The organism is Acidimicrobiales bacterium (assembly GCA_040219085.1).
Taxonomy (GTDB): Bacteria; Actinomycetota; Acidimicrobiia; order Acidimicrobiales; family JAVJTC01; genus JAVJTC01.
In genome coordinates this window covers 1-57,454 of record JAVJTC010000041.1, presented here as the reverse complement: position 1 = coordinate 57,454, position 57,454 = coordinate 1, and the positions used below count along the sequence as shown (strand labels likewise).

The window sequence follows — 57,454 nt, the reverse complement described above, 5'->3', positions numbered from 1 at the left end:
ACGGTCCTCGTCACGAAGGACCTGCCGCTGCGCCTGAAGGCGGCGGTGGTCGAGGTGCCGGCCGACGAGTACCGCTCCGAACTCGCGCTCGACCCGGGCTGGACGGGCTCGGTCGAACGACAGGTGTCCTCCGAGACGATCGACCGCCTCTATACCGACCGGGCCGTTGAGATCGCCGACCTCGACGGACTCCCGTGCCACACGGGTCTCACCTTGAAGGCCGGATCGCAGTCGGCGCTGGGGCGACTCCATCCCGACGGGCTCGTGCGGCCGGTGGACGGCGACCACAACCTGTTCGGAATCAGGGGGCGCAATGCGGAGCAGCGCTTCGCCGCGGACGTGCTGTCCGATCCCGACATCGGCATCGTCAGTCTGGGTGGACGCGCCGGAACCGGCAAGAGCGTGCTCGCGCTCGCCGCGGGCATAGAAGCCGTCCTGGAGCAGGAGACCCACCGCAAGGTACTGGTGTTCCGGCCCCTGTTCGCCGTCGGCGGACAGGACCTCGGCTTCCTGCCCGGCGACGAGGCCGAGAAGATGTCGCCGTGGGCGGCGGCCGTCAACGACGCCCTCGAGGCGATGTGCAGCGATCACGTGATCGACGAGATCACCAACCGGGGAATCCTCGAGGTGCTACCGCTGACGCACATCCGTGGGCGCAGCCTGACCGACACGTTCGTCATCATCGACGAGGCCCAGAACCTCGAGCGGGGCGTGCTGCTCACCGCGCTGAGTCGCCTCGGCTCGAACAGCCGGGTGGTCCTCACCCACGACGTCGCGCAGCGCGACAACCTGCGGGTCGGACGCCACGACGGGATCGTCTCGGTGATCGACGCGCTGCGGGGCCACCCTCTGTTCGCCCACATCACGCTCGAGCGTGCAGAGCGCAGTGCGATCGCGTCGCTCGTCACGGAGATGCTCGACACCGAACTCGGTGCCGGAACGGACGCCTTCGGCGACCGTGAACTACGCCGCGTGGTCTGACGCTGCGCCGACCGGTCGTGACGTCGGCGACGGGCCGACGTAGCGACTCGAAGGGCGGATGATCCGCCGATCCCCGGACTGCTCGAGGATGTGGGCGATCCAACCGATGACCCGGCTGGCCACGAAGGTGGGTGTGAACAGGTCACGGGGGATCCCTGCCGCCTCCAGTGCGACGGCGGCGTAGTACTCCACGTTGGTCGCGAACCGCCGACCCTCCTTGGCTTCGGCCAGCGTCTCCAGGATGACCCTCTCGATCGGCACCGCTGCAGCGATCCTGTCACCGCCGAGTCCCTCGGCGACCTCCCGCAGCAAGCGGGATCGCGGGTCGGTGTCGCGATACACGGCGTGGCCGAACCCCATGATCCGGCGATCCTGCGCGAGGGCCGCCCGGACCCAGCCCGCAGCCCGTCCGGGATCGACGATGTCGTCGAGCATGTCGAGTACCCGGCTGGGCGCACCGCCGTGCAGCGGGCCCGACAGGGCACCGATCGCCGCCACGACCGCGGAGGGCACATCGGCCCCGGTCGACGTCACCACCCTCGCAGTGAACGTGGACGCATTGAATCCGTGGTCCAACGTCGCGATGAGGTACGTCTGGACGGCGGCGACCGCCTCATCGGGGGCCTCCTCGCCAGTGAGCATGCGCAGGTAGTCAGCCACTGCAGGAAGCGTCGAGTCGGGCGCGACCGGCTCGAGGCCCAGACCGGCGCGGTGATGGGCGGCGACCAGGGTGGGGACCGCCGCGGCCACCCGTAGCGCATCGTGGCGCCGTCCGGCGCGGTCGCAGTCGATCACGGGTCGGGCGTCGGCCCCGAGGGTGATCAGTCCCGCCCGCAACGCGGTCAGAGCCGGGGCCTGCGCCAGCGTCACCACGGCCTCGATGGCCGCGCGTGGCACGCTCCGGAGCGCAGCAACCTCCGCGGCGAAGGCCGCCCGTTCGGCACCGGCGGGCCACTCGCCGTCCACGAGGAGGGACCAGACGCTCTCCAGATCGGCGCTTCGCGCGAGGTCGGGCACCGATCGTCCCCGGTAGTGGTAGAAGCCCTCTGCGCCGCGAACCTCGCCGATGGTCGTGTCGGCCACGACGAGGCCCTTCAGCCCGGGCGGGGCGATCACCGCGCCGGTCGTGGCGGCGTCGGCTGCGGGGGTGTCTGGCCGGATGGGTTCCGTCGTCGTCGTCATGGGTCCATCGTCCTCGGACCATCTCACATTGACAACATTGATCAACTCAAGGATGATCGGGTCAACATGGACGAGAAGCCCGGCGCCCACCTGGACGCCCGGACCGCCGCCGCCCGCCTCGGCGTGAAAGTCGAGACGCTCTACGCCTACGTGAGCCGAGGGCTGCTGCATCCGACGAAGCCCGACGGACGCCACTCGATGTTCGATGCGGCGGAACTCGACTCCCTGCGCAGTTCACACGGGCGCGGCGACCGGGCGGGCCGCCTCGAGGTGCCCATCTCCACGGCGATCACCGCCACCGACGACCACCGCCTCCGTTACCGCGGCCTGGACGTGGCGACGCTGTTGACCGACGGCGTCGGATTCGAGGCCACCGCGGAACTCCTGTGGACCGGACAACTGCCCGGATCCGCACCCGTATGGGTGGCCCCCCAGGAGATCCTCCGGGCGGTCACCGCGTTCGAGCTCGCCGACACGGCGACGCTGCTCGACAGGCTCCGGGCCGTCGTGGTGGCAGCCTCCGCCACCGACCCGATGCGCCACGACCCGACACCCGACGCCGTCATCGGGCGTGCACGGGCACTGATCGCCGCGATGGTCCGGGGGCTCGGTGGCGACATGACCGCACCGTCGATCGCCGCGGCGCTGTGGCCGACGCTTACCGACCGGGCCCCGTCGGGACCGACCGTCGCTGTACTCGATCGCGCCCTCGTCCTACTCGCCGACCACGAGCTCGCCGCATCCACCCTCGCCGTCCGCGTGGCGGCATCGACGCGTGCGGACCCGTACTCGTGCGTACTCGCCGGACTCGGCCCGATGGGGGGAACCCTGCACGGGTCCGCAGCACGTGAGGTCCGTGGTGCGTTCGTCGGTGCCGACGCGTCGTCGCCCGCGGTCACGGCGGGGGCACTCGTACGCGACGGGCGGGGCCTCGGTCACCGGCTCTATCCCGAAGGTGACCCGCGGGTCGCCCTTCTCGCGGACGCGGCTCTGGCAGCGGCCCCCGACGATGAACGGTCGCAGGTCGTGGCGGCCGTGTACGCCGCCCTCCGGGACCTCTCGGCGACACATCCCAACGTCGACGTGGCCCTCGCGGTGACCGCAGAGTTGTTCGAATGGCGACCCGACGCTCCCGGCGCCGTGTTCGCGCTGGCGCGCAGCGCCGGCTGGATCGCCCACATGCTCGAGGAGCTGACCGAGGAGCCGCTGCGATTCCGTCCGGTGGTCCGCTACACCGGACCGGCCTGAACAGCCGGGCCGGGCCGGCGATGTCACCTCAGAACTCGACCTCGAGTTCGTCGAACTCGACGGGCTCGTCTCTGGCCATCGCCACCCACTCATCCATCTCCGCTGTCCCGAGAACGGTCGAGATGTAGCCGGCGCACTCAGGCGCGACGCTCACGTCGTAGGTGGCCAGGCGGGTGCACTCCGGGGCGAAGATCGCGTCGGCCATGGTCGGGCTCGTGCCGAAGAGGAACGGACCGCCATAGGTCTCGAGGCAGCTCGTCCAGATCTCGGTGATCCGGTCGATGTCGGCCCGGGCGCCCTTCCAGAGAGGAAATGCCGTGTGGCGTGCCCGGACGTTCATGGGCAGGGCGGTCACGAGGTCCGTGAAACCCGAGACGAGTTCGCTGCATACGGAGCGGCAGTGGGCCCGGGCGATGCGGTCCTCGGGCAGGAGCGGGGACCCGACGCACACCTCGTTGATGTACTCCGCCATTGCGAGCACCCCCCACACCCGCGCGCCGTCGTGGTCGAGCCGCGGCACCAGGAACGAAGGCGACAGCATCGTCAGCTCCGCGCGGGAATCCTCGTCGTCGCCGGGCACGTGCTCGACCTCGACGTCGAGGCCGGCGAACCTGCACAGCAGCCAGCCACGCAACGACCAGGCTCCGTAGTTCGCACTGTTGATGGTCAGGACCGCGGGGGGCATGCCACATTTCACCACACGAGGGTTCGTGACCTGACACCTGAGGTGGGTAATGTCGCAGGTTCGTGCTTGCGTATCAGACCTTCGAGTCGGTTGCGGGACTGACCAGATTCAACCTCTCGGCCCTCGAGCCGTTCGCCCGGCTGGGACTCCCCGGCCGGGTCTACGGGAGCTATCCCCCGATGCGCCGCTTCGCCGCGGGTCACCAGACGCTGTCGGGCCTACGCCTGACCCACCGTCGTCCCCCTTTCGCGATCGCCGGTCTACGCGAGGACGTCGTGGCTTCGACCCCGTTCGCCGACCTGGTCCGCTTCGTGCCGGAACAGTCCGCTGGCGACGTCCCCCGCCCGTCCGTTCTGGTCCTCGCTCCCCTGTCGGGCCACTTCGCCACGCTCATCCGCAACACGGTCGAGGTCATGTCCGGCGACCACGACGTCTACGTCACCGACTGGCGCAATGCCCGCGAGGTCCCCGTCGGCGACGGCCGCTTCGGCCTCGACGAGTACACCGACCATGTGATCGGATTCCTCCGCCACATCGGACCGGGCACGCACCTGCACGCGGTCTGTCAGTCCTGTGTCCCGGCTCTGGTGGCGAACGCCGTCCTCGCAGCCGACGGTGACCCGGCCACGCCACCGTCGCTGACGCTGATGGCGGGCCCGGTGGACACGCGGATCAACCCGACCTCCGTGAACGAGCTGGCGACATCACGCTCCCTGAGGTGGTTCGAGCGCAACCTGATCGCCCGGGTGCCGTGGGGACACGATGGCGCCAACCGACGCGTGTACCCCGGCTTCATGCAGGTCGCCGGATTCCTGGCCATGAACCCGCGCCGCCACCTCGAGTCCCACATCGACCTCTACCACCGCCTCGTCGAGGGCGACGAGGACGCAGCCTCCTCGGTGCAGGAGTTCTACGCCGAGTACTTCGCGGTGCTCGACATGACGGCCGAGTTCTACCTCGAGACGGTGAGCCGGGTCTTCCAGACCCACGACCTCGCGCGGGGCGAGATGACCCACCACGGCGAACCGGTCGACCCCGGCGCCATCGGCCGCACCGCTCTGTTGACGATCGAGGGCGAGCGCGACGACATATGCGCCATCGGCCAGACCGCCGCCGCGCACGACCTGTGCACCGCCGTCCCCTCCACCCGCCGGGCCCACCACCTCCAGGCGGGGGTGGGCCACTACGGCGTGTTCAGTGGCCGCCGGTGGAAGAACCAGATCTACCCCGTCGTCCGCTCGTTCATCGCAGCCAACGACATGGTGACTACTGGGCGCACCAGCCCCCGTCGACCGTCCACGCCGCTCCCCGCACCTGGCTAGCGGCGTCGGAGCACAAGAACACGAGAACGTCGCCGAGTTGCTCGGGCGTGACGAAGGCCGCGCTGGGTTGCTTCTCACCCAACAGCGCCTCGGTCGCCTCCTCGAACGTCCTGCCCTCCGCCTCGGCGCGGGCCTCGATCTGGGCCCGCACGAGCGGCGTCAGCACCCAGCCCGGGCAGATGGCGTTGCAGGTGACGGCGGTCCGGGCCGTCTCGAGCCCGACGACCTTCGTCAGCCCGACCATCCCATGCTTCGCGGCCACATAGGCGGCCTTGCCGGCTGAGGCGACGAGGCCGTGCGCCGACGCCAGGTTGACGATGCGGCCCCACCCCGCGGCCTTCATGGCCGGAAGGGCGCAGCGGATGGTGTGGAAGGCCGAGGACAGGTTGATGGCCATGACCGCGTCCCACTTCTCGGGCGGGAAGTCCTCGATCGGCGAGACGTGCTGGATCCCGGCGTTGTTGACGAGGATGTCGACGCGGCCGAACTCACCGGCTGCGCGGGCCATCATCGCCTCTATCTGGGCCGGGTCACGAAGGTCGGCGCCGTCGTAGCTGACCGCCACACCACCTGCCCGGATCTCCTCGACGATCCCGTCGATCTCGGCCTGATCGCCGAGGCCGTTGATCACCACGTTCGCACCTTCGGCTGCGAGCGCCCGGGCCATCCCCAGCCCGATACCACTCGTCGAGCCCGTGACCAGTGCAGTCTTTCCGCTGAGTCCCATCAGGCCTCCCATTCGCCGCTCGGACGCGCCGACCCTATCGACGGCGCACCGGAGGGCGGGCGTCGCCGCCAGACCGGACCGTTTCCAGCACACGGCCGCCACTGATCGGCGATGATGAGGACACGCGTTCACAACCGAGGGGACGGCAACCATGCCGACAGTCACGTCGTCGATCGTCATCGGAACCGGTCCGGAACGAATCTGGGAGATGCTGGGTGATCCCGCCGGCTACCCGGACCACGTCGTCGTCACCGATCGGATGATCGAGGTCCCCGATGGCGAGTTCGGACTCGGCTCGACCTACCGCGAGTACGGCGGGATCAAGCCGTTCAAAGGCGAGAGCACCTGGACGGTCACCACATTCGAGCCGATGACCCGCCAGGTCCACACCGGCACCGACGCCGCCATGAACTTCGAACTGACGACGGATCTGGCGCCCGTGGACGGAGGCACCCGACTCACCCAGACCCTTGTGCTGACCCCGAAGTGGTTCGCCCGCCCACTCAACATGGCGATGTGGCCGCTCTTCCTCGGCAAGCGGGCCCAGGCGGCCATGGATCAGACCCTGGCGAACGTCAAGGCCCACGCGGAGAAGGGCTGAACCGACCGACGGGGACCAGCCGCGGCGCTCAGCCTCCCTCCGGTTCCGCTGGAGCCTTCTTCGGCTCGGCTGAGCGCTGAAGCGTGTAGAGACTGAGTGCGACAACCACGACCACGATGCCGACGACCTGCCAGATCGTCACCGACTGGTCGAGGAGCCACCAGGCGAGCAGCGAGGACCCGACGGGCGTGAACAGCTGCAGGACACCGACCAGTGCGAGCGGCACGCCCTCGTGTGAGTAGTTGGTGAGGGCGTGGCCGGCCCCGGGAATGGCGGCGATGAGCGCGATCCGCGTCCAGTCCGAACCGGCGTCGGGCAGGATCTGTTCACCCGAGATGAACAGGATCGGCGTCATCGCCACGCCCGCCCAGGCCCACAGGCCGACCATGAAGGCGAGCGTGCCCGTCGTGGTGCGGGCCTTCTTCGCCGATGAGAAGTAGACGGCCATCGTCACGAGAGACGCTGCGGCGAGCAGATCGCCGACGATGTCGCCGGTCTCGGCCGATCGTGCGGACAGGACCATGACGCCCGCCCCCGCGATCGCCACCGCGATCCACGAGGCGTCCCGGAGACTGGCCCTCTCCCTGAAGAACAGGCGCCCCGCGATCAGCAGCGGCAACGGCTGGAGAACCCCGATCAGCGTGGCGTTGGCCACGCTCGTCATCTGCACCGCGGTGAAGAACAGGGCCGTACTCGCTCCGAAGGCCAGCCCGGGAAGCATCGTCACCCCGATCACACCCGGCCGCAGCTGCCCACGGACCGCGGCGATGACCGCCATCCCGGCACAGGCGAACCAGACCCGCCAGAAACCGACAGCCAGTCCGTTGATCTCGGCGCCCGCTATCAGCGCCGGGCTGATGGAGAAGAGCGCGACGCCAGCGGCGGCTGCGGTGACGCTGAGGGGCGAAACCGCCCGTTCGTCCCCGTCGGGATCGAGAGCGGCCGAGGGCCCGACCTTCGGTGGTTCGGCGCGACGACGTGGCTTCGACGAGTCGACCTCGGGCGGGAGCGTCACGCGCGGAGCCTAGCTGTCTCATCGAGACACTTCATGACGGAACTCGTGCCGAGGGCAGCCTTCACCTCACGACGTGCGGCCTTCGCCTCAGGCCATGCCTCAGGCCATGAGGTCGTCGATGCGGCGTCGGGTGTCGGAATCGACGGCGTGCCAGGCGCCTTCGTGGCGGTAACGCTCCAGGAGCGGGGTCGTCCGGTCGAGTCCGTCCAGCAACTCGATGCGGTCCGGATCGACGAGAGCGGGATGGCTCACCCCGCACGCCCATGCCAGACGCAACATGTCGTGGCGCAACGCTGCGACGTAGTTGGCTACCCGATCGGCCTTCGACGTCGGGTCGAGCCCCCGTGACAGCCAGCGTCCCTGCGTCGCCACGCCGGTGGGGCAGTGCCCGGTGTGGCAGCGCTGTGCCTGGATGCAGCCGATTGCGAGCATGGCCTCTCGGGCGACGTTGATGCAGTCCGCGCCGAGAGCCATCGCAACCAGCGCCTCCTGGGCGAATCCGAGCTTGCCCGATGCGACGAAGACCACCCGCTCGGTCAGATCCCGCGCGGCGAAGACACCGAAGACCTCGGCCAGCCCGAGCCGCAGAGGGAGCGCCACGTGATCCGCGAAGACCAGCGGGGCGGCACCGGTTCCGCCCTCCCCGCCGTCGATCGTGACGAAGTCCGGCCCCGCCCGGCGTGTGGCCATCGTGTCGGCCAGTTCGATCCAGAAATCCCGCTCACCGACGGCGGACTTGATGCCGACGGGCAGACCCGTGGCCGCGGCGATGCCCTCGACGAAGTCGACCAGCCCACCCACGTCGCCGAACGCGGTGTGCGCGTTGGGGCTCACGACCGTCACCCCGGCGGGGACTCCCCGGCATCGTGCGATCTCGTCGGTCACCTTCGCCGCCGGCAACACACCTCCGAGACCGGGCTTGGCGCCCTGGCTGAGCTTGATCTCTATCGCCCTGACGGGACGCCCCTCGATGGTCTCGAGCAGGCGGTCCATCTCGAAAGCGCCGTCGGGACCGCGAGACCCGAAGTACCCGGTGCCGAGCTGGTAGACGAGGTCCCCACCGTGAAGGTGGTGCTCGGCGATGCCGCCCTCGCCGGTGTTGTGGAGAAACCCCCCGATCGCTGCACCGCGGTTGAGGGCCTCCACGGCGGCACCGCTGAGCGAGCCGAAGCTCATCGCCGACACGTTGACGACGGAGCCGGGACGGAACGCTCCGGGGCGCCCGTTCGCCTCCCCCAGAACCTTGGCGCACGGCAGGTCGTGGAGGCCCTCGCTGTGACCAGCGTGGGGAAGCGCCGACTGGCGGATCACGACGTACCCGGACGCCTCCTCGAGACGATTGTCGGTGCCGAACCCGAAGTAGCTGTTCTCGAGCTTCGACGAGGCGTAGACGTAGCGCCGCTGGTCGCGACTGAACGGACGTTCCTCGTCGTTGTCGGTGACGATGTACTGGCGTAGTTCGGGACCGACGCGTTCGAGCAGATACCGGAGATGGCCGACCAGCGGGAAGTTCCGCAGAATCGCATGGCGTGTCTGGACGAGGTCGTAGGCCGCCAGCGCCACCAGCGGGGCCACGATCACGACCACGACGATCAGCCATGTCGACACGTCCGGCACCGTAGCCGGGCACCCGGGCCGTTCAGATGGCCGCTCCCGGCGCTAGCCCCCGGGGGCCGCGCCGTGGCCGGTAACGCCACCCCCGGCGCCGTCACCGGCAAAGGCGGAGAGAATCTCCTCGGCTGCAACCGATGCGGCCTTCGTCCCCTCCATGACCCCGGGCTCGACCCGGGCGACGACCGCTGCGACCGCCGGGTCCGCACGGAGGCGCTCGACGAGGCGGTCCTCCACCATCGACCACATCCACTGGAGCTGCTGACGCCGGCGGCGCTCGTCGAACTCCCCTGTCCCGGTCAGAGTCTCACGGTGGCGTTCGACGGTCTCCCAGAAGTCGTCGAGGCCGTCACCGGTCAGCGCCGAACACGCCAGTACGGGCGGGTCCCACGAGGGTGAGGTGGGGCGCAGCAGGCGCAGGGCGGCACGGTAGTCCCGCACCGCCTGACGAGCGGCTGTGACACCGGGACCGTCGGCCTTGTTGACCGCGATCATGTCCGCGAGCTCGAGCACGCCCTTCTTGATCCCCTGCAACTCGTCACCGGCCCCGGGTAGTGCGAGCACGCAGAACATGTCGACCATCGACGCTACGACGGTCTCGGACTGGCCGACGCCCACGGTCTCCACCAGAACCACGTCGTGACCCGCCGCCTCGAGCACGACCATCGTCTCGCGGGTGGTCCGGGTGACCCCGCCGAGCGTTCCCGCTGCAGGTGACGGCCGGATGAACGCAGCCGGGTCGACGGACAGTCGGGCCATGCGGGTCTTGTCGCCGAGGATCGAACCGCCGCTGACCGTGCTCGACGGGTCCACGGCGAGCACCGCGACCCGGTGACCCGCCCCGGTCAGCTGCGAACCGAGGGCGTCGATGAACGTGCTCTTGCCGACACCGGGCACGCCGGTGATCCCCACCCGGTGGGCGTCACCGGAGTGGGTGACCAGACCGGCCAACACCTCCGACGCGAGCTGACGGTGATCGGCCCGGGTGCTCTCGACCAGCGTGATCGCCCGGCCGATCCAGGTCCGGTCCCCGGCGAGGACGCCGTCGACGTAGTCGGCGGCGGTGGTCACCCCGCGGAGGTTCCCGCCCCGTCGAGCGTGTCGAGCAGCTCGGCGGCCGCGGTGGCGATGACCGTCCCGGGCGGGAAGATCGCAGCGGCTCCCGCAGCGAGCAGGGGCTCGTGATCGGCCGGCGGGATGACCCCACCGACGACGATCGCGATGTCGGAACGGCCCAGGGCGTCGAGTTCGGCCCGCAGCTCGGGGACGAGGGTCAGGTGCCCCGCCGCGAGCGAGGAGGCACCCACGACATGCACGTCGTTCTCCACGGCCTGGCGCGCCGCCTCCGCGGGTGTCTGGAACAGCGGACCGATGTCGACGTCGAAACCGAGGTCGGCGAACGCTGTGGCGATGACCTTCTGGCCCCGGTCGTGGCCGTCCTGGCCCATCTTGGCGACGAGGATCCGCGGGCGTCGTCCGTGGTCCGCGGCGAAGGCCGCGACCCGCTCGCGCACGTCGTGGACCGTCGCGTCGTCACCCACCTCACTGGAGTACACGCCCGAGATGGTACGGATCTCCGCGACGTGACGCCCCCAGACGGCCTCGAGCGCGTCACTGATCTCTCCCACGGTCGCGTACGCCCGCGCGGCCTCGACCGATGCCGCGAGGAGGTTCCCCTCCCCCGTCTCGGCCACCTTCGTCAGCGCAGCCAGCGCCCCACGCACACGGTCGGTGTCACGCTCGGCCCGCAGCCGCTCGAGTTTCGCGATCTGCTCGGCACGCACACCCGCGTTGTCCACCGCCCGGACGTCGAAGTCGTCACCACCGTCGGGGCGGAACGTGTTCACGCCGATGACGGCCTGGCGGCCGGAGTCGATACGGGCCTGGGTACGGGCGGCCGCCTCCTCGATACGGAGCTTCGGGATGCCCGCGGAGATGGCCGAGGCCATCCCTCCGGCCTCCTCGATCTCGCGGATGTGGACCATGGCGGCGGCCGCGAGCTGCGAGGTGAGCTTCTCGACGTACCAGCTTCCGCCCCACGGGTCGATGACCCGCGTGGTCCCGGCCTCGTGTTGGAGCATCAGCTGGGTGTTGCGTGAGATGCGTGCGCTGAAGTCGGTGGGGAGGGCGAGTGCCTCGTCGAAGGAGTTCGTGTGCAGCGACTGCGTGTGGCCCTGGGTCGCGGCCATCGCCTCGATGCAGGTCCGGGCGGCGTTGTTGAACGCGTCCTGAGCGGTCAGGCTCCACCCCGACGTCTGGCAGTGGGTACGCAGCGACTGCGATTTCGGGTTCTGCGGATCGAACTGCGCCACCAGCTGTGCCCACAGCAGCCTGGCCGCGCGCAGCTTGGCGACCTCCATGAAGAAGTTCATCCCGACGCCCCAGAAGAAGCTGAGCCGCGGGGCGAAGGCGTCGATGTCGAGGCCGGCCTCGATGCCGCAGCGGATGTACTCGACGCCGTCAGCCAGCGTGTAGCCGAGCTCGAGGTCCGCCGTCGCACCGGCCTCCTGCATGTGGTAGCCGGAGATCGAGATCGAGTTGAAGCGGGGCATCTCGGTGGAGGTGAACGCGAAGATGTCCGACACGATCCGCATGGAGGGGTCGGGCGGGTAGATGTAGGTGTTGCGGACCATGAACTCCTTGAGGATGTCGTTCTGGATGGTCCCGGTCAGCTTCTCCGCCGACACACCCTGTTCCTCGGCTGCGACGATGTAGAGCGCCAGGACGGGCAGTACGGCGCCATTCATGGTCATCGAGACGCTCATCTCGTCCAGCGGGATGCCGTCGAAGAGCGTCCGCATGTCGTAGATCGAGTCGATCGCCACGCCGGCCATGCCGACGTCGCCGGCAACGCGGGGATGGTCCGAGTCGTAGCCGCGGTGGGTGGCCAGGTCGAAGGCGACCGACAGGCCACGTTGGCCCGCCGCGAGGTTGCGTCGGTAGAACGCGTTGGACTCCTCGGCAGTGGAGAATCCGGCGTACTGACGGATCGTCCAGGGGCGGGTGCGGTACATCGTGGCGTAGGGGCCACGGACGAACGGGGCGAGGCCGGGCCAGGTCTGGGGGAAGGTGAGGCCCGCCGTGTCGTCGGGGCCGTAGAGGGGATCGACGACGATGCCCTCGGGCGTCTCGTGACCGAGGGTCTCAGGGTCCTTGCCGAGCGATGCGACCACATCGCGGCGCCAGGCATCGATGTCGCCGGCAGGGGCCGGGCCGTCGGTGAGGGGGACTGTCGAGAAGTCTGCGGGGACCGTCATCGCTGCACTCCCAGTCGGTCGAGGGCGTCACCCAGTACGGCGAGCAGGTCCACCCCGAGGTGCACGAAGCCGACCACGCCGGCCTCTCTCAGCGCAGCGGCGTCGTCGCCGGGCTTGCCGGCCAGCCAGATTGCGGCGCATCCGGCCTCGTGCAGCGCGCTCGCGGCGCTCTGCGCCCGCTGCGCGTACACGTCGTCGGAGGAGCAGATCACCGCTCCGGCCGTGCCGCTGGCACGCCACGCGGCGACGAGTGATGCGTCGTCGTCGTGACCACCGGCGTCGATGGTTGCGATGCCTGCGACGCCGAAAGTGTTGGTCGCGAACGTCGAGCGGGTGGTGTGCTCGGCGAGCGGTCCCAAGTTGGCCAGGAAGACCGACGGTCGGGCGCCGGTGCTGTCGAGGTGGTGGTCGGAAGCCACCCGCAGGGCCTCGAACGGTTCGGCGAGGCGGTGGACCGCAAGCGGGTCGACCGTGGCACCACCGGAAGGGACCTCGGCGACGGCGAAGGGTTCACGCTCGAGTTGTTCCTCGTCGACGAGAGGGAACTCCGACACCCCCGTCAGCGGACGTCGCCGGGTGGCGAGAGTGGCCAGTGTGGACTGCCACTGTTCGTCGAGCAGAGCGGCGACACGGCCCGACGTGAGCGCAGCGGCGACGCCACCCGATGAGTCGATCTCACCCAGTCGTTCCCATGCCGCGGCGGCCAGTTCGGTGGTGAGCGACTCGACGTACCAGGACCCTCCGGCGGGATCGACGACGTGGGTCAGCCCGGACTCCTCGGAGAGCAGGTGGGCGATGTTGCGGGCGAGCCGCCGACCGAGTTCGGACGGCCGGCCGATCGCGGCGTCGAATGGGCGCACCGTGACAGACGTGGCTCCCCCTGCCATGGCAGCGAAGGTGGCGACCGTGGTGCGCAGCAGGTTCACCCACGGATCCACCCGGGTCACCATTGCGGCAGCCGTCACGGCGCCGACGACGGGCTCGATGTCAGCCGTGGGCACCCCACTCGCCGTCAGCATCCGAGCCCAGCAGTACCGGGCGGAGCGGAGCTTGGCGATCGTCGTGAACTGGTCGACGTCGGCCGTCAGCGTGACGGCGATCAGGCGACCGGCCCGGCCCGGCTCGACGCCGGCCGATTCCAGTGCCCGCAGGTAGGCGGCGGCGGTGGCGAGGGTGAGAGCCACCTCGGTCGCGGGCGTCGCGCCGGCGTCGGCCCAGACCGAGCCGTCGGCGACGGCAACGGACACTCCCGGCCATTCCCCGGCGACGTCGGCCAGCGCAGCCAGCGCGGCAATGGAGTCGTCGAGATCGGCTGACAGTGCACCATGGCGGGCGAGCGCGCCGACAGGGTCGGCGCCGAGAGCACCCGTCGTCACGGCCGGGTCCAGCCCCCGACGCCCGAGCAGATCCGCGAGGGCACGACCGGCCTCGGCGAACCACGGTCCCGGTTCGAGCGCCACGGGCGCCAGATCGAGCAGGACACCGGCCAGCGCGTCGTCGAGATCGTCCACGGTGGGCGGGCGCAGCAGGCGCAGCGAGATGCTCGTCGCCCCACCTTCGAGATCGTCGAGGATCTCCGCGTTCGTCACGGCCGGGTCGTCGAGTACGTGGCCCTGGCGGAGGTCGAAGCCGGCCACCAGAGCTCCCGTCGCCGTCGCGCCGCGTACGAACGGCGCCGCCCCCGGCAGCCCAGCGGCCGAGGGGTCGGGTGAATCTGCCCCGGTGTAGAGCGGTGCGACGTCGATCCCGTCGGGCAGCGTCGTGACGAGGGACCTGTAGGGCCTGCCCTTCACGGCGGACCCGACCTCGGCGAGCCACTGCTCGCGGTCGGGGACGTCGACGTCGATGTCGAAGAGGTCGTCTGCGGTACTCACGACCCCGATCGTAGGTCAGCCGACGAAGACCACCTCGAACGAGACGGCCAGCTCACATCCGGCTTCCTTCCCGACGCGCTCGGCGTTTCCCCGGAGGAACTCGTCCGGATCGGGAGCCGCGTCGCCAAGAGCCTCCAGATAGAGGTGGTGCTCACGAAGGGAGGCCACGCCTGCGTCGATGTGGTCCGTCACGTCGACGTAGTGGCTGGCCTCTGGCGAGGCGTTGAAGGCCACCACCTTCAGGCCGTCCCACGGCCCGGGAATGCCCGGTCCGTCCAGATCGGGAAAGGCCCACGGGTTGGCGGCGTCCCGGGCGGCGTCCAGGAGCGCGAGCCCCGTGGCCCGGTGGTCGGGGTGGTTCCAGCTCGGACCGCCCCACGACTCGCGCCGGTTGATCGAGATGGCCACGTCGGGCCGATGACGGCGGATGGCCAGCGCGAGGGAGCGTCGCAGGGCCAGGTCCGCCTCGACCCGCCCGTCGGGAAAGCCGAGGAAGTCCACGACATCGACCCCGACGACAGCCGCCGACCGGCGCTCCTCCTCTTCACGGAGCGGTCCCACCTCGTCGGGATGGCGCCCGCTGATCCCGGCCTCGCCGGAGGTCACCAGGACGTAACGGATGTCGCGACCCTCCGAGACCCAGCGGGCGATGGCGGATGCCGCGCCGTACTCGAGGTCGTCGGGGTGGGCGACCACGGCGATCGCACGGGCCCAGTCGGTCGGGAAGGGTTCGAGCATGGGCGCACCCTAGGCCAAGTCGGGCCGTTCGAAGACCAGGATCTCGGTCGCCGCGCCGAGGGCGACCTCGGTGGCGATCGTGCGCTGAGGAAGACTGAAGTCCACCGGCAGAGCCGTGAGCAGGGCCCGGTCCGCGCCGTCGCCGGCGAGGAAGAGCCAGCGCGAGTCGGGGGAGAACGCCGCCGCCGTGACGACCCCGGTCACGAGACCGGGGATGGTCTGTCCGGTGTCGAGGTCGACGACCTGCTCGGTGGTGCCCTGACCGGTGAGTAGCCAGGCGGATCCGTCGGGTGCGAGCAGCGAGGCCGTACCGACCTCGGGAAGTGTCGGCGTCGTCTCCGCCCCCACGGACCGGACCGTCTCCCCCGACTCGACGTCGACCACGTCGAAGGAGCAGATCAGGTCGTCGTCGCAGTCGAGCACGAGTACCCCACCGGCGGAGACGGCCAGCGGCAATGCAGTCGTGATCCTGCGTGGCTGCTCGGCGGCCCCGAGCAGCCACGCACCACCGATCTCGGGGTGCGTGAGGACCACTCCTGCGCGATGGGCGCCGAAAACCTCGAAGCCGACGGGCGCCAGGAAGGGAACGGGCTCCCCACCCGGAACCAGGTCCACGAGAAACGAACCGTCGGCCAGGGCGACAACGACGCCGGGGCCCGCCGAAGGGGTCGGGACACCGAAGCCCACGACGTCGTCCGCGGCGGGGCCGTCGAGGGGACCTGCGCTGGATCCCTGGACGACCTCGACGACGTCGTCGCGGAGATCGAAGGCCCTGAGGCCGTCGGCCGTGGTCGTCCACAGTTCCGACTCGAAGAGCGCCATGGTCGACAGCACCGTCGGTTCGTCCCGGGTGATGTCAGGCTCGTCGATCACCACCCGCTCGCCCGTGTCGAGGTCGACGACGAGGATCCCCTCCTCGGCCCGTATCACGACCATCAGCCCGGACTCCTCGCCGAGCATCGGCGGCTCCGGCGTGGGTCCCGGCCGGATCTCGGTGCGGCGCGGCCCCTCCTGCGCGACACCCGGTTCCGTCGCTGCGTCCCCCGTGTCCACACCCCCCGTCGGGGCAGGCGCGGGCTCGGCCTGCTCGGGCATCGGATCGTCTGTTCCGGTCAGCCAGGTGACGGCGACGAGGACCACGACGAGGACGACGGCGGCGGCGACGCCCACGACGAGCGGCCTCGGGGGGCCGACCGAGGCTTCGGCCGTGGCCAACTCATCGGATCCCGTCTCCTCGCCGACGAGCGGGACGAAGCCGGCGGAAAGGTCGTGGCCGCAGCGTGCGCAGAACCGGTCGACCGACCCGACCGGATGGTCACACACCGGACAGCGCGCCGGCTCCGTCGGCGAGGTCACCGGTACGCGCCCGAACGGCGGCAGCACGCACCACGCAACGTGCCCGGGTTCGTGACGGCTGACATGACCCGAACGTACCTCTCCACCGCGACGTGACGACCTCGGCGGGTCGCACGGCTGACGGGCGCGGGTGCGCACCCACCGCGAGCCGCGACGATGGAGGTCGTGAACGCCCCGCCGCCCGGACACGGTGCTCGACTCTGGTCGCTGGTCGTGCCCGCCGACGACGCCGATGACGCCGCAGATCAGCTCTGGCGGGCGGGAGCGACGGCCGTCGTGATCGAGGAGCGCGGGTCGACGGTCCGCCTCACGACCGATGTCGCCCCGCCGGGACCCACGCCACTCGGATGGCGGCGAACCCCCATCGACACGGACGAGGCCGCGTCGGGCTCATGGCTCGAAGGCCTGCCACCTGTCCGGATCGGCCCCTGGACGATCCATCGTCCCGAACTCGACGTCACCGTCGACGGGGCGGTCGCGATCGACCCCGCCCGGGCGTTCGGGAGCGGGCATCACCCGACGACCCGGCTCGCACTCGAAGCGCTGGGCCCGCTCGTCGGACCCGGCGTCAGACTCCTCGACGTCGGATGCGGCAGCGGCGTCCTCGCCGTGGCGGCCGCGGTTGGCGGCGCCCGGTGCACCGCTCTCGACGTCGACCCCGAGGCCGTGGCGGCGACCAGGGCCAACGCGGCCCGCAACGGCGTTGCCAGACGTGTGGACTGCGTGCTGGGAACGGTGACGGCGGTCCGCGGTGATTTCGACGTCGTCGTTGCGAACATGTTGGTCCCCGCGATCACGGCGTGTGCGGCGAACCTCGCCGCGGCGACGCGTCATGGAGGCGTCCTCGTCATCACGGGCGTCCTCGAGAACCAGGCCCCACAGGTACAGGACGCGCTCGGACTCACCGAGAGGCATCGGCTCGCTGCCGGCGACTGGGTGGGCCTCGTCTACGATCATCGGCCGTGACTGGCGACTTCCTCGACGACATCCGCGACATCGTCGGCGCCAGCCGGGTCGTGACCGACGAGGCGGAACTGGCGCCGCGCCTCGTCGACGAGCGCCGCCGCTACCAGGGGAGCGCCCGCTGCCTCGTGCGACCAGGCTCGACGGCCGAGGTGGCCGCGGTGGTCGCGGCGTGCGCCAGGAGGGGCGTGCCGGTGGTGGCCCAGGGCGGCAACACGGGCCTGTGCGGGGGTGCCACCCCCCAGTCGGCGGACACCGTCGTGGTCGACATTGGCCGGATGCGGACCGTCCGCAAGGTGGACACCGCAGACGACACTCTCACCGTCGAGTGTGGGCTGTCGGTCGCGGAGGTGGGCGACATCGCCGCACGCCACGACAGGCTCTTCCCGCTGCGCTTCGGCGCCGACGCGACGGCGACGCTCGGCGGCGCCCTCGCGACGAACGCGGGAGGGACGAACGTCCTGCGGTACGGCATGGCGAGAGACCTCACGCGCGGTGTGGAGGTGGTCCTGGCAGACGGCCGCGTCCTCGATGACCTCCGTGGGCTGCGCAAGGACAACACCGGCTACGCGCTGAGCGAGCTGTTCGTCGGCAGCGAGGGGACCCTCGGCATCATCACCGCGGCGACCGTCGCTCTGTTCCCCCGGCCGACCGCCGTCGTCACCGCCGTCGCGGCGGTCCCCGACGTCGCCGCCGCCGTCGCGCTCCACACCAGGCTGCGCGCGGCGACCGACGGGCGGCTCAGCGCGTTCGAGTGGGTGTCGGCTGTGTCCTCGCTCCTCGTCGCAGAAGAGCTGCCCGACACCCGCGTGCCGTTCGCCGGCAGCGACGCCGTGCTCATCGAGGTCGATTCGCGCGGACCCCTCCAGTCGCTCACCGATCTGTTGATGGCAGTGCTCGCCGAGGCGGCCGAGGCGGGCGAGATCACCGACGCGGTGGTCGCTCCCGACGAGGCGGCGAGGAACGAGATGTGGGCGGCACGGGAGGCGGTTCCCGAGGCCGAGAAGCACGCCGGCGGTGCCCTCAAGCACGACGTGAGCGTGCCGGTGTCCGCGATCGCGCCCTTCGTCGCACGGTGCGGCGAGGCACTCGCCGCCACCGACGCGGACGTCGCCATCTCGGCGTTCGGTCACCTCGGCGATGGGAACCTCCACGTCAACCTGCTCTCGGCGACCCGCACCGGCCCCCCGAGCGCGCGCGAAGGCGAGCTGACGGGCGTCGTCTTCGACGTTGCCGCCGACCTCGGTGGGTCGTTCAGCGCGGAACACGGCATCGGTCGCCTACGCGTCGGTGAACTCCAACGGCGCGGCGATGCGGTGGCGGTCGACACCATGGCGCGGATCAAGGCCGCTCTAGACCCGGACGGGATACTCAACCCGGGAGCGGTCGTGGCCGACCGCAGAGCCTGGGACCCGTCGGGCTCGACGTGAGCGCACCGCCGGGTCCCCGACCCAGTCCCCATCCCGACATCGCCGGCCGGGAGGCCGAACTCGCGGACCTGACGTCAGCGGTGCGCCGCCTGGTGGACCTGACGTGTCGCAACACCGCCGACGCAGACATCACCGCGGTGATCGCGCGCGACGCCCACGCCCTCGCGGACCGACTCGAGGACGCGACGCCGGCGACGGGAACCCGGCGTCGCTTCGAGACCTTCGACGTGGACGATCCCGCCGACCTGTTCCAGTACGACGCGGTCGTCGGCACCTACAACCCGACGGCCCCACCTGTCAGGTGTCGGTGGGAGGACCCGTTCGTCTTCGCGACCGCCGTGTTCGCGAACCCGTGGGAGGGACCTCCGGGCGTGCTGCACGGTGGGATGGTCGCCGCGACCTTCGACGCCGTGCTGACGGTGGCCAACATCATGACGCTCGGCCACCCGGCGCCGACCGCCCGATTGGACATCACCTACCGGGCTCCCACCCCGCTCGACACCGAGGTCACCCTGGAGGCGACGGTTCGCTCCGTCGACGGTCGCAAGGTCACCACGGTCGGGTCGTTGCGAGCGGGTGAGACGTTGTGTGCCGAGGCCGAGGGCCTGTTCATCGACCTCGGGGCCTCACCCCACCTCATCGGCTACGCCGAGTAGCGCCGCTGATTGTGGTTCACGGGCGGCCTCCGCCTAGGAGAACAGACTCATCCCGCGGTGCAACAGGACGACGTAGACGACGGTCCCGGCCACATCGAGGAGGCCGACCACCCTGGGGCTCATCTTCAGCGACCCGGCCCACGCGAGCGGGGTCCGGCTCGGCCTGACGAACACGGCGATCGCGCAGGCGACCCGCTCCACACCGATGACCCGCACGAGCCACGGCCCCCACCGCGTGGACTCGACCCTGTCACGGGCACGGCACCCGTAGCGGAGACCGAGTGCGTAGTTCCACGGGTCCGCGACGCACAGGCGCACCGTCGCGACGAGCACGAAGATCGGCAGAGCGAGCCGTGGCGCGGACCACACGAGCAGCACGGCATTCGGGTTGATGGCGATCAAGACGACCGGGATGTGCCTGAGGAGGGGAAAAAGAGGAAACGCCGCCATGGAGGCGGCGGTGAGGACGGTGAGTGGGACGACCAGCGGCTTCCGCCGCCAGCGGTCCTCGAAGCGCTGTCGCCGTCCGGGAGGGGCCGAGACGATCGTCGCTGTCACGAAGGCGACGCGACCACGCCCATGTGGCGCGTCGGTGAGATCGGTCCTAACGGAGACTCAACCGTCTGTGACTTCCTCATGGGCCACATCATCCACACCACGAACGGGTGCCCTGGCCTCGACCACGCCCGTCGCGACGGTGCGATCCGCTCCGCGGTCGGTCACCTCGACGCGCACGGGACCCGAGGTGGACGCCACCACCGGACCGGCCGCATGCGCATTCACCTCGAAAGGACCGACACGGGCCCCGTTGACGAAGCGCGTGTGAAGGGCCGTGAGAACGGCCTCGTCACCCAACCCACGCCTCGCCGCTGATGCCCCGACCGCAGCGATGGCCTCCACGACGGCACCACCGTGCATCACCCCCCACGGGTTGCGCGCCAGAGGGGGCATGTCGAAAACGAGCGAGTCACCATGGGCGACCAGACCGAGGAACTCCTGGAAGGGCGGTGGCGAGTCGGGCTCCGGACCGTTGCCGAGCGCGACGCCGTCGGCCTGCTGCGCAGCGAACGGTTCGAAGTTCGCGTCGAGAGGTGTCGAAGCAACCGAAGCGACAGCCACCAGGCGCCCACCGGCGCCCACATCGCGGACCTCCATCGCCGCGACCACGCTCGTGCGGCCCGCCCGGACGACCGAACCCGAGATCCACAGCGGACCGGTGACATGAGCGCCACCGACGCGCCGGACGTCGAGATCGGTCGTGACCACCCACTTCGGGACGACCGCGAGCCCTGCCACGTGGCCACCCACCACGTCGCACACGAACCCGATCGTTCCGAGCGGCATGCGGCCGCCAGGCGCCAGGTCCGGCCGCACCGGGATCCACGCGGAGATCTGTCCGTTCCCCTCGCGTCGCATGACGAGGCCGACGTGGCCGTGAAGGGCCAGCCCCGGTTCGGTGTCGTGAACCTCGGCGGTCGGCATGGCGGATCTGGTGGCATCGGACACGGCAGACGAACCTACGGAGCCGACCGCCCGGGCGCCAATCCCGCAGTGGTGACCGGGACGCTCAGATCACAGACAGGCACGCGCAGCCGCATCGACGGACGCGCCGTAACCGCCGCTGAAGAGCCGGGCGTGCACCAGCAGCGGTGCGAGTTGCCACAGGGGGACCCGTCGGCGGGCGTCGGCCGCGAGCGGCCAGGCCTCGTCGTAGGCATCGAACACCGCCGGGGAGAAGCCGCCGAAGAGTCGCATCATCGCGAGATCGACCTCACGGTGGCCGCCGTAGGCGGCCGGGTCCACGAGCACGGGGTGACCGCCCGCACCGGTCATCACGTTGCCCGCCCACAGGTCACCGTGCAGACGTGCCGGCCGTTCGAAGGGACCCACGAGGGCATCGAGACGTCCGATGACGGCCTCGACGCGGGCCACCGTCGAGGCGGGGAGGACCCCGGCGTCGGCGCACAACGCCACCAACGGCTCCAGCCGGCAGGTGGCATAGAACTCCGACCAGGTGTCGCACGGGGTGTTCGGCAGCTGCAGTGAGCCGGCGAATCCGCCGCCGCGCAATCCGAACGAGTCGGCCCCCGCGAGGTGGAGTCGGGCGAGACCACGGCCGAGGACCTCGTCGTGATCCACCGCCGGCAGGGCGCTGTCCACCCATGACAGCGCGAGGAACCTCACCTCACCGTCACCGACGCCGACCACGTCGGGGACGGTGAGCGCGTCGGCTTCGCCGAGCCATTCCAACCCTGCCGCCTCGGCGGCATAGAACCCATGGGGAGCGTCACTGCGCGTCTTCACGAACAGGGCGCCGTGCGCGGTCGTCTCGAACCGCCAAGCATCGTTGATGTCGCCGCCGGTGACCGGGCCGGCGGCGCGCACCTCGACGCCCAACTCGGCTTCGACGGCGGCCACCAGTTCCCCGCGGTCGTCGACGGTCACAGCCGGGGGCGCAGCTCGGCGAGCAGTCCCCGGCAGGCGGCGTCGACCATGTCGAAGACGGCGGTGAAGCCGTCCGGTCCGCCCTGGTAGGGGTCGGGGACGTCGGGGGTGGGTGCGCCCGGGTCGTGGTCGGGATCGAAGTCGCGCAGCATGTGGATCTTGGCGACCGAAGCCTCGTCGGGTGCGAGGTCGACGAGGTCGGCCCTGTTGCGTCCGTCCATCGCGACGACCAGGTCGAAATCGTCGAAGTCCCATGCCTGAAAGGTGCGGGCGGTGCTGCGCATCGTGACACCGCGTCGTGCGGCTTCGGCGGTCGACCTGGGATCCGGCGGTTCGCCGACGTGCCAGCCGCTCGTCCCGGCCGAGTCGACGGCGATCCGATCGTCGAGTCCCTCGGCGTCGACGAGTGCGGCCATCACCGCCTCCGCCGTCGGCGAGCGGCAGATGTTGCCGAGGCAGACGAAACAGATCCTGATCACGCCCGCCCCACCCTGGCCGACGGGGCCGTACTCATCGGACCGGCAATGCTCATCGGACCGGCAATGCTCATCGGACACTCACCCGACGATGACCTCGTCGTCGAAGTGGATACCCGCTTCGAGCGTCTTGTGCACCGGGCACCGGACCGCGACCTCGGCGAGACGGGCACGCGCCTCCTCGTCGAAGTCCCCTTCGATGAAGATCTGGCTCGAGACGGTGTCGATGAAGCCATCCTCGTCCTCGTCGCAGAACTCGCAGTCGTTGGCGTGGATCTTCTCGTACTCGTAGCGCACCGAGATGGAGGCGAGTGCCCAACCCTTGCGGCGCGCGTACATCGACAGCGTGATGCAGGTACATGCGGCGAGGGAGCCGAGCAACATCTCATAGGGGGTCGGCCCCGTATCGGAACCCCCCGCGTCGAGCGGTTCGTCGGCGAGCCAGGTGTGGCCCTCGCCGCGGATCTCGACGCGGTAGCCGTCGGTGAGGTCGGCTGTGATCGATTTCATCGTGCCTCCGTGGCGCGGGTCACGTCGCCTCCGCTGAGAAGACGACCTTGATCGCCCCGCCGACGCGGTCGGCGGCGGCCGCGAAGGCCTCCGCCGATGCATCGAGCGGGAACCTGTGGGTGATCAGTGCATCGGCGATCACGGGGTGGGTGGCGAGGACCGCGGCGGCGGCGTCGATGTCGCGACCCGTCGGTCCGACGCCGTACATGGCGGCCGGGACGATGCTGATCTCACGCAGGCACACGGCGATGCCGGGCGCTTCGATGGTCCCCCAGTACATCCCGAGGAGCACGACGGTGCCGCCCCGCCGGCACCGGGCCACCGCGTCGGCGAGTGCGCTCTTGGAGCCGGCGGCCTCGATGACCAGGTCATAGGGCTCGTCGGTGGCCGGCGACGCACCCAGCATCTCCGCGGCGCGCTGCTGCGCGTCGTGGCGGGTGACGATCGCACACTCCAGACCGACGTGACGCGCGACGGCGAGCGCGCACAGGCCGATCGGCCCGGCTCCGATGACGAGGATCCGCTGTGGTGGGCGTGCGTCGACCATCCGCAGGGCGTGGACCGCGACGCCGAGAGGTTCCACCAGCGAAGCCGTGGTGACGTCGAGGCCCGAGGCCAACGGGACGATCTGGCTCGCATCGACGAGGACCTCTTCGGCCATACCCCCGTTGCGACCGAATCCGAGGACTCCCGCTCCCGCCGACTTGCAGATGTTGTGACGACCCTCGAGGCATTGGGGACACACGCCGCAGCCGGTGATCGGTTCGACGGCGACGGCGCGGCCGTCGGCGAGGAAGCCGGCGACCTCATGGCCGATCGTCACGTCTGGCGGGAGAAGGCCCAGGTCGTGCATGTGCAGATCGGATCCGCACACGCCGGCGGAGGCCATTCGTACCCGCACGCCGTCGCCGTGGGGACGGTCGGTCTCCACGGTCACGATCTCGCCTTCGCGCGACCTGACGGCCTTCACGTCACAGTCTCCATCTCGTCCACGTGCGGACGGTATCGCAGCGTCGGCGCCTGCGAAGTCGATCGGGACTATCGACCGGGCACTGAAAATGGCAAGCTGGCGACGGCCCGACCTCGCCATCGGGTCCGACGAACGGCTAGTGTAAGCGCTTGCAATCCGGCGCCCGGCGTCGGAGAAACCGAGATCGTCGCGGCAGCGACGGAGGAACCGGGGGGTTTCAATGGGACAGGTCCTGCTCGAGGGCGTCGAGAAGCAGTACCCGAACGGCTTCAAGGCCGTCACGGATCTCAACCTTGAGATCACCGACGGCGAGTTCCTCGTCATGGTCGGCCCGTCGGGCTGTGGCAAGTCCACCACGTTGCGGATGATCGCCGGCCTCGAGGAGATCACCGGCGGAACGCTCACCATCGGTGACCGGGTCGTCAACGAGCTCCAGCCCAAGGACCGTGACATCGCCATGGTCTTCCAGAACTACGCGCTGTACCCCCACATGACCGTCTACGACAACGTCGCGTTCGCGCTCAAGCTCGCCAAGGTGCCCAAGGCCGAGATCGACGACCGGGTGATGGCCGCGGCGCGCACCCTCGAGCTGGATCCGCTGCTGGACCGCAAGCCTGCACAGCTATCGGGCGGTCAACGCCAGCGCGTCGCGATGGGACGCGCCATCGTGCGCTCACCGGAGGTGTTCCTCCTCGACGAGCCTCTCTCCAACCTCGATGCCAAGCTGCGCGTCCAGATGCGCGCCGAGGTGACCCGAATCCAGGCCGAGCTCGGCGTGACGACCTTCTACGTCACCCACGACCAGGTCGAGGCGATGACGATGGCCGATCGCGTCGCGGTCATCAAGGCCGGCGTGCTCCAGCAGGTCGACCCACCCCAGAAGCTCTTCGACGAGCCCGACAATCTCTTCGTCGCCGCGTTCATCGGCTCCCCCTCCATGAACCTGATGCAGGGCGTCCTCGTCGACGAGGGCGACGACGACCTTCGCCTCGGCCTCGGCTCCCACACGCTGTCGATCCCCCGCGAGACCCTGGCCAAGCGGCCACGGCTGCGTGAGTACCTCGGCAAGCCCGTCGCGGTGGGGCTGCGCCCCAAGGATCTCAACGATGCCGCGCTGTACCCGGACACGCCGCCGGACCGCCGGTTCCGTTCGACGATCACCAACCGTGAAGCCCTCGGATTCGAAGTCATCATGCACTTCGAGCTCGACGCCACCCCGATCATCGAGGCCGAGGCGCTCGACCTCCCCGAGGACATGATCAGCTCGGAACTCGGCGGCTACGCCGACGTCAAGACCCACCACCCCAGTCGGGTGGCCGCACGTTTCGACCCCGAGACGAAGGCCAAGGTGGGCGACGACATCGAGGTCGCCGTGTTCGTCGAGCACGCCCACTTCTTCGACCCCGAGACGGGACTCGCCATCCGCGACTGAACGGATCGACCCACAGCGCCGCTCGACCGCCCCGGCGCCGGGGTTCAGGCGCCGTGGATCCGCGCGTGGTCGATGCGGGGAAGGACGTGGCGGGCGAACAGCTCGCACTCGTCGATGTGGGGGTACCCCGACAGGACGAACGCGTCGATCCCGACGTCGCGGTACGCCTCGAGCTTGGCCACCACCTGATCCGGATCGCCGACGATCGCCGCACCCGCGCCGCTGCGGGCCTTGCCGATGCCGGTCCAGAGATTTTCCTCGGCGTAACCGGCGTCGTCTGCGTCCGCGCGCAACGCCACCTGCCGCTGGACGCCCGCCGAGGCCGTATCCAACGAGCGCTGGCGGATCTTTTCGCCCTCGTCGAGGTCGAGCCGGCTCATCAGGCGGTCCGCGGCCGCCCGGGCCTCCGTTTCGGTCTCACGCACGATCACGTGGCTCCGCAGCCCGTACCGCAGTGTCCGACCATGACGCTCGGCGCGTGCGCGCATGTCCTTCACGGTCTCTCCCACGGCGACCACACGGTCCGGCCACGTCAGGAAGACGTCGCAGGCCGCGGCGGCGGTCTCCTTGGCCGGCTCGGAGAATCCTCCGAAGTAGAAAGGCGGGCACTTCCCTGACACCGTGCGGGCACCGGGCGGATCCAGGGTCAGGTCGACGAACTGGCCGTGGAAGTCGACGGACTCACCGTCGAGGAGCATCCGTAGGACCTGCATCCACTCGCGCGTGCGCTGGTAGCGCGGCTCGGAGTCGAGGGTCTCACCGGGGATGTCGCTCGAGATGATGTTGATCGTGAGGCGTCCACCGGCCATCTGGTCGATGGTCGCGAGCTGGCGGGCCAGCTGGGGAAGCCACATCTCGCCCATCCGCACGGCGAGCAGGAGATTGATCTGGTCGGTGTGGGTCGCGATCGCGGCGGCGAAGGCCGTCGAGTCGATACCGAGCGTGTAGCCCGAGGGCAACAGGACGTTGTCGAGTCCGTTGCGGTCGGCGGTGGCGACGATGTCACGGCAGTGCGGCCACGACGACCGCAATGCGGGGTCCGGCACACCGAGGAACTCGTAGTCGTCGTCGCAGAGCGCCGAGAACCAGGCGATCTCGACAGGTCCGCTCATGGCAGTGGTACCCCCTCGGAGGCTTCGATGACGGCGTAGACGTCGTTGCGGTCGAGGCCCACACCGAGTGCCGCACCGGCGGCGCTGATGCGGGCCGGGGTCTGGGATCCGACGATCACGACGGGCTTCGACGGATGCGCGAGCACGAACGCCGTCGCGATGGCCGCCCTGTCGACTCCCTCACGCGCCGCGAGCCGGTCCAGCACGGTGAGCAGCTCGACACGAACGCCCTCGCCTGTGGCGAGTCGACCACCGCCCAGGGCGCTCCATGCGAGCGGCGTGACACCGTCGCGCATCGCCGCGTCGAGGGTTCCGTCCCGGATCGGGTCCAGGTGCAGCGCCGACATCTCGGGCTGGGTCGTGACGAGCGGGAACGGCAGGTGGGCGCGCAGGGCGTCGTACTGGTAGGGCGTGAAGTTGGAGACGCCGACGTGGCGGATCTTGCCCGCGTCGCGCAGCGCGGCGAGGGCGCCGGCAACCTCGGACGGATGCGTGAACAGGTCCGGCCGGTGGATCTGATAGAGATCGATCACGTCGACTCCGAGCCGGCGTAGTGACGCGTCGCACGCCTCGGTCAGGTACGAGGCGGACGAGTCGTAGGGCACGGGCGGCGCTATCCCCCCCTTCGTGGCGAGGACCATCCGGTCACGCAGGTGCGGGGCGTCGGCGAGCACCTCACCGAGGATCGACTCGCTGTGGCCGAACCCTTCCCCTCCGTAGTCGAGGCCGTACACATCGGCGGTGTCGACGAGGTTCATCCCCGCCTCGAGTGCCGTCTCGACGAGGTGACGCGCCGTGGCGACGTCGGGATCGGTGAAGCGCCAACAACCGAATGCGAGGGGGCCGATGGAGAGATCACCGATCATTCGCGGGTCTGCTGTTACGAGAGAGTCACCCATGGACGTAACCTACCCCAGGGTCATTTGAGCGAGTCCGGGGGGACCGTTGAGCGACATCAGGTTCGGAATCATCGGCGTCGGGATGATGGGGATCGAACACCTCCACAACATCGCGGGTCTCGACGGGGCCACGGTCACCGCGGTGTCTGACCCTCACGGACCCTCGCGCAGCAGCGCTACCGAGGCCTGGGCCGGCCCGCTCACCACCTTCGAGGACCACCGCGAACTGTTGTCGTCGGGGCTGTGCGACGCCGTCGTCGTCGCCACACCGAACCACACCCACGCCGACGTCATGGTCGACGTGGTCGCGAGCGGGCTTCCCGTGCTGGTCGAGAAGCCGTTGTGCACGACGGTTGAAGGCTGCCGGACGGTGATGGCTGCAGCCGAGGATGCCCCCGGGATGGTCTGGGTCGGCCTCGAGTACCGCTACATGCCCCCTGTCGCCCGCCTCATCGAGGAGGTACGGGCCGGAACTGTCGGCGAGACACGCATGGTGGCCATCCGCGAGCACCGCTTCCCCTTCCTGTCGAAGATCGGTGACTGGAACCGGTCGACGGCCAACACCGGCGGAACACTCGTCGAGAAGTGCTGTCACTTCTTCGACCTCATGCGCGTGATCATCGGCACCGACCCCGTGAGCGTCTACGCCTCGGGCGGTCACGACGTGAACCATCTCGTGAGCGACGAGACCGGGCCCGCCTCCGACATGTTGGACAACGCCTTCGTCATCGTGGACTTCGAGGGCGGCGTGCGGGCGATGCTCGACCTGTGCATGTTCGCGGACGCCACCAAGAACCAGGAGGAGGTCGTCGTCGTCGGCGACAAGGGCAAGGTCGAGGCCCTCATCCCCGAGTCCACCGTCCGTATCGGAAGGCGGGGCGAACACTGGATAGGCGAGGTCGAGGAGTTCACCGTCACCGACGAGACCGTCAAGGTCGCCGGGGACCATCACGGTTCGAGCTTCCTCGAGCTCGCCCGCTTCACGACCGCGATCCTCGAGGGCGGCCCCAGAGAGCTCGAGGGATTCGCCGACGCGGTCCGCTCGGGCGCGCGGCCCGAGGTCACGCTGGCCGATGGCCTGTGGTCCGTGGCCATGGGGGAAGCTGCGCACCGCTCCATCGAACAGGGACGCCCCGTGACCCTGGCCGAGGTCCTCGACGGGTAACGGTACGCGCAGGGGGACGGTGACGCTCACGCCACCGTCCCCTGGCCACATCGCATCGCGATCTTCGACGCGTCGGGTGCTCAGCCCTTCACCGAGCCGGCCAGCAGGCCACGCACGAAGTGCTTCTGCATCGAGAAGAACACGATCAGTGGCACGATCGTGATGATGAAGGCCGCCGGGAACAGCAACTGGAAGTCGTCACCGAACTGACCGGTCAGGTTGACCAGGGTCACCGTCAGCGGTTCGTTCGTGTTGAGGAACACCTGGGCGACGAGCAGATCGTTCCAGGTCCAAAGGAACTGGAACACGGCGAAGGCCGCAAGCGCCGGGCGCGAGAGCGGCAGGACGAGTCTCCAGAAGATGGTGAAGTGGTCGGCGCCGTCGATTCTCGCCGCTTCGAAGATGTCCTTGGGCAACTGTGAGATGTAGTTGTGCAAGAGGAACAGAGCCAGCGGGAGGCCGAATGCGGTGTGGGTCAGCCACACCGATGCAGCCGTGTTCGCGAGCCCGGTCTCGGGGAACAGGGTGAAGGTCTGGTCGAAGAGGGTGAGGTGCGCACCGTTCTGGAAGAACTGGATCAGCGGGATGAAGGTCATCTGGTTGGGCAGTGCCAGCATCGACACGATGAAGATGAAGAACCAGTTCCGTCCCTTGAAGTCGATCCAGGCGAACCCGTAGGCGGCGAACGCCGCGACGGCGATCGGGATGATCGTCGCCGGAATCACGATCGCAACCGAGTTCAGGAAGCTGTCGCTGAGGGAGCTGACGCCGGCACGGTCCTCGAACACGTCGCGGTAGTTCTGGATCGTGAAGTCCGTCCACTGGGCGGGGTTGAGCGCCTCCCACCAGCCACTCGTGTTGATGTCCTCCACCTGGCGGAACGACGAGACGAACAGGCCGAACGTCGGGATCGTCCAGAGCACGACGATCGTCCACAGGACCCAGTTGGGCAACGAACCCATGAGTCGCCGCATCCGCAGACCGACTGGTTGACGGGGGTCGCCCAGCGGGCTGGACACGGAACCCGGGGGCGCTTTTACGGTCGGAGCGGCCATGTCAGGCGACCTCCTTCTGGGTCCGGCGGATGTTGTAGACCATCACGGGCAGCGTCAACACGAAGATGGTGACCGCGAACACCGCCGACTTCGGGAAGTTCGGATTTCGCAGCTCGTTGAACATCGCGTTGGCGAAGACCTCCGTGCCGGCCCGGCCGTTCGTCGTGGCCTTCACGAGGTCGTACACCTTCATGACGATGATGATCAGGGTGGTGAGCACGACGAGGATCGTCGGGCGGATCTGGGGGATGACGATCCGCCAGAACACCTGGATCTCGGTCGCCCCGTCGACGCGGGCGGCCTCGAGGAGGTCGTCGGGCACCGACTTGATGGCCGCCGACAGGACCACCATCGCGAAGCCCGCCTGGATCCAGATCATGATGATCATGATCCAGATGTTGTTCCACGGCGCCTGGAGCCCGTCGTTGAAGAACCCCGCCGGCGAGAACCCCAGGCCCTGGATGATGGCATTGAGCAGACCGAGCTGGTCATCGCCGGGCGAACGCGTGTACATGAAGTCCCAGATCACGGCTGCTCCGACCATGGAGATGGCCATGGGCATGAAGATCATCGTCTTGGCCCACTTCTCCGACGACGACCGGTCGGCGAGGATCGCGAGCAGCAGCCCGAGCACAGTCGACAGTCCCGCAACCGTGACGACCCACCAGAGGTTGTTCCAGATGACCGCCTGCATCGTCGAGAGAACCGCGAAGAGCAACAGGATCACACCGAGGATCGCGACGAGCGACGAGCTGGGTGTACCCCAGTCCAGGTCTGCGGTGCTACCGCGCGACCGGCCGAGGATGAACAGTGCGAGCACCAGAGCCGCAGCGACGAGCACGACGATCAACGACGCCGTGCTCGACACCACCTTGGTCAGTACATCGACGATGTCTGACTCGTTCGGCTCACGGAAGACCGCCTCGAAGAAGCCGATGATCGCCAGAGCGACCATCACGACGACCGCGCCGCCGAGGACCCGCATGATGTTGGTCGCATTGCGGGCCTGGTCGGTCCCGAGGAACTTCTGGGTGCTCGCCCACGCTGCGACGACCGCGAAGACCAGGGCGAAGACGCCCACGATGAACAGTCGACTCGTGAAGATGTTCGTGAAGCCGTCGACGCTGAAGAAGGTGTCGTCACCGAGGACGTTGCGGTACTGGTCGAGGGTGAGCGAACCCTCACCGCGCCGTCCGCCCTTGAAGGAGAGCACGATGGTCCGGAAGCTCGGGATGATGAGGAAGACGAGCACGAACATGACCGCCGGACCGACGAACCCGATCGGTCGCAGTCGCTGCTCCCACCTGACACGACCGGCCAGGTCGGGCGTCAGGGCCATACCCAGGCCGTAGCCGACGACGAACCCGACGAGACCCCCCAACAGGATGCCGAGAGCGTCGGGCGGGAACCAGCCGTTGTGCTGGAGCGCCGCGCCGACGACGAGGCCGACCATCGCCCCCAGGCCGGCGGGGATCAGGGGCCACCGTGCCCGGCTCTGGTCGAGAATCTTGTTGTACCCGATGAACAGGGCGGCGGCCGCGCCGACGCCGATCACGATCGAATACCACATCTTGCGGATGGGGTCGGAGGTGAACGCTCCGATGATCAACAAGATGACGACGGCGGCGGTGACCACCCAACCGAACCACTTGGCGACAGTCGCGAAAGCCAGCGGCTCCCGGTCCTTCGTCGGCCTCGACGGTGGCGCCTCCGGCACCGCAGTGGCCGTCATCGGTGCGTCCCCCCGCTCGGGCCGTCGTCACAACGGAGCGAACTACTGATCATCCCCACCTCGGCACCCCCCGGTACTCCGAGAATCGATGTGATGCTTCAGGTTCCCACCGCAGCGATCCGCGCCGGCGGGAACCTCATGAGACTACTCAGGGTGGGCCGGGCGCTGCCCGGCCCACCCTGAGATACAACGCTGCGGGCCTACTGGCTCGGCCAGGAGTCCTCGACGTTGTCGACGAACTCCTGGGCGGTGATCACACCGGACACGTAGTCGGTGCCCTCACGCCAGAACGAACCTGACCCGACCTCACCGGGCATGTTGTCCGAGCCGTCGAAGCGGACCGCGCTTCCACCGAACAAGATGTCGAGGATCTCAATCTCGATGGGAGCCAACAAGGCGTTGTTGAACTCGAGGTTCGGCGAGAAGTAACCACCGCCCTGCGCGATGAACCTGGCCTCCTGGTGCGTCGTCGTTCCCAGGAACTCGAGCATCGCGACCGTCTCGGGCTTGTCGTTGAATGCGGCGAACAGCACGCCCGCGGACAGCACCGGGGTCCCGTACTCGTCACCGACCGGCGGCAGGTAGAAGACGCTGACATCGCCGTCGGGGCCGATCGTCGCACCGTTCTCGGTGTAGAACGCCCCGGCGAAGCTCGCCTGGCGGTGCATCGCGCATTCGCCGTTGATGTGCGGCACGGCGACATCACGGAAGTTCGTGGTGGCGATGTTGGCCCGGCCGCCGAAGACGTTGCCCTCGGTGAACCAGATGTCGCCGATGAACTCGGCAACCTCGAGCACCCTGGGGTCGTTGAACGGGATCTCGTGGCTGACCCACTGGTCGTAGACCTCGGGTCCGTGGAGGCGCAACATGAAGTCCTCCATCCAGTCGGTGAAGGGCCAGCCGGTGGCGTCGGAGGACTCGATGCCGATGCAGAAGGGAGCGATCCCCTCGGCCGTGACGTCCTCGATGAGGGTCTCCATCTCGGCCCAGGTCGTCGGGACCTCCCAGCCGTTGTCGGCGAACAGTGCGGTGTTGTACCAGACGAGGCTCTTCGTGTCGGCCTTCTCGGGAATGCCACAGAAGGTGGACCCGTCCTCGGAGGCGCCCAGTGCCCACCAAGCGTCGGTGAACTGCGGCTGGAGACGTGCGAGCACGTCGTCGGGAATCGCGATGGCGTCGCCGTTGGTGCAGAACTCGATGAGACGGCCCGGCTGGGGGATCGCCACGATGTCAGGCGGATCGCCACCCTCGAGTGCGAGGTTCAACACGGTCGTGGCATCGCGCGTCGAGTTCAGGTTGATGCCGACACCGGTGGCTTCGATGAAGGGCAGGAGGCCCTGGAAGAAGCCACTGGCCTCGGACGCGGTCTCCGGCGTCAGCACGTTGAGCGTGAGACCCGAGAAGTCCATGTCGACGAACCGCTGGTCGATCGGGGTCGCGGGGACCGCCGGCGCCGGTTCCTCGTCTCCGCCGTCATCGGCGGCAGTGCCGTCGTCGCCCGATGCGGTGTCGTCATCGTCATCGCCGCAGGCGGCGGCGACGAGCGCCAGCGCGAGAAATACGGCGATGAGTTTCCAAAGAGCTGATCGCTTCATGCGGTGAACTTCCCCTCTTGTGACTGTTGATGCCGCCCGCCGTTCCCCATGACACGGTTGGTCGACAACCTTGTCGCCCCGGCTGTTCGTCAGGACTGTAAGCGCTTGCACCATAACCCAGCCACACGGTTCGATCAACGCGTGCGGGCACCCACGGCCCGACGGTCCGCGCCGGTCGTCACCTCACGCGCACCGGCACAGCTCCGCTCGTGCGGCGCACGACGAGCTCCACGTCGCACACCTCGTGAGGTCCCCCCGCACCGGGTTCGGCCATCTCCGCGAGCAGACGACCCGCGCCGCGCTCCCCGAGAATCCGGACCTGTTGACGCACGGTCGTGAGACCGACCGCGGCGGCGAAGTCGTGGTCGTCGAAGCCGACGATCGACACGTCCCCCGGCACTGCGACACCGAGCGACCGCGCAGCCTCGAGCGCCCCGGCGGCCATTTCGTCGGAGAAACAGAACACGGCGGTGGGCGGGTCGCCCATCGCGAGCAGTGACGCCATGGCGAGCTCCCCGCCCTGCATGGTGAACTCGCCGTCGGCCACGAGCTCGTCGGAGAACGCCAGCCCCGCGGCGCCCATCGCCTCGCGGAAACCCGCCATCCGTGCTCCGGGGACCGGTGACTCGTGCCCCGCCACCACGTGGCCCGAGATCACCCCGATCCGGGTGTGTCCGAGCTGGATCAGGTGCTCGGCGGCGAGGCGCGCACCGAGGTGGTTGTCCACCGAGAGCCCCGGGTGGGGATCGATGCGCTCCCCGATCGTCACCACCGGCACACGGAGACGCTCGAGCATCCGTCGGTATCCGGGCTCGACGAAGAAGTCGACCAGGACGAGCCCGTCGACACGGGACTGGAACGCATCCGACCGCTCGAAGAAGTCGTGCCGGCACGACGGGTCTTCGACCGACAGGATCAACAGGTCGTAGTCCGCCGCGGACAGCACCCGCTCGATGCCTGCGACGAGGGTGCTCGCGTACCACCGGTCGAACAGCGGGGCGACCAGACCGACCGTGCGGGTCCGACCCGAGGCGAGGCGCGAGGCGTTGGGATCGGCCTTGTACCCGAGGGCGGACGCCGCCTCGTGCACGCGGTGGCGTGTTCCGGCGGCGACGTTGGGGAGGTCCCGTAGCGCCCTGGAGACCGTCGCGACGGACACGCCGGCGAGCCGGGCGACGTCGTCGATCCGGGCACGCCGGGTGCCGGGGACACCGGCTGGGCCACCGCCACCCGTTGCGGCGTGCTCCCCGGCGTCGGCCGGCTCGGCGCCCGCTTCGGCGCGTTCTTCACCTGACTGCAACCCGTCCCCTATCGCTCTCCGCGTTGAAAGCGCTTACAACGCCGTCGACTGTAGCCAACTGCCGGCGCCGGCGAAAATGCGGCCCAAGGGGCTCTGGCGCGCTGCCACACCCTACGGATGACGGCGGGATTTCCGGCAGGCGCCGGCTGGGACTACGGTGCGCGCCGCATCGTGACATCGCGACCTGAGGAGCCTCCCATGGCCATCAACCCCGACGCCGTCGGCGCGGCGACCCCGGCGACACCCGTCAGCTGGAACTCCACCGACTGCATCCTCTACGCGCTCGGGGTCGGAGCGGGAGCGAGTGACCCGACCGGCTCAGAGCTCGAGTTCACCACCGAGAACTCCGACGGCGTGACCCAGCGGGCGCTGCCGACGATGTGCGTCACGAAGGGGCCCGGTGTCGGTGGACCCAACCCGATCGGCGACATCGGGGACTTCAACTGGGCGCTGCTCGTGCACGGCGAGCAGTCTCTGACTCTGCACAAGCCGTTGCCGACCGCGGGCGACTTCGAGATCACGGCCACGGTCACCGGGATCTACGACAAGGGCAAGGCGGCTCTCGTCGTGCTGGCCAGTGAGGCCGTCGACGCAGCGGACGGCTCCCCGGCGTTCAGCCTCGAGAGCTCGATGTTCATCCGCGGTGAGGGTGGCTGGGGCGGCGAGCGCGGCCCGGCGAAAGAAGGTCCTCCGCCGCGCCCGGAGCGGGACCCGGACCATGTCGTGACCTATGCGACTCGGACCGACCAGGCCCTGATCTACCGTCTCAGCGGCGACCGCAACCCGCTGCACGCGGATCCCGCGTTTGCAGCGCTGGCCGGATTCGACCGGCCGATCCTGCACGGCCTGTGCTCCTACGGCTTCACCGGCCGGGCACTGCTGCACACGCTGTGCGACTCGGACCCCGACGCCTTCAGGACGATGGCGGCCCGATTCTCCGCACCCGTCATGCCCGGCGACACGCTCGACGTGAGCATCTGGCGTGACGGTGGTCAGGCCTGGTTCGCCACGGCGGTCGGCGACACCGTCGTGGTCGACGGCGGGTACTTCACCTTCGGCTGACCACGGCGACAGCCGACGCCCACACCGTCGGTCTCGCACGCCGACGACGTGCCACCATGGCGCGATGAGTGACGACGCCGTCCATCCCTACGAGATCTCCATTGCCGACGAGGTTCTCGACGACCTCACCGAACGACTCGTCAGGACACGCTGGCCCGACGAGATCGACGACATCGGCTGGGGGCAGGGAATCCCCCTGGCCTACGTGCGCGACCTGTGCGACACCTGGCTCCACGACTACGACTGGCGCGAGCGCGAGCGGCTCTTCAACGGCTGGCCCCAGTTCCGCACCACGGTCGACGGCATCGGGATCCACTTCCTGCACGTCACCTCGCCGCATCGCGAGGCCCGCCCGATGATCATGTCGCACGGCTGGCCCGGGTCCTTCGCCGACTTCCAGAAGGTGATCGACCGCCTCGTCGACCCGACCCTCGACGGAGGCGACCCCGGCGACGCCTTTCATCTCGTCATCCCGTCGCTGCCCGGCTACGGCTTCTCGGATCGCCCCCGCGAGACCGGCTGGGGCAAGGACCGCATCGCGCGTGCGTGGGCCACGCTGATGGACCGGCTCGGATACCCGCGCTACCTGGCCCAGGGCGGCGACTGGGGGACGATCGTGACCACGCGCCTCGCCCAGGTGGACCCGGACCACTGCGCGGGGATCCACCTCCTCGCCCCGCTGGTCCTGCCGGACCCGGCGACGATGGACGACCTCACCGAGGCCGAGCAGAGCGGCATCGCCGGTATGAAGAACTATGAGGACCACGAGTCCGGGTATTCCAAGCAGCAGGCGACCCGCCCACAGACGCTGGCTTACGGCCTCACCGACTCACCCGTCGGCCAGCTCGCATGGAACATCGAGAAGTTCTGGGCATGGACCGACTGCGACGGCCACCCCGAGACCGTGTTCACCCGCACCGAGTTACTCGACAACGCCACCATCTACTGGGTGACCGCCACCGGCGGATCGTCGGGTCGCCTCTACTGGGAGAGCTTCGACGAGATCTTCACGACCGAACCGGTGACCGTGCCGATGGGCGCCACCATCTTCCCGAAGGAGGTCTTCCGCGTCTCGCGGCGCTGGGCCGAGCAGTATTTCGAGAACATCGTCCACTGGACCACACAGCCCTCCGGCGGGCACTTCGCCGCGGCCGAACAGCCCGACGCGTTCGTCGACGATGTCCGCACATGGGCGGGGATCGTCTGGTGACACTCGGACTGGGGATCTCTGTGGCGAGCGCGCACCCCGGGCTCGACGCCCGTTCCGCCGTGAAGACGGTGATCGCCCGTGTGCAGGCCGCAAAGACGGCCGGCCTCGACAGCCTCACGCTCGGCGATCATCACGCAACGCCGATCACCTACCTCCAGAACGTCCCCATGCTCGGTCGCCTGCTCGCCGAGTGGGGCGACGACCGCCCGGCGGGGTGCCTGTTCCTCGTCCCGTTGTGGAACCCGGTCCTCATGGCCGAACAGATCGGGACCCTCGCGGCGCTCGCCGGCGAGCCGTTCATCGTCCAGGCGGCCATCGGTGGAGGAGCGGAGCAGTTCGCCGCCATGGGCGCACAGGAGTCGACCCGGGGCAGCGTCGCCGACGAGAACCTCGCCGCCGTGCGCGACCTGCTCGCCGGCGGGACCGTCGACCTCCCACGCCTCGGGATCAGCGGGGCGCGGATCGAACCGGCACCGCCCGGAGGCGTCGAGTGGTGGATCGCCGCGGCGTCCAGACCGGGGATCGACCGGGCCGCCCGCTTCGACGCGGCCTGGTACGCAGGGCCCGAGCTGACGCCCCGCACCGCAACCGATCAGTACGCCCTGTGGGCACAGGCCTGCGAGCGACACGGGCGGGAACCGGGACGGGCGATCCTGCGACGCGATGTGATCATCACCGCCGACGGCGCCCGTGCCCGCGAACTCGGCGACGACCTCGTCGAGCGCGGGTACCGCGGCTTCGACCCGGCCGCTCCCGCGTACGGCTCGCCGGCCCAGGTGGCCGAATCCTTCGCCACCTACGCGGAGATCGGCTTCAGCGACATCGTCGTGAGGGTCATGTCGGTCCCTTCGGAGGTCGCGGTCGAAACGATCGAGGCGATGAGTGAAGTGCGAGCCGAACTCGGGGGCTGAACGCGATCAGTGAGGTGCGAGCCGAAGCCGGGGGCTGACGTCAGGAGCCGCACGCGGCGACACCCGAGACGAATCCACGCCGCAGGTCGCCGAAGCGCGCGAATGTCGAGTCCAATACCCGCACCGTCGATGCCGGCTCGGGTGGCGCGTAGACCGAGAACGACGCGACGGCCTCGTCGAGGTCGCCCGGCGAGAGCGTGAGCGGGAGGTCCCCGTCGAAGACCGCCCGGCTCCACGCCCCCGCCACGCAGTCTCCGACTGCGACCGGGTCGGGATCACCCGGAAAGAAGAACTGACCCCAGGCGTGCACGATCGGGTAGGTCGCGGCGAAGTCCCCCAGAGCCATCAGGGCCCCGACGAGGTCCTCGTCGTCGACCAGGACGAGTCCGTCCGCGGGACAGGCCACGGCCAGACCCCTCAGGTCCCCGGGAGCCAGATCGGCGTCGTCACAGGATCGGGCGGCCAGGCGACCGTCGACGATCTCGATCACCGGCGGTGACTCCGGACGGAGCCGACCGTCACCGGCGACGGTTCCGCCTTCTCCGGTGAACGCCGCCCATGCCTCGTCGAGGCCCGCGGTGAGTAGCGGAGCGAGGTCGCTGAAGGGGAGGTTGCCGCCGGTCGCCAGCTCGGAGCGGGCGAACGTCCGGGCGGTGACGAGCGGGAGCACGGCCGGGTAGGTGGCACACGCGGCTGCGCCGTCCTCGAACCCCTCGGTCAGCGCCGACAGCCGATCGAAGGCGTTGCCGTGGGCCGATTCGGCAGCCGCCCCCGTGCCGACCGGGTCGCGCACAGCCAGCAGACCCGCAGCCGCCTCGTCCAACTCACCGTCGTCGCGGGCATCGCGTCGCCCGGCCAGGTCCCCGAGCCACGCCCCGGCGTAACAGTCGGCCTGGAGCTCGAGGACGATCGCCTCGTCGGCGTCGTCGCCCACGTCGTCGTAGGCCCCGGTGCGGAGTTGGATCGCGTGGGCGTACTCGTGAGCCACGACGGTCGCGACCGCGAGGTCACCGATCACGTCGAGCAGGTCGGCGAACAGGACCTCGCGGTCCCAGTAGATCGTGTCGGTGGCCCCGCAGTAGAAGGCGTTGGCCGACTCCTCACGGGGGACCCTCTCGCCGCCACACTCGGGCAGGGATTCGACCGGGCCGGTGACCGAGTCGTACGGGGCGATCGCGGCCACGGGAACGAAGTCACGACCCCAGACCTCGGGCAGCACCCTGGTCCAGTAGGCCTCGACGTCGGCCACCACGACGCTCGTGACGGCGTCGACGTCCGAACCGGCCTCGACCCCGAGCATGCCGGTGTCGGCGGCACTGTCGAGTCCGTCGACGGTGACCGTGCAGGCGCCGGCGAGGAGCGCGACGACCACACCCGCCACCACCCCCCGCGACGTCACCCTCCGAGGGTGACGGGTGGCGGCGACCATGGCCTGAGGTGGCGCGACGCGGGCGGGACGCGCCCGTCAGTTCGCGCTACCGAGCTCCCCGGCGGGTTTGTCGAGGCCGAGCTCGGCACGCAGTTCCGCCAACTTGTCGTCGGCACGGGCGAGCGAGACCGCCTCACGCAGCTCGACCTCGGCACCCTCGGGCGTCACCGAGTGCAGCTCCGCCTTCCCCTTCGCCTCCGCGAGGCGCTGGGAGATCTTGTCCTCCACGCGCCCGAGGCTCGGGGCGTCCGTCTCGAGGGTCGCCGACATGGACTGGACGGCCGAGTTCACCGTCTCCTGCATCTTCGCCTGCTGGATCTGACCGAGCAGCTCCATCCGCTTCGCCGCGAGTTCCTGGACGCGCATTGCGTTCTGTTGCACGGCACGCTTCGCGTCCTCGGCCTGGTCGAGGGCGATCTCGTACTGCTCCTTGAGGCCGTCGAGGTTGTTCTCCGAAGCCTGCAGCTTCATGGCGAGGCTCGATGCGGCGTTCGTCCACTTGTCGAGTTCGGTGGTGTCGCCCGCCGTCTTCGCCTTGTCGGCCCTCACAAGTGCCTGCTTGGCCATCTCGCGTGCCTGGGCGACCTCGTCGGCCATGTCCTCGATCTTGGACTCGAGGCGCTCGCGGTGGGCGATGACCTTGGCGGCCTGGTTGCGCAGCGTCTGGTCCTGGGTCCTCGCCTCCGCGATGGCCTGCTCGAGTTCGACCTCGGGGTCCATCGCGGCTTCGGCCTTCATCTTGAAGAGGGTCCGCAGGTAGCCCCAGATGCGCTTGAACATGTCGCTTGCTCCTCGATCCGCGTGACTGGCGCCCCTGACGCTATCGGCCCACGGTCACCAGGGCTGAAGTCGTCGTTGCGGAGCCGCCTTCGGGACCGGGATCAGAAGCGTCGTCGACCCCGTCCCGCCGATCCGCCCCCCATCCTGCGGCGGCCGGAACCCGCGGGGCGGCCGCCCCCGCTGCGACTCGCTGGAGACCGACGTCTCGACGGCTGTCCCCAGGTGTGGGGCATCCGGGTGCCGGCGCCGATCACATCGAACACGTCGAGTCCGCCCAGGCCGAGGCCTCCGTGGCTTCTCGGGGCACGCGCCGCGGGGACCGAGGCCTTACCGACCGTCACGAGGCGCGGTTCGGGCTTCTCCCCGCGGTCGAGCCGGTCGCGACATGCCGAGCAGACCCGCACCGTGCGCTCCCGGCCGCCCTCGTCGATGACCGCGCTGTGTGTGCCCGCACGGTGGGTCGGATCGAAGAAACACGCCGCCCGGTCATGCTCGTCGACAGGCTCGGGAGGTGGTTCACGTCCCTCCACGATCGCCTCGGCCACCTCGATGCGCCACCGGGCCTCGTCGATGCGGTCGTTGAGGACGCCCAGTTCGATGAGGTCCGTCGTCGTGTCGATCGCGTCGGCCACCTCGCTGTATGCGGTGCTCGCCAGCCGGTAGGCGTCGATGGCGCGCTCGTCGCCGGACAGCTTCACCCGGTCCGCGTTGTCGAGGATCTCGTTGGCGACCACCGCGAGCTGCTCGGCGATCTCGGCGCGCGCGTTTTCGACGTCACGCGTCTCACGAGAGCGGATCCGCCGACGCATGACGACGACGCCGACGACCGCCGCAGCGGCGATCACGACGAGCACGACCAGAACCACGACCCCCGAACCACCGCCCGAACCACCCGCGGGGTTCTCCCCGGACGCGGCGCCTCCCGACGACGGCACAGATGCAGGGACCGACTCCGCCGATGCGAGGATGGCCGCAGCCACCTCGACGGGCGTCGAATCGTCACCGAGACGGTTGGCGGCGCCGTCGAGAATGGCGTCGATGGCGGCATCGTCGTAGGCGTCACTCGCGACTCCGACGTCGAATGACGCCGTGGAGTCGTCCACGAGCTCCGCCATCACCACGACCGACGCTGGAGCCAGACGCGCCCTGAGGTCCTCTGCGATGACCGAGGGGCTCTCGTCGACCGGTCCCGAGAAGACGAGATACCAGGGGACCGTGGCCGGGTCGACGGCGGCCGCCAGGGCCTCGACGTCGTTGATGTCCGCCCGTGAGTCCGACGTCACCACGTAGCCATCGACGTCCAGGGCGACTGCGACATCGGCGCGGTCGTCCAGATCCTGACCCGCGGCCGGCGCAGCGACGGCGACCGCGCACGCGACGGCGAGGATCACCACAGAACAGATGCGGCGGGCGCGTGCGACCGTCCCGGAACCTGAGCTCATCGCGGTCACGCTACCCGCGGGGTCAGGCCCGACCGGACACAGCGGCGGGGCCGGGGACGGCTGCCCGCCGATCGACACCGAGCACCCGCGCCACGGCGGAGCCGACCCGCTCGAGGGTGTCGCCGCCGAGGCGGGCGATGCGCCGGACCAGTTCGGCGCGCTCGACGGTCACGATCACGTTCGTCTTGACCCAGGCGGCCGGCTCGCCCGCACCGACGGGCACCCGGAGCGGCTCGCCGACACCGGATGGTTCCGTCACGACCACCGCCCCGACGACCGTGGTGAGGGGCCCGAGCGCGTCGACCTGCAACACGACCAGGAGGGTGCCCCCGTTCGTCACCCACACGTCACCGCGGCGGGCGACGTCGAGGCCCGCGGGCTCGTCGATCACGGCGATGACTCCCCCGGTTCGCCGCGGCGCAACGCCGCCCACGGAAGGCGGGGCGGGTCGTCGCGTCCCGTCGACGCGAACCGCAGGGCACGGAGGTCACCCAGGTCGTCGTCCGGACCGATCCGGGCCGCGCAGCTGCGCAGCTCGTCGTCGGCCTCGGCGTCGAGTCGCCGGCGGGCCGCGTCCTCGAACCACGCGGACATGGATCCGCTATCCACCCGCCGACGCAGTTCGTCGTGCAGGTCGGCATCGATCGAGATCGTCAGCCTGCGGCGCACACCGTCACGGTAGCGCCCACCCAGCGACGTATGACGAAACTTCATACGAGCGCGATCTCCTGCGGGACCGGCGACCTCCACGGTGATCGGGCGGGGCGGGAGCGCCCCGAGGCCACCACGAGGAGAAGCCATGAATGCCGACACCACACCGACGTCGCCGACCCGCCCGAGCGACCCGATCCGGCTCGCGCCCCGTCCCATCGACCTCGTCGATGACCGGGCCGTGATGGCCACGCTCGGCGTGAGCCGCCACGAGTTGTGCGAGCTCGTGGAGGAAGGGCGCCTGGCCGCCTACGACCTCGGAGGGAACCTGCGATTCCGGGCTCTCGACGTCGCGGCGCTCGCCGCGCAGCGCCACTTCGACGACGCGGCCTGACCGGAGGTGGGCGGTGGCTCGGCTCAGTCGCCGGCGGTCAGCCCGACGGGACAGGACACGCCGGTACCACCGATGCCGCAGTACCCGTTCGGGTTCTTCGCCAGGTACTGCTGGTGGTGGTCCTCGGCGTAGTAGAAGGTGGGGGCGTCGGCGATCTCGGTGGTGATGGGCCCGAACCCCGCCTCCTGTAGGCGCTGCTGGTACGCGTCACGGGTCTTCTCGGCCACAGCCCGCTGGGCGTCGTCGAAGACGTAGAGGCCCGAGCGGTACTGGGTGCCCACGTCGTTGCCCTGGCGCATGCCCTGTGTCGGGTCGTGGCCCTCCCAGAAGACCGAGACCATCTCGGCGTAGCTGGCGACGGCGGGGTCGTACACGGCGAGGACGACCTCGTTGTGACCGGTCAGACCGGAACAGACCTCTTCGTACGTCGGGTTGGGGGTGACGCCGGCGGCGTAGCCGACGGCCGTGGTGAAGACGCCCTCGACCTGCCAGTACATCCGTTCCGCGCCCCAGAAGCAGCCCATGCCGACCATGATCCGCTCGAAGCCATCGGGGAACGGTTCACGCAGCGGCGCGTCGAGCACGAAGTGTCGCTCGGCGACGGTGATGGGGTCGGGCCGCCCGGGCAGGGCCTCGGCCACGGTGGGCATTCTGGTCTTGTCACGTCCGAAGAGGCGCATGACCCACCTTCCATGGAGACTGCTGTCCCCGATGATTCTAGGCTCGGCCACGGTCGGGTGATCGGCGTCTGACGTCGACGTGACGCGGCGTTCACATGAAGGCATCGGGCTGCGACAGTCGCCCGAGGAGTCGTCGTTGCACGTGCCGCGGTCGTTCCCCGAAACATTGCAGTCTTGCAACACTCCTGCTGGCCGCGATACGCGCGCCCCGTTCGTCCAGTAACTTGATAATCACCATCACCGCCCAGGCGGCGGGCTCGGCGCCACCACCGGGTCCGCCGCCTTCGCAGTTTTCAGGCGGTGGTGCGGGCGCTCGCCGTCGCCGCCCCTGGGGTCGGAGCTCAGAGCGCCTCCGCCGCTCCCCACATCTCCGAGCGGATGAACGCGTAGACGCCGGCGAAATCCGAGACGACACCCTCGTCGAACTCCTTCGCTCCACCGAGCGCCGTCGCCCCCCACACGATCTGAGCGGTGCGCTCGACCACCTCGGCGGCGTGCAACGCGTCCGCGGGATCGCGCCCGACACACACCAGACCGTGGTTCGCCATGAGCGTCGCGCTGCGATCGCCGAGGGCCTCGGACACGACGTCGGCCAGTTCCTCGCTACCGGTGCGTCGGTAGTCGCACACGGCGACCTCGCCACCGATGTAGACGATGACCTCCTCGATGACCGCCGGGATCGCCCTGTGGGCGATCGCGAACATCGACGCATACGCCGGGTGGCAGTGGACCACGCCGCCCACCTCCGGGTGGCGGGAGTAGCACGCCAGATGGAGCGACTTCTCCGACGAGGGCGATCCCCGACCGTCGACCATCTCGCCCGCCGCGTCGACACGCACGACGTCGTCGCTGTCCATGGAGGGATACGGCACCGACGACGCCGTGAGGGCGAACGTCCCGTCGTCGAGCCGTGCCGAGACGTTCCCGGCGGTCCCGACGACCAGCCCGATGCGGTGCATCTCGCGCGCGACGCGCGCGACCTCCTCGAGCTCCGGGAGGTGACCGTCACGCGTCGAAAGGGCCTCAGGTGCGGACATTCCAGACCTCCGGGTTGGCGAGACGCTCGGGCCGGACACCCGAGAGCACCCGCTCGATGTCGGCCACGACCATCGCTGAGTGGCGGGTCTCGGTGTCGTAGGTGGCTCCCCCGATGTGGGGGGTGAGCACCACGTCGTCGCGCAGGGTGAGGGGGTGGCCCTCGGGGAGCTGCTCGCCGTCGAAGTGGTCGAGGGCGGCGCCACCGAGGTGACCGCCCTCGAGCGTCGCGACGAGCGCGTCGAGGTCGTGCAGGGCCGCACGCGACGCGTTGATGAACACGGCACCGGGCTTCATCGCCGCGAACCTGGCGGCGTCGAACATCCCGATCGTTTCAGGGGTCACGGCGGCGTGGACCGACACCACGTCGGACTCCGCGAGCAGGTCGTCGAGCTCGTGGGAGGCGTCGGGGGCGAACGGGTCGCTCGTGATCACCTTCATCCCCAGACCTTCGAGACGCCAGGCGAGAGCGCGGCCGACCGCGCCGTAGCCGACGATGCCAACCGTGCGACCGGCGATCTCCCACGCCCGGTAGCGCTGGTACGGCAGGGTCTCACCGAACACGTTGCCTGTCCGCACATCGCGATCGGCTGGGAGAATGCGTCGCGTGAGCGCGATCAGCAGGCCGATCGTCAACTCCGCCACGGCGTCCGCGTTGCGACCCGGCGCGCACACCACCGGCACCCCCGCCGCGGTGGCACCGGCGAGGTCCACGTTGGATGGCACACCACGGGTGGCCGCCACGACCTCGAGCGGCCTTTCGAATACCGGCCCGGACACGAAGTCCGCTTCGCACACGAGCAGCGTCGCACCACAGCGGTCGAGGCGCTCGGCGAGGTCGTCGGGGCCGTGCAGCTTTATCGGTGTGTGATCGATCCACGGGTCGAGCTCGACCTCGGCGAGTCGGCGGAGCGCGTCGAGCGCTTCACCACGAAGTGGCGCCGTGACCAGCGCCCTGCGGGGATGTGTCATGGCCACAGTGTGCCGTCTCCGGCAGCGGGCCAACGACGCAACCGGACCCGGGGCGCAGACTCTCAGTTCAGAGGTGGGAGGTCGCCGAAGTCGAGGCGGATGCCGTCGAGTGCGTCGTCGGGGTCCCCGGCCTCCTGTTCGACCTCGACGGTCGTCTTCTCCGGTTCGATGATCTCCCCTACGGCGAGCATCGCCGCGGCGAGGACCGAACCCGATCCGCCCCGCCTGCGGGCGCGGAGCGTCGGCAGATCACCGTCGACGATCAGTTCGATCTCCTCGGCGGACGGCCCGGACGGCGCCCACCGCGCGGTGTCGTCGTCGATCCCGTCGCCGTGTCCGTCTGACCGGGCTTCTGCCTCCATCACCTGAGTCTGCCGCACCACCCGGCGCGACGGACCGCACCGGTCGATCATCGGGGTCGCCTACCGTTGACACCCCAGTGGCCGGCACGCCTGTCGCGACCCCGATCCGAGGACGACGATGATCCAAGCCCACGACCCCCGGGCCGAGGCGCAGAGCCTTCTCGGTGACGGGTACCTGGCCCACGTGCTCGAGCCGAGCCCGCCGCCGGTCGGCGCACCCGACTTCGCCGACGATCCGGCCGTTCCCGTCGACCGCACCCGGCCGACGGTCACGCCGACGACGGCAGGCACGACCACCTGGGACGACCTGGCACGCGCCGACACCGCGATCGCGCACTTCGCCCGAGCCAGATGGCTCGGCGCCTGGGCACCCCTACGCGAACCACCGGCTGGGCTCGTCGCAGCGCGCGAGGACCTCCACCGCGTCGCCTACTCCCTGGTCGCAGAGGCGCGGCGTGTCTCGACGGGCAAGTTCGGCCTGCGCTTCACCCGCGGCGGCTTCGGAACACCGTTCTTCGACGACGACCGCCAGGTCCGCGTCGAGGACGGACGCCTGGTCCTCCAGAGCGCGGGTGCGGTGGCGTCCACGGAACTCACGACGCTCAACGCGGCGGCCGCCCATCTGGATCTGGCGCCGGGCACCGACGCCGCCGAACACGACAGCCCCGATCAGGGCGACCTCGATCGTCCCCTGGCCATCACCCCCGAGGGGGCGGACTTCGTCGCCGACTGGTTCGGTTTCGCCACGTCGGTGCTCGAAGAGATGCGGCTGACCGGCGGCGCCCTGGACGTATCGAGGGTCCAGCTCTGGCCGGGACACTTCGACGTCGCCATCGAGATCGGCGACGGCGACTCGGGTCGGCGCGCCACCTACGGCGCCTCCCCTGGCGACACCGCACACGACGCGCCGTATCTGTACATAGCGCCGTGGGCCTCGGTGCCCGATGACGCGTTCTGGGATTCAAACGCGTTCACCGGAGCCGAGCTCGGATACGCCGACATTCTCGATGCCGACGACCAGCGCGGGCGCGCCCTCGGGTTCTTCCGAGAGGGCCACCGGATCCTCACCGACTGACGTTCGGCGCGAGGCGTGGGATCAGCGACGCGGTGGACTCAGGGGACGGAGGCCTATCCGCCGTCGTCGTGAGCAGCGCCCGCGAGGATCCAGTCGAGACCGCGCCGGGCCGCGGCGAGGCCGGGTTCCCGCAGTGCATGACCCATGCCGTCGACGAGATCGAGCCGGGCCGGGCCCGCCGCCGCGGCGTGGAGCTCGTCGGCGGCCGCGGGGTCCAGGAGCCGGTCCGCGCGCCCGTGCACGATCCACACGGGCACCGACACCCGACTGATTCTCTCCCGCGGGGGCGTAGGTAGCCGCAGGCCTTTCGCGATCCGCACGCCCGGGTGATACCGGGCGAGCATCCGCCCCGGCGCGGTCCGGGTGATGAACGTCACGTAGGCGGTCACGAAGCTCGGTTTCGCCTGCCAGCGCGACGGGCTCGAAATCAGCAGCAGTCCGGCGATCTCCGGTGAGCCGGGGGGCCGCTCGTCGAGATAGCCGAGCACCGCCGCTCCGCCCATGGACACGCCGACGAGCACCACCGGGGTGTCGGTCCGGGCGACGGAGACCGCCGCCGCGACGTCGTGGCGTTCGCGGTCGCCGAGCGTCGACTCACCGCCCGAACGGCCGTGGCCGCGTCCGTCGTAGGTCACGATGTCCACGTCGTCACCGCCGAGAGCCTCGACGAGAGCGACGATCTCGGGGTGGGACCGGTGGGCGGTGAAACCGTGCACGACCACGACGGTCGCAACGGGTTCCCGAACCCGCCGGTGAAGAACCGCGAGGTCGACGTCGTCGGCGGTGACGACCCGCAGGTCGTCGATGTCGACGCCCGTCACGTCGAGAGTCGGGTCACGTCGAGGTGTTCAGCGCCACGGCGAGTACGAGCGCCACGGCGACCACGACCACGGCGACGAGGAGGAACAGGCCGGCCAGGCGGACCCATACGGGGCGACCGGCGAGAAGGCCGGACGGCTCGACGACGCCGATACCCAAGACGTTGCACGCGTAGTCCACGTCGTCGGCGCGCACGGTGATGTCGAAGGGACCCGAACCGTCGCGTCGACCGGCCATCACCGTCGCGCCCACACCGGCGCGGCGCAGGTGGTCGATCAGCACCGCGGCCTCCTCGCGCGTGGCGACACGCCAGATCGGCTGTCCGCCACCGTAGGCCACGTCGCTACCTCCCTCGCTCTCCGGGATCCCTTGTCTAGTCGTCGCAGCGCTTCTCCCGCCACGGCTCCATCCTGCGAATCCGACGCGACGGTACCGTTCGATTCATGAGCGAGGGACGGATATCCACAGAGGTCACGGACGGGATCGGCTGGCTCGTCCTGGACAACCCGCAACGCCGCAACGCGATGGACCTGGCGATGTACCGTGCCGTGCCGGCGGCCGTCGACCAGCTCGTCGACACAGAGGTGGCCGTAATCATCGTGCGGGGAGCGGGAACCGAGGCGTTCGGCGCCGGCTCGGACATCTCTCAGTTCACGCGTGAACGGACGGGCCCGGCGGCGCGCCACTACAACGACGTCGAGCACCGGGCCCAGGCGGCGCTTCGAGCCGTCGACGTCCCGGTCATCGCGATGATCCACGGCCCGTGCATGGGCGGCGGAATCGGGATGGCCGCGGCCGCCGACCTGCGCTACGCGTCCGAGGACGCCGTGTTCGCGGTGCCACCGGCCCGCCTCGGCGTCGGTTACGACCCCCGGGCGGTGACGACCCTGGTGGAGACCGTCGGACCGACAGCTGCACGCGAGTTGCTGTTGACAGCCCGGCGTTTCGACGCCGCGGAAGCCCTACGTCTCGGCTTCGTCAACGCCGTGGTCGCGGGCCCGGAGCTCGAAGCACACGTCGTGGACGTCGCCACGGGGATCACCCGACTTGCGCCACTGACGTTGAGCGCGCTGAAACGGGCGTCCTACGAAGGGACGACCGCGGCCACCGTGGCCGCCACCGACCGTTGCTACGCGTCGGCGGACTACCTGGAGGGGATAGCGGCCTTCACCGAGAAGCGCCCACCCGTTTTCCGCGGACACTGAACGACGACGGGCCGCGTTGCCGACTGCAGCGGGGCCCCGTTCTCACTTGGGGCCGCGCCGACCCCACCAGTCGTCGAGACGCAGCTTCGTCGCTTCCACGTCGAGATCCGGCTCTCGACGCTTGAGCTCCAGGAGGAAGGCGAGCGCCTCGCCGATCTCGGGACCCGCGGGAATCCCGAGGTGGTCCATGACGGCGCTGCCGTCGAGCAACGGCCGCTCGGCGGCGCGGCGGTCGGCCTCGGCCAGATCGGAGATCCGCTGCTCCAATTCGTCGACGTGGTGCTGCAGGTCGAGTGCCTTGCGACGGTTCCTCGTGGTGCAGTCGCTGCGGACGAGTTCGTTGAGCAGGCCGAGCAGTGGACCCGCGTCACGGGCGTAGCGTCGTACCGCCGCGTCGCTCCAGCCGTCGCTGAAACCCTTGAAACGTCCCGAGAGGCGGACGAGTTCGGAGACGTCGTCGACGACTGCCTCGTCGAAGTCCAGCGCGGCCAGGCGCTTGCGAGTCATCCGGGCGCCCACGGCCTCGTGATGGCGGAACGTGACCCCACCGTGGTCGAAGGACCGCGTCCGGGGCTTGCCAATGTCGTGGAAAAGCGCCGCCAGGCGTAGTACGAGGTCCGCCCGTGTCTTGGCGGTGACCGCGATGGTGTGCGCGAGAACGTCTTTGTGGCGGTGGATTGGGTCCTGTTCGAGTTCGAGCGCGGGAAGTTCCGGGATGATCTCCTCGGCCAGACCCGTCTCGACCATCTCCCATAGACCGTCCGTGGGGTCATCGGCGACGAGAACCTCTGTGAGATGTTCGCGCTTCGCCTCGACATCCATGACCCTCAGTGTGCCGACAGCGTCGCGCCGTCGCACGGCGGCGTGCCGATCCGAGTCCGAAAGCGGTCGGCGACGCGACGGGGGCTAGCCTCGGCCCGGTGAAGGCACTCCTCTTCGAGCGCCGCGAGGCGCGCTACGCCGCAGCGAGGATCGCTTCGTCGCTGCGGCCCGGCTCCGGCGCACGCGTCGGACCGCTCAGCGTCCGCGACATCGACCCACCCGAGCTTCCCGGCGACGACTGGCTGCGGGTCGCGCCCCGGCTTTCGGGCATCTGCGGCAGCGATCTCGCCACGCTCTCCAGCCGGACCTCGCGCTACTTCGAGCCGCTCGTCTCACTCCCCTTCGTCCCCGGCCACGAGATCGTCGGGACCCTCGACGACGACACGCGTGTCGTCGTCGACGCCGTGCTCGGTCATGCGGCCCGCGGCGAGGCGCCGCCCCACGCGGGCGCCGCCCCCGGAGACGGCCTGGACTACGGCCACCTGGTCACGGGCCCGATCGAAGCCGGGATCCAGACCGGTTCGTGCCACTCGACGGGGGGCGGTTGGTCCTCGCAACTGGTCGCCCACGCCTCCCAACTCCACGAGGTCCCCGACGATCTCGACGACGATGCGGCCGTGATGGTCGAACCCACGGCCAGCGGCATCCATGCGGCCCTGCGCGGCGACGTCGGTCCCGGCGACACGGTCGTGGTTCTCGGAGCGGGGACGATCGGACTGTGCACGATCGCAGCACTGCGCAGCGGCTCGCAGGCGGCCACGATCATCGCCACGGCGAAGTACCCCCACCAGCGACGCCTCGCCGCGGAACTGGGCGCCGATCTCGTCGTCGCACCCTCCGAGATCCGCCGTGCCGTGCGACGCGCGGTCGGCTGCCGGATGACGGGCGAGGTCCTCTCCGGAGGCGCCGACGTGACGATCGACGCCGTCGGCTCCGCAGGCTCGTTCGGCGACGCGGTCGCGGTGACCCGACCCCGGGGACGTGTCGTGTTGTGCGGAATGCCGGGGAAGATCGGCGTCGACCTGGCACCGGTGTGGCACCGCGAGACCGAAGTCGTCGGGGCCTACACCTACGGGACCGAGCGGCTCCCGGACGGATCGGCCGTGCACACCTTCGACCTGGCGCTCGAGCTCGTGCGCCGGGCCGGGCTCGGCAGACTCGTGTCGGCTCACTACCGCCTCGACGACTACGTGGAGGCCGTCGCCCACGCAGCCGAGGCGGGCCCCCGCGGGGCGGTCAAGGTGGTCTTCGACCTACGCGACACAACGGGCGACTGAGCCGCCACAACGACGAACGCCCGCATCTCGACGATGCGGGCGTGTCTCGGGCCAGCCCTTCCGGGCCGCTTCGGAATCTGGTCGGCTACGCCTACTTCTCTTCGCGGAAGAGGACGTGCTTGCGGGCGACCGGGTCGTACTTCTTCAGCTCGATCCGCTCGCGCTGGTTCACCTTGTTCTTGGTGGTCACGTACGTGTAGCCGGTGCCGGCTGTCGAACGGAGCTTGATGATGGGTCGCTTGTCGCTACCGGCGGGCATCAGACCTTCTCCCCACGACGCCGCATGTCCGCGAGGACGCGGTCGATGCCGTTCTTGTTGATCGTCTTGAGGCCCTTGGCGCTCACGGTGAGGGTGATCCACCGCTTCTCGCTCGGGACCCAGAAACGATGCTTCTGGACGTTGGGGTCCCAACGACGACGCGTGGCACGGTGTGAGTGCGAGACGTTGTTGCCGAACGCTGGCTTGCGACCGGTCACCTGGCAGATCTTGGACATAGGGCCACGAGTCTACCGGTGCGTACCGAGACTCCACTAGCGTCGATCTCACCCCCGCCGAAACGGAGAATCTCCCCCGTGACCGACGTCGACAGACCCGCCGTTGCCGAGCCCATCTCGTTCCACTTCGACCCCCTGTGCCCGTGGTGTTGGCAGACGTCGCGCTGGATCCGACAGATCCGCGAACTCGGCCTCGTAGAGGTCACCTGGGCGTTCTTCTCGTTGTCGATCGTCAACTGGGACGGGCCCATTCCCGAGTTCGACCCGACCGACGCCCGTGGGGTCGCTGCGCTGCGCACGGCCGTCGCGGTGCGCGACGGCTTCGGCAACGACGCGCTCGACCGCTACTACGCCTCGCTCGGACACAGGATCTGGGACGAGGTGGCCTCGCCCGACAACGTCACGACCATCGAGGGCGCGCTCGGCGACGCCGGCCTCGATGCGGGCCTGTGCCCACAGGCGCTGGAGGACCACACCACCTGGGAGACGGTCCTGCGCGAGCACACCGAGCTGTGCGACGAGACCCGCAGCTTCGGCGTGCCGACGATCCGCCTGGATGGCGGGACCGGCCCCGCCATCTTCGGCCCGGTCATCTCGAATCCGCCGGCGTCCGACGAGGAGGCCGCCGAGCTGTGGACGCACGTCGCCTGGCTGGCGCGCTACGAAAACTTCAGCGAGCTGAAGCGCGAGCGCACGATCGAACCCGACCTCGAGCGCTTCCGCGTCCGAGCGCGGGAGCGTGCTGCGAGAGGCTGAACCCGCAGGTCAGTCGGTGGGCGGCACCGGCGGTGGTGTGCCGCCGACGGCCGCCGCGATGAACGCCGCATACCACTGCTGGCCCACGTACTCCATGTGGGTGCCATCCACCACGAACCATCCGGGCTGGTCCCGGGAGTAGTCGTACCAGTCCAGGACCGTGACGTTGTCATAGCGGGCCGCGCCCGCCCATAGCTCCGCGTTGACGACATCCTGCCATCGTTGGGTGACCCGCACGGTCAACACGAACACCCGCTCGACGCCGGCGAGCGGCGCCATCATGGCGTCGAACGCCCCGGCGTTGATGGGGCCGTTGTGGCCCGTGTGGATCACCACGACGTCGCCGACCTGGCCCGCCGCGACCATCTCCGACAGCGCGTCGACGGTCTTCGTCCAGTGACGCGCCTCCTCCGCGTTGATGACCAGTTCGGGGAAGGACGCACCCAGCGGACCCGCTGCACCGAGCATCACAGAATCGCCGAGGGCCACGACGCGCCCGGGAACGGCGGGTCCCGGGTCCGGCGTGGGCGACGGCGTCGGCACCTCGGTCGGGTCCGGCGTGGGCACCTCGGTCGGGTCGGGCGTCGGCGTGATGCTCGGGCCCGGGTTCGGCTCGCCCGGCGGTGTGGGGTCTGGCGCGGGGTCTGGTGTGGGGGCCACGGATGGCTCAGGCGTCGGTTCCGGCGTGGGGACGACCGGCACGCCACCGGGCCCGGCTGGTCCACCCTCGGCGGGAGGAGGCGGTGCCGCCACCTCGACGGACGCTCCTCCACCCGCGTCGACACGGGGGACGATCAACCCGCCCGCTGCGGCGACCACGACCACTGCGACCATCGCGGGCCGCAGCGACAGCGACGGGGCCCGGACCGAGCCGGCCCAGCGGCGCAGGGTCGCTCCGACGCCGTCACGACGCATCGGCGTCTCCACGAACCGGTAGGACACCTCGGCAAGGACGAGGGTCACCGCGATCCGCAGCGCGTGGAGGCGCCACCCGCTGAGGTCGACGTCGAGACGCGGCTGGGTGACGACGATCACCGGCCAGTGCCAGAGGTAGATCGAATAGGAACGGACACCGACCCACCGCAGCGGTTCGACCGACAGTAGGCGGGCGAGCACTGAGCCGGGCACCGCCACAGCTGCGATCACCACCGCCGTGGTGAGAGCTACGAGGAGGAAGCCTCCGCGGTAGAGGTGGTCGTCGAACTCGCTGGTTGCCCATGCCCACCAGGCGAGGCCGACGAGCCCGGCCATGCCCAAGAGGTCGGCGACGCGACGACCCGCGGGCCCGATGGCCCAGCGGGCCGCGGCCGAGCCCATCACGAAGGGTCGCCACGCGAAGGCGAGCAGCGCTCCCACGAGCAGCGCCGCCGCGCGGGTGTCCGTACCGAAGTAGATGCGTGAGGTGTCCGTCAGCGGCTCGTAGAGAATCCACATGGCGGTGGTCGATGCGGCGATGCCGACGACGGTCACAGCCGCGAGCCGCTTCATTCCGATGAAACGGAGGCCGCCCGCGAGAACCAGGGGCCAGACGAGGTAGAACTGCTCCTCCACGGCGAGCGACCACAGGTGTTGGAACACCTCGGGGCGCCCGAAGGAGTCGAAATAGGAGCGGTCCTCGACTATCAGGAACCAGTTGGTCACATACGTCGCCGCGGCTGCGATCTCGCCGCCGACTCCGCCGAGGTCCGAGGGCATGACGACCGCCATGAAGGCCACCGTCCCCGCGACCAGGAGCGCGACCGCCGGCAGCAGTCGGCGCGCCCGCCGCAACCAGAATCCCCGCAGGTCGATGGCTCCCGAGGACTCGTGTTCGTGCAACAGGAGCGCGGTGATCAGGTACCCGGAGACGACGAAGAAGACGTCGACACCGAGGAATCCACCCGGCAGCCACGAAGCGCCGGTGTGATAGGCGACGACGGCGATGACAGCGAGGGCGCGCAACCCGTCGAGCCCGCCGAGGTAACGGTGACCCCGGGTCGTGCTCGCGGCAGCCGGGGATGACTCCCCGAAGATGCGGACGCGTCGACTCAACACCTGACCTCGCTCGAATGGTCTCCGCCCGCAGAACCGCACAGTAGCAACACCACCCACGGCACCGACACCCGCGCGGGGGTGAAATCCGCGGAAAACCACTTCAGGGAAAACGAGGGAGGCCCCCGTATGCACACGGGGGCCTCCGGCAGGGGCAGACGCTTCCTCCAGGGGAGGAACGTTGCACACACATGGTCGGCCACCATTGAGGAGAATCCGATCCCCAAAGTTGAGGATTCATCGCCCGGGCAGCGGATTCGGCGCCACCGGCAGGCTGGTGGTTCAGGACATCTGCAAGGCCGTGGTGCGGCCAGGGTGGGCCGACGTTGTTCAGCGCCCGCCCAGTGGCACCCGATCGCGACGGTGTCATAGCGAATTGCAGCCTCACGGTGGGCCGGCGGACCACCAATTCGCTATGACACTGCTCCCGCGCGCGACCGCCGGGACATCGTCCGCACGATGGGCCTCGACGCCACGCGCGACGCCACATCGGCGCCCGGGCACGTTCGGGCCTTGCAGATGTCTCGCAACATCACCGAGCGCCCACGGCAGGAATCGAACCTGCGGCCTACCGCTTAGGAGGCGGTCGCTCTATCCGACTGAGCTACGTGGGCGGGGCCGGGAGAATTGGTGGCGCGAAACCCCGGCGGTCGGAGTCTAGGGGCGAGCTGAACGTGGGCTGGTGGCTCGGGTGGGCGCTCCCGAGGTCCGCACCAGCCGCAGCGCGGCGCTCTGGGGTCCTCTAGGGCCGGTTGGAGACGCGCTGAAGCCGTCGGGTGGGCGCCGGGGTGGGTTCAGGCGGCGGTGACTTGCTCGCGTCGTCGTCGGTGTTCGTGGAGGGCGACGCTGTTGACGCTCAGGGCGAAGCCGATGAGGTTGACGTGTTGGCGGGCGTGGCCGACCGAGTGGGCGCGACCGAGCCAGAGGGTGTCGTCGAGGTGGCGGTTGATGGATTCGGCGTCGTTGCGTCTGGCGTAGAGCCGGGCGAAGTCGTCGTCGCCGGGTGCGATGGGTCGGACGTTCTCGGTGCGGTTGAACCCGCGCTGTTTGTCTTCGGCGTTTCCGTGGAGTCGGACGGTGACTGCTCCCCCGCCGGCCCAGTCCGGCAACGCGTACTCGTTGTACCAACGGAACCGACCCGAGCTGTTGGTCCGCCGGTGGGTGCGAACCCGGGGTAGTGCGATGAACTCGAGGTCGCCGTTGTCGAGCATCCGCCCGATACCGACCATCCCGCCACGGGCGTAGACGTCGACGGTCGTCTCGGTGCCGTCCGGTCCGGTGAGGGTCTTGGTTTCGACGTAGACGAGCTTCTCCTGGCGCTGATCCATCTCATCGCGGCGGGGGTCGTCGGCGCCTTTGACCTTGGCGGTGACGCGGTTGACGGGGAGAAGGCCCAGGTCTCGCAGCAACCGTTGGTGATGGACACCACGCAGCGCTGTGTCGTAGATGACGCCCTGTGCTCCGGGGCACAGGGGCACGAGCCGTTCGAAGCATCCCATCGCTGCGGCGGCTTCGCCGCCCGGTTGGGGGACCCAGTCGACGTCGAGGATGATCCGACCGCGCACATCGGTCGTGCGTGCGGCGACCATGACGAACTTGGTGCCCCACGCGGCTTCGCCCGTTCCTTCCCAGTGCGCCCTGCGTCAGGCTCGGCTCGCCGCGGTGTGATCTCTCCGGTTGTCGGGTCGACGCGGGTGTCGCCAGGTCTGGCACGGAACAGCGGAGCGACGACCTTTCCATCCGCATACAACATGCGCGACAGGTCCGGATGGGTCCATGACCCGCCGCCGTCCTCGCGGAGCAAGCCGATCTCGCGGGCCTGACTGACGGCGAGTTCGCAATGCCGCTCGGCGAGCGCTTCAAGAACCTCGGGGGCGGTGAGGTAGCGGTCGCGGCCATAGAGATAGTGGTGGCGGCGCATTGGCCGCTCCGGTAACCACATCTCGACGTCGTCGGGGAATCGGCGTCGAACGTCACGGCGGATCAGTCGCCACACGAGGGGGTGCGCGAGTTCGGCTTCGACGCGTCGAGCGGAACCGAACACCGACAACAGCGCCTCCCACAAGATCAACGTCCAGGCCGGGTAGTCACGCGGCCGACCGCCGCGCTTTGGATCCAAGTTCGGGATGACGTCGCCGAGTTCGTAGAGGGCGGGGTTGGCGAGAATCGCTTCTATCTTCTCGATCGACGAGATCCCCTCGACCCGCTCGGCCACCACTCAGCCGCCCGCGGGCTCGTCGTTGCCGTCAGAGTCAGTGGTCCAGTTCCAGTCGATCAGCCGCGCCGCCCGGTCCAAGCTGCGTATCCCCAGCCGGAGCGCGACCTCCTCGATCCGCCCCGTCTCCGCCATGACCTGTTGACCCGCCCAGGCGACCACCGACAACGGCCGCACGTCGGGCTCGCTAGCGAGGCCGGCTCGGCGAAACACATCGGCGACTGCGACGCACGACGCGGCCTGGCGGTGATAGTCCGACCCCCGCTTTCCGTCATAGACAACGAGGCGCTGCAGGTCCGGGCCCACCGCTGCAGCCGCCGCGCGAGTTGGACCACCCCCCACTCCGACAAATGGACCCGGCGCGGGACGGTGCGGCCGCTGCCGACAGTCCATACCCGACCGCCTTGCAAATCGACGTCAGCGACCCGCACGTGACCGATCTCCGCGGAGCGAAGCGACGCCTCCCCCAATGCCCACGCCGCGGACAGCCGCGACGATGAATGCGCCGCCGCACGACACACCCCCACCTCATCATCAATCAACGAGCGCGTCTTCAACGACGACCGCGGCGGCAACACCAGGTCCAACGTCGGATCCGACTCGGCCAACCCGAGGTCGCGAGCGGTGCGGAACAACAGCCGCAGCGTCGACCGACGCAGATGCATAGTCGCCGAAGACGGCTCACCTGCGGAAGTCGGAGCTCGCACGAAGCTTTCGGCAACGGCCGGCCCGACTTCGCCGAGCGCTCCGAGACCCACGCGACGGCAGAACGAGCCGAATCGGCCAACCAGATCCAGCACCCGTGGTAACGACTGAACCGACAGAGAACCCGACGCCCTCAGCCCGTCAGCCACGGCCTGCAACTCGAACGCAAGTGACGATTCGGGCACGCGCCGCGAGGCATGCATAGGCTCATCCACGTCGGGACCTCCAGGGGTTCCGGCCAGGCCCCGGGGTGTTACCGCACCGCCGGGGCCACGCATTGTTGCGTCAGCGCAACTCTAGTCAAGTAGTTGCGCTCGAGCAACTACACTGGTATCCGATGGCGAGAAGCGTTGACCCGCACGACCTGGTCGACAGTGCCGAGGTCGCTGAACTCCTAGGCCTGGCGAGTTCGAATGCGGTCCGTGTCTACCGACAGCGATACCCGACATTCCCAAAACCGATCGTCAGCAAGGGCAGATGCGTCCTCTGGGACCGTTCGGACATCGAAGGTTGGGATCGAACACGCTCAGGACGACCCCCGGGCTCATAACCCGAAGGTCGTAGGTTCAAATCCTACCCCCGCCACCACACAAGCCCTGGTCACAGCGTTGCTGCGGCCAGGGCTTTGTCGTTCACCGGCCATTCTTCTAACGGATCTTCTAACGGATGATCTGGCACGGGGTGGCATTCGGGCTCATCGGATTCCTGCGGGGGTGAGGGTGTCGAGTAGGTCCCAGTTGGGCTTGCCGGCGTAGAGGAGGGCTCGGATCCGGTAGTTGCGGAATTTCC

At 69.5% G+C, this 57,454-nt stretch carries 56 protein-coding genes and 1 tRNA gene (1 of these 57 cut by a window edge); 17 read left to right on the top strand and 40 right to left on the bottom strand.

All coding sequences use genetic code 11. The annotated features are described in order from the left end of the window. Window positions 1-981: the 3' portion of a PhoH family protein gene (locus RIE08_17375; GenBank protein MEQ8719382.1), read on the top strand. Its footprint begins 351 nt before the window's first position; only the last 981 of its 1,332 coding nucleotides appear in the window; its start codon lies beyond the left edge, outside the window; it ends in the stop codon at window positions 979-981. On the opposite strand, the gene RIE08_17370 is transcribed toward RIE08_17375, so the two are convergent. Continuing rightward, window positions 964-2,163: a citrate synthase gene (locus RIE08_17370; protein MEQ8719381.1), complete on the bottom strand. Its 1,200-nt coding sequence runs from the start codon at window positions 2,161-2,163 to the stop codon at window positions 964-966. The genes RIE08_17375 and RIE08_17370 overlap by 18 nt on opposite strands. A gap of 66 nt (window positions 2,164-2,229) precedes the next feature. Here RIE08_17370 and RIE08_17365 point away from each other — a divergent pair, with 66 nt between their 5' ends. Next, on the top strand, window positions 2,230-3,411 hold the full coding sequence (locus tag RIE08_17365; GenBank protein MEQ8719380.1) for a citrate/2-methylcitrate synthase: 1,182 nt from the start codon (window positions 2,230-2,232) through the stop codon (window positions 3,409-3,411). Between the two features lie 28 nt (window positions 3,412-3,439). Here the strand turns inward: RIE08_17365 and RIE08_17360 are convergent, their stop codons facing one another. Further along, window positions 3,440-4,096 (bottom strand): glutathione S-transferase, encoded by a 657-nt coding sequence (locus RIE08_17360; protein MEQ8719379.1) that lies wholly within the window; start codon window positions 4,094-4,096, stop codon window positions 3,440-3,442. Window positions 4,097-4,158: 62 nt separating this feature from the next. Here RIE08_17360 and phaZ point away from each other — a divergent pair, with 62 nt between their 5' ends. Then, on the top strand, window positions 4,159-5,418 hold the full coding sequence (gene phaZ / locus RIE08_17355) for a polyhydroxyalkanoate depolymerase (protein MEQ8719378.1): 1,260 nt from the start codon (window positions 4,159-4,161) through the stop codon (window positions 5,416-5,418). On the opposite strand, the gene RIE08_17350 is transcribed toward phaZ, so the two are convergent. Next, window positions 5,363-6,145, bottom strand: coding sequence for a 3-hydroxybutyrate dehydrogenase (locus RIE08_17350; GenBank protein ID MEQ8719377.1), 783 nt, complete (start codon window positions 6,143-6,145; stop codon window positions 5,363-5,365). The genes phaZ and RIE08_17350 overlap by 56 nt on opposite strands. Window positions 6,146-6,296: 151 nt before the next feature. Between RIE08_17350 and RIE08_17345 the strand changes: the two genes are divergently transcribed. After that, on the top strand, window positions 6,297-6,746 hold the full coding sequence (locus tag RIE08_17345; protein MEQ8719376.1) for an SRPBCC family protein: 450 nt from the start codon (window positions 6,297-6,299) through the stop codon (window positions 6,744-6,746). 28 nt (window positions 6,747-6,774) lie between these two features. On the opposite strand, the gene RIE08_17340 is transcribed toward RIE08_17345, so the two are convergent. The 7 genes from RIE08_17340 to RIE08_17310 all read right to left on the bottom strand — a co-directional run bounded on the left by RIE08_17340 (window position 6,775) and on the right by RIE08_17310 (window position 16,597). After that, entirely contained in the window at window positions 6,775-7,761 is a 987-nt protein-coding gene (locus tag RIE08_17340) for a DMT family transporter (GenBank protein MEQ8719375.1), read from the bottom strand. Between the two features lie 99 nt (window positions 7,762-7,860). Beyond that, the gene (locus RIE08_17335; protein MEQ8719374.1) at window positions 7,861-9,369 is read right to left on the bottom strand and encodes an FMN-binding glutamate synthase family protein; all 1,509 of its coding nucleotides are present in this window, start codon (window positions 9,367-9,369) and stop codon (window positions 7,861-7,863) included. A 51-nt stretch (window positions 9,370-9,420) separates the two neighbouring features. Further along, the gene (meaB, locus tag RIE08_17330; protein MEQ8719373.1) at window positions 9,421-10,443 is read right to left on the bottom strand and encodes a methylmalonyl Co-A mutase-associated GTPase MeaB; all 1,023 of its coding nucleotides are present in this window, start codon (window positions 10,441-10,443) and stop codon (window positions 9,421-9,423) included. Next, window positions 10,440-12,629, bottom strand: a complete 2,190-nt coding sequence (scpA, locus tag RIE08_17325; protein ID MEQ8719372.1) for a methylmalonyl-CoA mutase — start codon at window positions 12,627-12,629, stop codon at window positions 10,440-10,442. The genes meaB and scpA overlap by 4 nt, the downstream gene beginning before the upstream one ends. Next, window positions 12,626-14,503, bottom strand: coding sequence for a methylmalonyl-CoA mutase family protein (locus RIE08_17320; GenBank protein ID MEQ8719371.1), 1,878 nt, complete (start codon window positions 14,501-14,503; stop codon window positions 12,626-12,628). Before RIE08_17320 ends, scpA begins: the two co-directional genes overlap by 4 nt. Before the next feature lie 15 nt (window positions 14,504-14,518). Then, entirely contained in the window at window positions 14,519-15,241 is a 723-nt protein-coding gene (locus tag RIE08_17315; GenBank protein ID MEQ8719370.1) for a PIG-L deacetylase family protein, read from the bottom strand. A 9-nt stretch (window positions 15,242-15,250) separates the two neighbouring features. Next, window positions 15,251-16,597 (bottom strand): zinc ribbon domain-containing protein, encoded by a 1,347-nt coding sequence (locus RIE08_17310; GenBank protein ID MEQ8719369.1) that lies wholly within the window; start codon window positions 16,595-16,597, stop codon window positions 15,251-15,253. Window positions 16,598-16,762: 165 nt separating this feature from the next. Between RIE08_17310 and RIE08_17305 the strand changes: the two genes are divergently transcribed. From RIE08_17305 to RIE08_17295, 3 genes are read left to right on the top strand one after another with little or no spacing between them, the layout of a single operon-like run. After that, window positions 16,763-17,563, top strand: coding sequence for a 50S ribosomal protein L11 methyltransferase (locus tag RIE08_17305; GenBank protein ID MEQ8719368.1), 801 nt, complete (start codon window positions 16,763-16,765; stop codon window positions 17,561-17,563). Then, window positions 17,560-18,990 carry an FAD-binding oxidoreductase gene (locus RIE08_17300; protein MEQ8719367.1) on the top strand — a complete coding sequence of 477 codons (1,431 nt, stop codon included), beginning with the start codon at window positions 17,560-17,562 and terminating at the stop codon, window positions 18,988-18,990. The genes RIE08_17305 and RIE08_17300 overlap by 4 nt, the downstream gene beginning before the upstream one ends. Beyond that, window positions 18,987-19,646, top strand: a complete 660-nt coding sequence (locus RIE08_17295; GenBank protein ID MEQ8719366.1) for a PaaI family thioesterase — start codon at window positions 18,987-18,989, stop codon at window positions 19,644-19,646. Before RIE08_17300 ends, RIE08_17295 begins: the two co-directional genes overlap by 4 nt. Window positions 19,647-19,679: 33 nt before the next feature. On the opposite strand, the gene RIE08_17290 is transcribed toward RIE08_17295, so the two are convergent. The 6 genes from RIE08_17290 to RIE08_17265 form a co-directional block, all read right to left on the bottom strand. Further along, window positions 19,680-20,204, bottom strand: coding sequence for a hypothetical protein (locus RIE08_17290; protein MEQ8719365.1), 525 nt, complete (start codon window positions 20,202-20,204; stop codon window positions 19,680-19,682). Window positions 20,205-20,261: 57 nt separating this feature from the next. After that, window positions 20,262-21,152 (bottom strand): PaaI family thioesterase, encoded by an 891-nt coding sequence (locus RIE08_17285; protein ID MEQ8719364.1) that lies wholly within the window; start codon window positions 21,150-21,152, stop codon window positions 20,262-20,264. Between the two features lie 66 nt (window positions 21,153-21,218). Then, window positions 21,219-22,091, bottom strand: coding sequence for a fructosamine kinase family protein (locus RIE08_17280; GenBank protein MEQ8719363.1), 873 nt, complete (start codon window positions 22,089-22,091; stop codon window positions 21,219-21,221). Next, window positions 22,088-22,648, bottom strand: a complete 561-nt coding sequence (locus RIE08_17275) for a low molecular weight protein-tyrosine-phosphatase (protein MEQ8719362.1) — start codon at window positions 22,646-22,648, stop codon at window positions 22,088-22,090. Before RIE08_17275 ends, RIE08_17280 begins: the two co-directional genes overlap by 4 nt. Continuing rightward, window positions 22,649-23,077, bottom strand: coding sequence for an OsmC family protein (locus RIE08_17270; protein MEQ8719361.1), 429 nt, complete (start codon window positions 23,075-23,077; stop codon window positions 22,649-22,651). A gap of 19 nt (window positions 23,078-23,096) precedes the next feature. Continuing rightward, on the bottom strand, window positions 23,097-24,047 hold the full coding sequence (locus RIE08_17265; protein ID MEQ8719360.1) for an alcohol dehydrogenase catalytic domain-containing protein: 951 nt from the start codon (window positions 24,045-24,047) through the stop codon (window positions 23,097-23,099). 220 nt (window positions 24,048-24,267) lie between these two features. On the opposite strand from RIE08_17265, the gene ugpC reads away from it, so the two are divergent. After that, window positions 24,268-25,479: a sn-glycerol-3-phosphate ABC transporter ATP-binding protein UgpC gene (gene ugpC, locus RIE08_17260; GenBank protein ID MEQ8719359.1), complete on the top strand. Its 1,212-nt coding sequence runs from the start codon at window positions 24,268-24,270 to the stop codon at window positions 25,477-25,479. Window positions 25,480-25,523: 44 nt separating this feature from the next. On the opposite strand, the gene RIE08_17255 is transcribed toward ugpC, so the two are convergent. Together RIE08_17255 and RIE08_17250 are read right to left on the bottom strand one after the other, a co-directional pair. Then, entirely contained in the window at window positions 25,524-26,591 is a 1,068-nt protein-coding gene (locus RIE08_17255; GenBank protein MEQ8719358.1) for an LLM class flavin-dependent oxidoreductase, read from the bottom strand. After that, window positions 26,588-27,490 (bottom strand): aldo/keto reductase, encoded by a 903-nt coding sequence (locus tag RIE08_17250; protein MEQ8719357.1) that lies wholly within the window; start codon window positions 27,488-27,490, stop codon window positions 26,588-26,590. Before RIE08_17250 ends, RIE08_17255 begins: the two co-directional genes overlap by 4 nt. A 46-nt stretch (window positions 27,491-27,536) precedes the next feature. Here RIE08_17250 and RIE08_17245 point away from each other — a divergent pair, with 46 nt between their 5' ends. Continuing rightward, window positions 27,537-28,655, top strand: coding sequence for a Gfo/Idh/MocA family oxidoreductase (locus RIE08_17245; protein ID MEQ8719356.1), 1,119 nt, complete (start codon window positions 27,537-27,539; stop codon window positions 28,653-28,655). A gap of 80 nt (window positions 28,656-28,735) precedes the next feature. On the opposite strand, the gene RIE08_17240 is transcribed toward RIE08_17245, so the two are convergent. The 4 genes from RIE08_17240 to RIE08_17225 all read right to left on the bottom strand — a co-directional run bounded on the left by RIE08_17240 (window position 28,736) and on the right by RIE08_17225 (window position 34,337). Beyond that, window positions 28,736-29,710: a carbohydrate ABC transporter permease gene (locus RIE08_17240; GenBank protein MEQ8719355.1), complete on the bottom strand. Its 975-nt coding sequence runs from the start codon at window positions 29,708-29,710 to the stop codon at window positions 28,736-28,738. Between the two features lies 1 nt (window position 29,711). Then, a complete protein-coding gene (locus tag RIE08_17235; protein MEQ8719354.1) occupies window positions 29,712-31,442 on the bottom strand; it encodes a sugar ABC transporter permease in 1,731 nt (576 codons plus the stop codon). Between the two features lie 200 nt (window positions 31,443-31,642). Further along, window positions 31,643-33,037: an ABC transporter substrate-binding protein gene (locus RIE08_17230; protein MEQ8719353.1), complete on the bottom strand. Its 1,395-nt coding sequence runs from the start codon at window positions 33,035-33,037 to the stop codon at window positions 31,643-31,645. 178 nt (window positions 33,038-33,215) lie between these two features. Further along, window positions 33,216-34,337: a LacI family DNA-binding transcriptional regulator gene (locus tag RIE08_17225; protein ID MEQ8719352.1), complete on the bottom strand. Its 1,122-nt coding sequence runs from the start codon at window positions 34,335-34,337 to the stop codon at window positions 33,216-33,218. Between the two features lie 198 nt (window positions 34,338-34,535). Here RIE08_17225 and RIE08_17220 point away from each other — a divergent pair, with 198 nt between their 5' ends. From RIE08_17220 to RIE08_17210, 3 genes are all read left to right on the top strand, one after another. Then, window positions 34,536-35,399, top strand: a complete 864-nt coding sequence (locus RIE08_17220; GenBank protein ID MEQ8719351.1) for a MaoC/PaaZ C-terminal domain-containing protein — start codon at window positions 34,536-34,538, stop codon at window positions 35,397-35,399. Window positions 35,400-35,463: 64 nt separating this feature from the next. Then, on the top strand, window positions 35,464-36,609 hold the full coding sequence (locus tag RIE08_17215) for an alpha/beta fold hydrolase (protein ID MEQ8719350.1): 1,146 nt from the start codon (window positions 35,464-35,466) through the stop codon (window positions 36,607-36,609). Further along, complete coding sequence (locus RIE08_17210; GenBank protein MEQ8719349.1) at window positions 36,606-37,520, top strand: LLM class flavin-dependent oxidoreductase; 915 nt, start codon at window positions 36,606-36,608, stop codon at window positions 37,518-37,520. The genes RIE08_17215 and RIE08_17210 overlap by 4 nt, the downstream gene beginning before the upstream one ends. 40 nt (window positions 37,521-37,560) lie before the next feature. Here RIE08_17210 and RIE08_17205 read toward each other — a convergent pair whose 3' ends face one another. The 5 genes from RIE08_17205 to RIE08_17185 form a co-directional block, all read right to left on the bottom strand. Continuing rightward, window positions 37,561-38,919: a neutral zinc metallopeptidase gene (locus RIE08_17205; protein MEQ8719348.1), complete on the bottom strand. Its 1,359-nt coding sequence runs from the start codon at window positions 38,917-38,919 to the stop codon at window positions 37,561-37,563. A 66-nt stretch (window positions 38,920-38,985) separates the two neighbouring features. Next, window positions 38,986-39,729 carry a PspA/IM30 family protein gene (locus RIE08_17200; GenBank protein ID MEQ8719347.1) on the bottom strand — a complete coding sequence of 248 codons (744 nt, stop codon included), beginning with the start codon at window positions 39,727-39,729 and terminating at the stop codon, window positions 38,986-38,988. 101 nt (window positions 39,730-39,830) lie between these two features. Continuing rightward, entirely contained in the window at window positions 39,831-41,171 is a 1,341-nt protein-coding gene (locus RIE08_17195; GenBank protein MEQ8719346.1) for a hypothetical protein, read from the bottom strand. A gap of 22 nt (window positions 41,172-41,193) precedes the next feature. Then, the gene (locus RIE08_17190) at window positions 41,194-41,562 is read right to left on the bottom strand and encodes a type II toxin-antitoxin system PemK/MazF family toxin (protein ID MEQ8719345.1); all 369 of its coding nucleotides are present in this window, start codon (window positions 41,560-41,562) and stop codon (window positions 41,194-41,196) included. Then, window positions 41,559-41,885: a hypothetical protein gene (locus tag RIE08_17185; GenBank protein MEQ8719344.1), complete on the bottom strand. Its 327-nt coding sequence runs from the start codon at window positions 41,883-41,885 to the stop codon at window positions 41,559-41,561. The genes RIE08_17190 and RIE08_17185 overlap by 4 nt, the downstream gene beginning before the upstream one ends. 85 nt (window positions 41,886-41,970) lie before the next feature. Between RIE08_17185 and RIE08_17180 the strand changes: the two genes are divergently transcribed. After that, window positions 41,971-42,216, top strand: coding sequence for a helix-turn-helix domain-containing protein (locus RIE08_17180; GenBank protein ID MEQ8719343.1), 246 nt, complete (start codon window positions 41,971-41,973; stop codon window positions 42,214-42,216). Between the two features lie 23 nt (window positions 42,217-42,239). Here RIE08_17180 and msrA read toward each other — a convergent pair whose 3' ends face one another. From msrA to RIE08_17160, 4 genes are all read right to left on the bottom strand, one after another. Beyond that, window positions 42,240-42,896 (bottom strand): peptide-methionine (S)-S-oxide reductase MsrA, encoded by a 657-nt coding sequence (gene msrA / locus RIE08_17175; GenBank protein ID MEQ8719342.1) that lies wholly within the window; start codon window positions 42,894-42,896, stop codon window positions 42,240-42,242. 341 nt (window positions 42,897-43,237) lie between these two features. Next, window positions 43,238-43,933, bottom strand: coding sequence for a class II aldolase/adducin family protein (locus RIE08_17170; protein ID MEQ8719341.1), 696 nt, complete (start codon window positions 43,931-43,933; stop codon window positions 43,238-43,240). Continuing rightward, window positions 43,920-44,903 (bottom strand): NAD(P)-dependent oxidoreductase, encoded by a 984-nt coding sequence (locus RIE08_17165; GenBank protein MEQ8719340.1) that lies wholly within the window; start codon window positions 44,901-44,903, stop codon window positions 43,920-43,922. The genes RIE08_17170 and RIE08_17165 overlap by 14 nt, the downstream gene beginning before the upstream one ends. 62 nt (window positions 44,904-44,965) lie before the next feature. Next, window positions 44,966-45,265, bottom strand: a complete 300-nt coding sequence (locus tag RIE08_17160; GenBank protein MEQ8719339.1) for a hypothetical protein — start codon at window positions 45,263-45,265, stop codon at window positions 44,966-44,968. Between the two features lie 118 nt (window positions 45,266-45,383). Here RIE08_17160 and RIE08_17155 point away from each other — a divergent pair, with 118 nt between their 5' ends. Then, window positions 45,384-46,340: a hypothetical protein gene (locus RIE08_17155; protein ID MEQ8719338.1), complete on the top strand. Its 957-nt coding sequence runs from the start codon at window positions 45,384-45,386 to the stop codon at window positions 46,338-46,340. A gap of 53 nt (window positions 46,341-46,393) precedes the next feature. Here RIE08_17155 and RIE08_17150 read toward each other — a convergent pair whose 3' ends face one another. Continuing rightward, the gene (locus tag RIE08_17150) at window positions 46,394-47,161 is read right to left on the bottom strand and encodes an alpha/beta fold hydrolase (protein ID MEQ8719337.1); all 768 of its coding nucleotides are present in this window, start codon (window positions 47,159-47,161) and stop codon (window positions 46,394-46,396) included. 13 nt (window positions 47,162-47,174) lie between these two features. After that, window positions 47,175-47,498, bottom strand: a complete 324-nt coding sequence (locus RIE08_17145; protein MEQ8719336.1) for a hypothetical protein — start codon at window positions 47,496-47,498, stop codon at window positions 47,175-47,177. 104 nt (window positions 47,499-47,602) lie between these two features. On the opposite strand from RIE08_17145, the gene RIE08_17140 reads away from it, so the two are divergent. Beyond that, on the top strand, window positions 47,603-48,364 hold the full coding sequence (locus tag RIE08_17140; protein ID MEQ8719335.1) for an enoyl-CoA hydratase-related protein: 762 nt from the start codon (window positions 47,603-47,605) through the stop codon (window positions 48,362-48,364). 42 nt (window positions 48,365-48,406) lie between these two features. Here the strand turns inward: RIE08_17140 and RIE08_17135 are convergent, their stop codons facing one another. Next, on the bottom strand, window positions 48,407-49,186 hold the full coding sequence (locus RIE08_17135; protein MEQ8719334.1) for an HDIG domain-containing protein: 780 nt from the start codon (window positions 49,184-49,186) through the stop codon (window positions 48,407-48,409). A gap of 98 nt (window positions 49,187-49,284) precedes the next feature. On the opposite strand from RIE08_17135, the gene RIE08_17130 reads away from it, so the two are divergent. After that, a complete protein-coding gene (locus RIE08_17130) occupies window positions 49,285-50,463 on the top strand; it encodes a zinc-binding dehydrogenase (protein MEQ8719333.1) in 1,179 nt (392 codons plus the stop codon). A gap of 91 nt (window positions 50,464-50,554) precedes the next feature. Here the strand turns inward: RIE08_17130 and rpmG are convergent, their stop codons facing one another. Continuing rightward, window positions 50,555-50,722 (bottom strand): 50S ribosomal protein L33, encoded by a 168-nt coding sequence (gene rpmG, locus RIE08_17125; GenBank protein MEQ8719332.1) that lies wholly within the window; start codon window positions 50,720-50,722, stop codon window positions 50,555-50,557. Next, window positions 50,722-50,958: a 50S ribosomal protein L28 gene (rpmB, locus tag RIE08_17120; GenBank protein ID MEQ8719331.1), complete on the bottom strand. Its 237-nt coding sequence runs from the start codon at window positions 50,956-50,958 to the stop codon at window positions 50,722-50,724. The genes rpmG and rpmB overlap by 1 nt, the downstream gene beginning before the upstream one ends. 78 nt (window positions 50,959-51,036) lie before the next feature. Here rpmB and RIE08_17115 point away from each other — a divergent pair, with 78 nt between their 5' ends. Then, entirely contained in the window at window positions 51,037-51,714 is a 678-nt protein-coding gene (locus tag RIE08_17115; protein MEQ8719330.1) for a DsbA family protein, read from the top strand. Between the two features lie 9 nt (window positions 51,715-51,723). Here RIE08_17115 and RIE08_17110 read toward each other — a convergent pair whose 3' ends face one another. The 4 genes from RIE08_17110 to RIE08_17095 form a co-directional block, all read right to left on the bottom strand. Continuing rightward, window positions 51,724-53,748: an acyltransferase family protein gene (locus RIE08_17110; protein ID MEQ8719329.1), complete on the bottom strand. Its 2,025-nt coding sequence runs from the start codon at window positions 53,746-53,748 to the stop codon at window positions 51,724-51,726. Window positions 53,749-54,285: 537 nt separating this feature from the next. Next, window positions 54,286-54,359 (bottom strand) — tRNA-Arg (locus RIE08_17105). A gap of 180 nt (window positions 54,360-54,539) precedes the next feature. After that, window positions 54,540-55,334, bottom strand: coding sequence for a hypothetical protein (locus RIE08_17100; protein ID MEQ8719328.1), 795 nt, complete (start codon window positions 55,332-55,334; stop codon window positions 54,540-54,542). Window positions 55,335-55,963: 629 nt separating this feature from the next. After that, on the bottom strand, window positions 55,964-56,266 hold the full coding sequence (locus RIE08_17095) for a hypothetical protein (GenBank protein ID MEQ8719327.1): 303 nt from the start codon (window positions 56,264-56,266) through the stop codon (window positions 55,964-55,966). Window positions 56,267-57,454: the final 1,188 nt, after the last annotated feature.

Bases quoted from the DNA above. Each gene is read 5' to 3' on its own strand.
- RIE08_17370 (MEQ8719381.1), bottom strand. From the start codon at position 2,163: ATGACGACGACGACGGAACCCATCCGGCCAGACACCCCCGCAGCCGAC.
- RIE08_17365 (MEQ8719380.1), top strand. From the start codon at position 2,230: ATGGACGAGAAGCCCGGCGCCCACCTGGACGCCCGGACCGCCGCCGCC.
- RIE08_17360 (MEQ8719379.1), bottom strand. From the start codon at position 4,096: ATGCCCCCCGCGGTCCTGACCATCAACAGTGCGAACTACGGAGCCTGG.
- RIE08_17350 (MEQ8719377.1), bottom strand. From the start codon at position 6,145: ATGGGACTCAGCGGAAAGACTGCACTGGTCACGGGCTCGACGAGTGGT.
- RIE08_17345 (MEQ8719376.1), top strand. From the start codon at position 6,297: ATGCCGACAGTCACGTCGTCGATCGTCATCGGAACCGGTCCGGAACGA.
- scpA (MEQ8719372.1), bottom strand. From the start codon at position 12,629: ATGACGGTCCCCGCAGACTTCTCGACAGTCCCCCTCACCGACGGCCCG.
- RIE08_17315 (MEQ8719370.1), bottom strand. From the start codon at position 15,241: ATGCTCGAACCCTTCCCGACCGACTGGGCCCGTGCGATCGCCGTGGTC.
- RIE08_17270 (MEQ8719361.1), bottom strand. From the start codon at position 23,077: ATGAAATCGATCACAGCCGACCTCACCGACGGCTACCGCGTCGAGATC.
- ugpC (MEQ8719359.1), top strand. From the start codon at position 24,268: ATGGGACAGGTCCTGCTCGAGGGCGTCGAGAAGCAGTACCCGAACGGC.
- RIE08_17255 (MEQ8719358.1), bottom strand. From the start codon at position 26,591: ATGAGCGGACCTGTCGAGATCGCCTGGTTCTCGGCGCTCTGCGACGAC.
- RIE08_17250 (MEQ8719357.1), bottom strand. From the start codon at position 27,490: ATGGGTGACTCTCTCGTAACAGCAGACCCGCGAATGATCGGTGATCTC.
- RIE08_17240 (MEQ8719355.1), bottom strand. From the start codon at position 29,710: ATGGCCGCTCCGACCGTAAAAGCGCCCCCGGGTTCCGTGTCCAGCCCG.
- RIE08_17235 (MEQ8719354.1), bottom strand. From the start codon at position 31,442: ATGACGGCCACTGCGGTGCCGGAGGCGCCACCGTCGAGGCCGACGAAG.
- RIE08_17230 (MEQ8719353.1), bottom strand. From the start codon at position 33,037: ATGAAGCGATCAGCTCTTTGGAAACTCATCGCCGTATTTCTCGCGCTG.
- RIE08_17220 (MEQ8719351.1), top strand. From the start codon at position 34,536: ATGGCCATCAACCCCGACGCCGTCGGCGCGGCGACCCCGGCGACACCC.
- RIE08_17215 (MEQ8719350.1), top strand. From the start codon at position 35,464: ATGAGTGACGACGCCGTCCATCCCTACGAGATCTCCATTGCCGACGAG.
- RIE08_17200 (MEQ8719347.1), bottom strand. From the start codon at position 39,729: ATGTTCAAGCGCATCTGGGGCTACCTGCGGACCCTCTTCAAGATGAAG.
- RIE08_17195 (MEQ8719346.1), bottom strand. From the start codon at position 41,171: ATGAGCTCAGGTTCCGGGACGGTCGCACGCGCCCGCCGCATCTGTTCT.
- RIE08_17185 (MEQ8719344.1), bottom strand. From the start codon at position 41,885: ATGAAGTTTCGTCATACGTCGCTGGGTGGGCGCTACCGTGACGGTGTG.
- RIE08_17180 (MEQ8719343.1), top strand. From the start codon at position 41,971: ATGAATGCCGACACCACACCGACGTCGCCGACCCGCCCGAGCGACCCG.
- msrA (MEQ8719342.1), bottom strand. From the start codon at position 42,896: ATGCGCCTCTTCGGACGTGACAAGACCAGAATGCCCACCGTGGCCGAG.
- RIE08_17170 (MEQ8719341.1), bottom strand. From the start codon at position 43,933: ATGTCCGCACCTGAGGCCCTTTCGACGCGTGACGGTCACCTCCCGGAG.
- RIE08_17165 (MEQ8719340.1), bottom strand. From the start codon at position 44,903: ATGACACATCCCCGCAGGGCGCTGGTCACGGCGCCACTTCGTGGTGAA.
- RIE08_17160 (MEQ8719339.1), bottom strand. From the start codon at position 45,265: ATGGAGGCAGAAGCCCGGTCAGACGGACACGGCGACGGGATCGACGAC.
- RIE08_17155 (MEQ8719338.1), top strand. From the start codon at position 45,384: ATGATCCAAGCCCACGACCCCCGGGCCGAGGCGCAGAGCCTTCTCGGT.
- RIE08_17140 (MEQ8719335.1), top strand. From the start codon at position 47,603: ATGAGCGAGGGACGGATATCCACAGAGGTCACGGACGGGATCGGCTGG.
- RIE08_17135 (MEQ8719334.1), bottom strand. From the start codon at position 49,186: ATGGATGTCGAGGCGAAGCGCGAACATCTCACAGAGGTTCTCGTCGCC.
- rpmG (MEQ8719332.1), bottom strand. From the start codon at position 50,722: ATGCCCGCCGGTAGCGACAAGCGACCCATCATCAAGCTCCGTTCGACA.
- rpmB (MEQ8719331.1), bottom strand. From the start codon at position 50,958: ATGTCCAAGATCTGCCAGGTGACCGGTCGCAAGCCAGCGTTCGGCAAC.
- RIE08_17100 (MEQ8719328.1), bottom strand. From the start codon at position 55,334: ATGGTCGCCGCACGCACGACCGATGTGCGCGGTCGGATCATCCTCGAC.